A 57225-nucleotide genomic window follows, 5' to 3' on the forward strand; every position below is an offset into this window, starting at 1 on the left:
CCGGGACCAACCTCTACCTCACCGCCGAATCCGCCGACCGCGCGCTGGACGACGCCTTCACGAAGGTGACCGAGGGCACAGCGCCCGCCTCCCTGGCCCACGCCGTACGCGCCTGGGCGCACGGCGCGCTCGTCGGGGCCCGGGGGAACTCCGGGACGATCCTGGCCCAGCTGCTGCGCGGAGTGGCCGACGTACTCGGCGACGAGCCCGGCGCGGCCAAGGCCGCGGAGACCGGGGCCGCGGAGACCGGCTCCGGGCCGCGCGGCTCCGGTGCGCTGCTGGCGCAGGCCCTGACCCGGGCCGCCGAGGAGGCGTACGCCGCCGTCTCGCACCCGGTGGAGGGCACCATGCTCACCGTCGCCCGCGCCGCCGCGCGGGCCGGCGAGACCGCCGGAGCCGCCGCCGGGACCGCGGCCGACGTGGCCCGCGCCGCCTACGACGGTGCCCGCGCCGCCCTGGCCGAGACCCCCGGACAGCTCGCCGCGCTCGGCCGGGCCGGGGTGGTCGACGCCGGGGGCTGCGGGCTGGTCGCCGTACTCGGGGCGCTGTGGCAGGCGCTGTCCGGGCAGGAACCGGCCGCCGAACCCGTACGCGGCCGGGCCGTGCCCGTGCCGCAGCCCGCGGACCCGTGCGCCCAGGACGACGAGGGGCCCGCGTACGAGGTGATCTACCTGCTGGAGGCCTCCGAGGCGGCGATCGGCGAACTGCGCGAACGCCTCGACGGGCTCGGCGACTCCCTGGTCGTGGTCGGCGGCGACGGGCTGTGGAACGTCCACGTGCACGTCGACGACCCCGGCGCGGCCGTGGAGGCCGGAGTCGTCGCAGGGCGGCCGTACCGGATACGGATCACACACTTCGGGGACGAGCGGCGCCGGGGGCGCGGCGAGCGCGCCCAGCGGGCCGTGGTCGCCGTGGTCCCCGGCGAGGGACTGGCCGGGCTGTGCGGGGAGGCGGGAGCCACCGCCGTGCTCGTGCGCTCCGGAGAGGTCCCCGCCGTACCCGAACTGCTCGACGCCATCCGCCGCGCCCACGCCCGCGAGGTGGTCCTGCTGCCGGGCGGCGCCGAGCTGCGCGCCGCCGCGGCCGCCGCGGCGGAACAGGCCCGCGCCGAAGGGGTGCGGGTGGCCGTGATCCCCACCCGCTCCGCGGTCCAGGGGCTGGCCGCCCTCGCCGTGCACGACCCGGACGCCAGCTTCGACGAGGACGTGGTCGCCATGACGGCGGCGGCCGGCGCCACCCGGTACGGGGAACTGGCCGTCGCCGAACGGCAGTCCTTCACCTCCGCCGGCATCTGCCAGGCCGGCGACGTGCTCGGCCTCATCGACGGGGACGTCGCCGTGATCGGCTCGGACCTGGCCGAGACCGCCGAGGCGGTCCTGGAACGCATGCTCGGCTCCGGCGGCGAACTCGTCACCCTGGTCCTCGGAGCCGAGGTGGCGGACGCGCTCGCCGAGCGCCTGGAGGCGTACGTCCAGCACGGCCACCTGGCCGTGGACACCGTGACCTACCGGGGCGGCCGGTATTCGGCGCCGCTCCTCATCGGGGTGGAATAGCGGGCTTGTCAGCGCCATGGTGTGCAATGGAACACGTGCCCGCGCTCGACGAAGACCTCAAGAAGACGCTCGGACCCGCCACCGCCAAGGTGCTGGCCGAGCAGCTCGGCCTGCACACGGCCCTGGACCTGCTCCACCACTACCCGCGGCGGTACGCCGAGCGCGGTGAGCTGACCTCGCTGGCCGAGCTCGCCGACCAGATCGACGAGCACGTGACCGTCGTCGCGCAGGTCGCCGACGCCCGGATCCTGACCTTCAACGGGGGCCGCGGCAAGCGCCTGGAGGTGACCATCACCGACGGCAGCGGCCGCCTCCAGCTGGTCTTCTTCGGCGCCGGCGTCCACAAGCCGCACAAGGACCTGCTGCCCGGCAGCCGCGCGATGTTCGCCGGCAAGGTCTCCAAGTTCAACCACAAGCTCCAGCTCGCCCACCCCGCGTACGAGCCGCTCGGCGCGGACGCCTCCGACCGGGACGCCGCCACCGCCTTCGCGAGCCAGCTCATCCCGATCTACCCGGCCTGCGCGAAGCTGGAGTCCTGGAAGATCGCCAAATGCGTGGACGCGGTGCTGCCCAGCGCCCGGGAGGCCGTTGACCCGCTGCCGCCCGCCCTGCGCGAGGGCCGCGGGCTGGTCCCGCTCACCGAGGCCCTGCTGAAGATCCACCGGCCCGCCACCAAGGCCGACATCGAGGACGCCCGCCAGCGCCTGAAGTGGGACGAGGCCTTCGTCCTCCAGGTCGCCCTCGCCCGCCGCCGCCACGCCGACGCCCAGCTCCCGGCCGTCCCCCGCCGCCCCGCACCCGGCGGCCTCCTCGACTCCTTCGACGCGAAGCTCCCCTTCACCCTCACCGACGGCCAGCGCACCGTCTCGAAGGAGATCTTCGACGACCTGGCCACCAGCCACCCCATGCACCGCCTCCTCCAGGGCGAAGTCGGCAGTGGCAAGACGATGGTGGCCCTGCGGGCCATGCTCGCCGTCGTGGATTGCGGGGGGCAGGCGGCGATGCTCGCGCCCACCGAGGTGCTCGCGCAGCAGCACCACCGGTCCATCGTCGAGATGATGGGCGAGCTCGCCGAGGGGGGCATGCTCGGCGGCTCCGACCAGGGCACCAAGGTGGTGCTCCTCACCGGGTCGATGGGGATGCCCGCGCGCCGGCAGGCCCTGCTGGACCTGGTCACCGGCGAGGCCGGGATCGTGATCGGCACGCACGCGCTGATCGAGGACAAGGTGCAGTTCCACGACCTCGGGCTGGTGGTCGTGGACGAACAGCACCGCTTCGGCGTCGAGCAGCGCGACGCCCTCAGGTCCAAGGGGAAGCAGCCCCCGCACCTGCTGGTGATGACCGCGACCCCGATCCCGCGCACGGTCGCCATGACCGTCTTCGGCGACCTGGAGACCTCCGTCCTCGACCAGCTGCCCGCCGGGCGCTCGCCGATCGCCACCCACGTGGTGCCCGCCAAGGACAAGCCGCACTTCCTCGCCCGGGCCTGGGAACGTGTCCGCGAGGAGGTGGAGAAGGGCCATCAGGCGTACGTGGTGTGCCCGCGCATCGGCGACGGAGAGGACGAGCCCAAGAAGAAGAAGGCAGCCGAGGAGGACGGGGACAAGCGGCCCCCGCTGGCCGTGCTGGAGATCGCCGAGCAGCTCGCCCGCGGCCCGCTCGCCGGGCTGTCCGTGGAGGTGCTGCACGGCCGGATGGACCCGGCTGACAAGGACGACGTCATGCGGCGCTTCGCCGCGGGCGAGGTCAAGGTGCTCGTCGCCACCACCGTCATCGAGGTCGGTGTGAACGTCCCGAACTCCACCGTCATGGTGATCATGGACGCGGACCGGTTCGGCGTCTCCCAGCTCCACCAGCTGCGCGGCCGCGTCGGCCGCGGCTCGGCGCCCGGACTGTGCCTGCTGGTCAGCGAGATGCACGAGGCCAGCCCCGCCCGGGCCCGGCTGGCCGCCGTCGCCGCCACCCTCGACGGCTTCGAGCTCTCCCGCATCGACCTGGAGCAGCGCCGGGAGGGCGACGTGCTGGGCCAGGCCCAGTCGGGCGTGCGCTCCTCGCTGCGCATGCTCGCCGTCATCGAGGACGAGGAGGTCATCGCGCAGGCCCGCGAGGAGGCCACCCGCGTCGTCGCCGAAGACCTCGCGCTGGAGCGGCTGCCGGGCCTGCGGACCGCGCTGGACGCCCTGCTCGACACCGAGCGCGAGCAGTACCTGGAGAAGGGCTGAGCGGCACGACCTATCGTTGGAGTGCCGCGGCAGCCCCGCGGCGCCCCCTACCGCCGTACCGAAGGACCCCAGATGACCCGCGTGATCGCCGGCAGCGCCGGCGGGCGACGGCTGGCCGTGCCCCCCGGCACCGGCACCCGCCCGACCTCGGACCGGATGCGCGAAGGCCTCTTCTCCACCTGGGAGTCGCTGCACGGCGTGGAGGGGGCGCGAGTGCTCGACCTGTACGGCGGCTCCGGCGCCGTCGGCCTGGAATCGCTCTCCCGCGGCGCGGCCCACACCCTGCTCGTCGAGTCCGATGCCAAGGCAGCCAAGGCGATCCGGGACAACATCAGGACGCTGGGCCTGCCCGGCGCGGAGTTCCGCGCGGGCAAGGCCGAGCAGATCGTGGCGGCCAAGGCCGCCGGGGACCCGTACGACATCGTCTTCCTGGACCCGCCGTACGCCGTGGACAGCTCCGACCTGCGGGAGATCCTCCTCACACTCCGGTCCAATGGCTGGATCACCGGCGATGCGCTCGTCACCGTGGAGCGCAGCACCAGGAGCGGTGCCTTCCCGTGGCCCGAGGGCTTCGAGCCGCTCCGGTCGCGCAAGTACGGCGAGGGCACCCTGTGGTACGGCCGCGCCGCCTTCACCAGCGAAGACTCATGAACGAGGGAGTTCAGTTGCGCCGCGCCGTCTGTCCGGGGTCCTTCGATCCCATCCACAACGGACACCTCGACATCATCGGACGCGCCTCCAGGCTCTACGACGTCGTGCACGTTGCCGTGATGATCAACAAGTCGAAGCAGAGCCTGTTCACCGTCGAGGAGCGGATCGAGCTGATCCGCGAGGCGACCGCCGACTACGGCAACATCCAGGTCGAGTCCTTCCACGGCCTCCTCGTCGACTTCTGCAAGCAGCGCGACATCCCGGCCATCGTCAAGGGCCTGCGCGCGGTCAGCGACTTCGACTACGAGCTCCAGATGGCGCAGATGAACATGGGCCTGTCGGGCGTCGAGACGCTGTTCGTCCCGACCATCCCCACCTACAGCTTCCTGTCCTCCTCGCTGGTCAAGGAGGTCGCGGCCTGGGGCGGCGACGTCGCCCACCTGCTGCCGGCGCACGTGCACACGGCCCTCCTGGAGCGGCTGCGCAACCGCTGACCGCCTGACGGGCCGTCAGTCAGTGTCGGGCGCCCGCCCGCTGGCCTTACAGTCGTCCCGTCCGTCTCAGGAACCGCCCGAGGCCGAGAGAGTGCGAGCCCCCATGGACGTGCAGAAGAAGCTCGACGAGATCGTCGCGGCCGTCGGCGGCGCCCGGTCCATGCCCATGTCGGCCTCCTGCGTGATCAACCGCGCCGAGCTGCTCGCCCAGCTCGAAGAGGTGCGCCAGGCGCTCCCCGGCTCGCTCGCGCAGGCTCAGGAGCTCATCGGCGGGCGGGAGCAGATGGTCGAGGAGGCCCGCCGGGAGGCGGAGCGGATCATCGACGCCGCCCACAACCAGCGCGGCTCGCTGATCTCCGACACCGAGATCGCGCGGCGCTCCCAGGCCGAGGCGGACCGGATCCTCGACGAGGCCCGCCGGGAGGCCGAGGAGATCCGGGCCGAGGCCGACGACTACGTCGACAGCAAGCTGGCCAACTTCGAGGTCGTGCTGACCAAGACCATCGGTTCGGTGGACCGCGGCCGGGAGAAGCTGCTGGGCCGCGGCCCGGGCCTGGACGAGCACGGCTACCCGGACGCGGAGGCGCCCGAGCGCAGCCACGATCCCGAGACGCAGCGGCAGCAGGCGGACGCGTACGTGGACACCAAGCTGGCGACCTTCGAGGCGGTGCTGTCCAAGACCCTGGAGGCCGTGGGCCGCGGCCGCCAGAAGCTGCTGGGCCGGGTCCCGTCGGACGACCTGGGCGTGCACATGGCCGCCCAGGACGCGGCGGGGGGCCAGTCCTCGCGCTCCGCGAGCGACTCGGACTTCCTGGCGGGCCTGGCGGAGCCGGAGCAGCCGCACGTGCAGGCGCCGATCCCGGCCCAGGCCGAGCCCGCGTACGACTCGTACTCCTACCAGCAGCCCGCCGCCCAGCAGCAGGACGCGTACTCCTACCAGGATCCGTACGGCGGCTACCAGCAGCAGCCCGACCCCTACGCGGCCTACCAGCAGCAGCCGGACCCTTACTCCGGTGCGGGCGCCGGCTCCACCGGAGCGGCTTACGCCGCGCACTACGATGCGCAGCAGCCGCAGGCGCAACAGCCCTCGCTCGACGAGACCAGCCTGTTCGACACGAGCATGATCAACCTGGACCAGCTGCGCCAGTACGAACAGGGGCGCTAGCACCGGATTGGGCGCTGGGCGCCGCTCCGGGTATCCTGGCTCTTCGGTCGCGCGTATGCACCGCGATCCGTGCTGCCCTTACGTGTGGCATACATGCAGCATTCTTTGACCTTCAGCGATCTGTGAAAGCAGGAACGGCCCTGAATACCCACCTCGACCACCGCAACCCCCTCGTGTTCGACACGCACGAGCTGGGCCGGCGTCCTGGTGCCATGCAGCGGCTGTCCCGTGAGATCGCGGCACCGGCGGACCTCGGTCTCGCCGGCGTCATCTGGGTGCCGGAAGGCAGCCCGCTGAAGCTCAAGCTCCGCCTGGAGTCGGTCATGGAAGGGGTGCTTGTCACAGGCACCGCCCGTGCATCGGCCGTGGGGGAGTGCGTAAGGTGTCTGGAGTCCGTCGAGCGCGAGCTCAAGGCGGACTTCCAGGAGATGTTCTCGTACCCTGACGCCGACGACCGGAGCCGCTCCAAGGCGGAACCGGCCGACGACGCCGAGGACGACGAGGACACGCTCTTCCTCGAGGACGGTTTGTTCGACCTCGAACCCGTGCTGCGCGACGTGGTGGTGCTCGCACTGCCGCTGCAGCCGGTGTGCCGGGAGGACTGTCTCGGACTGTGCCCCGATTGCGGGCTCAGCCTGAACGACGACCCGGACCACCACCATGACGCCGTCGACATCCGTTGGGCGGCACTGCAAGGACTCGTCGTGACCGATCAGGACGACGAGAAGGACAACATGAGCGGCACTGCCTCTGACGGAGTTCAGGGCGCCGCCGAGAAGCAGGAGAAGTAGCCGTGGCTGTTCCGAAGCGGAAGATGTCGCGCAGCAACACGCGCCACCGCCGGTCGCAGTGGAAGGCTGCGGTCCCCACCCTGGTTTCGTGCGAGCGTTGCCAGGAGCCGAAGCTCCAGCACATTGCGTGCCCGAGCTGCGGCACCTACAACAAGCGCCAGGTCCTCGAGGTCTGAGCGGCTGGTGAGAGGCGCAATGTCTGAGCTGTCCAACGCTGAGAAGCAGGCAGACAGTAACAACGCGGCCTCGTCCCACACGCTTCTGGAAGGGCGGCTCGGGTATCAACTCGAGTCCGCCCTTCTGGTGCGTGCACTGACCCACCGCTCGTACGCGTACGAGAACGGCGGTCTGCCCACCAACGAACGCCTGGAGTTCCTCGGGGACTCCGTGCTGGGCCTGGTGGTCACGGACACGCTGTACACGACCCACCCCGATCTTCCCGAAGGCCAGCTGGCCAAGCTTCGGGCCGCGGTGGTCAACTCGCGCGCACTGGCGGAGGTCGGGCGCGGCCTCGAACTCGGCTCCTTCATCCGGCTCGGCCGGGGCGAAGAGGGCACGGGCGGCCGGGACAAGGCCTCCATCCTCGCCGACACCCTTGAAGCGGTGATCGGCGCGGTCTACCTCGACCAGGGCCTCGACGCGGCCTCGGAGCTGGTTCACCGGCTCTTCGACCCGCTCATCGAGAAGTCCTCGAACCTCGGGGCCGGCCTGGACTGGAAGACCAGTCTCCAGGAGCTCACGGCGGCCGAAGGTCTTGGCGTACCGGAATATCTGGTCACCGAGACCGGTCCGGACCACGAGAAGACCTTCACTGCTGCCGCTCGCGTCGGTGGTGTCTCGTACGGCACCGGCACCGGCCGCAGCAAGAAGGAAGCGGAACAGCAAGCCGCGGAGTCCGCCTGGCGCGGCATCCGCACCGCGGCGGACGAGCGGATCGCGGCGGCCGCCGTGGCCGCCGCCGCTCCGGCCGAGGTCCCGGCTCCGGCCGTGGCCGAGGACGGCGGGGTGCCGACGCCCGCCGATCCGGCGCCGGACGCCTGACCCTTCCTTCCGGAAGTGCCCGCCCGCCCCTGCCTCGCAGGGGCGGGCGATTCCGTTTACAGGGGGCCGGTACGCTCGCCGGGAGCGTCCAGATCCGCGTCCCCGGAGGTGCACCGTGCCCGAGCTGCCCGAAGTCGAAGTCGTGCGGCGGGGGCTGGAGCGCTGGGTGGCCGGGCGGACGATCGAGGCGGTCGAGGTCCTGCACCCGCGGGCCGTACGCCGCCACCCGGGCGGCGGGGCCGACTTCGCGGAGCGGCTGCGCGGGGAGACCGTCGGAGTGCCGCAGCGGCGCGGGAAGTACCTGTGGCTGCCGCTGGAGGGGCGGGACCTGTCCGTGCTCGGGCACCTCGGGATGAGCGGGCAGCTGCTGGTGCAGCCGCAGGACGCCCCCGACGAGAAGCACCTGCGGATCCGCGTGCGGTTCACTGATTCCGACAGCGGCTCCGCCGCGGGCGCCGCCGGGACGGAGCTGCGCTTCGTGGACCAGCGGACCTTCGGCGGGCTCTCCCTGCACGACAACACGGCCGACGGGCTGCCGGACGTCATCGCGCACATCGCCCGGGACCCGCTCGACCCGCTCTTCGACGAGGGGGCGTACCACCTCGCGCTGCGCGCCAAGCGGACCACCGTCAAGCGGGCGCTGCTGGACCAGTCCCTGATCAGCGGGGTCGGCAACATCTACGCCGACGAGGCGCTGTGGCGCGCCAGGCTGCACTACGAGCGCCCCACCGCCAATCTCACGCGCCCCCGGAGCGCCGAACTCCTCGGCCACGTCCGGGACGTCATGAACGCCGCCCTCGCGGTCGGCGGCACCAGCTTCGACAGCCTGTACGTCAACGTCAACGGCGAGTCGGGCTACTTCGACCGCTCGCTCGACGCCTACGGGCGCGAGGACGAGCCGTGCCGGCGATGCGGCACCCCGATGCGGCGCCGCCCGTGGATGAACCGGTCGAGCTACTTCTGCCCGCGCTGTCAGAGGCCGCCGCGCGTGGTGTCGTAGGCCTCGCGGGCGGTGAGCACCGCGGGCATGTTGCCCTCCAGGCAGTGGATGAGCGAGAGCAGCCGCTCCGCGACCTCCATGCCGAGCGGGGTCAGCTCGTAGTCGACGCGCGGCGGGTTCGTGGGCTGGGCCTCGCGGTTGACTATGCCGTCGCGCTCCAGCGCGTGGAGGGTCTGGGAGAGCATCTTCTCGCTGACGCCCTCCACCCGGCGGCGCAGTTCGTTGAAGCGGCAGGGGCCTTCGCGCAGGGCGCCCACGGTGAGGCTGCCCCAGCGGCCGGTGACGTGTTCCAGGGTCTCGCGGGACGGGCAGGCACGCGCGAAGACGTCGAACGGTTGCTCGGTCTCGGCGGCTTCGGTTCGGACAGGGGTCTCCATAGGAAGAGCGTACTCCTCTACAGCGCTAACCGGAGGGTTGCGCTTTCCGAAAGTTAGTGCTTCTCTGGGTGTCGTCACAGTCCTGCTCCCACCGCACCGCGCTCAGTGCGGCGGCGGGAGTTTCCTGAGGGAGAGCACCTTGTCCGGTATCGCGCACACCCCCGTCGTCTCGATCGCCTACCACTCCGGCTACGGCCACACCGCAGTGATCGCCGAGGCGGTGCGCAGTGGCGCCGCCGACGCGGGCGCCACCGTCCACCTGATCAAGGTCGACGAGATCGACGACGCGCAGTGGGAGCTGCTCGACGCGTCCGACGCGATCGTCTTCGGCTCCCCGACCTACATGGGCACCGCCTCCGGCGCCTTCCACGTCTTCGCGGAGGCCACCTCGAAGCGCTGGTTCGGTGACGCCTGGCAGGACAAGGTCGCCGCCGGCTTCACGAACTCCGCGTCCAAGAGCGGCGACAAGCTGCACACCCTGCAGTTCTTCCAGATCCTCGCCGCCCAGCACGGCATGAGCTGGGTCAACCTGGGCCTGAAGCCGGGCTGGAACAGCAGCACGGCCTCGGAGAACGACCTCAACCGCCTCGGTGTCTTCGCCGGCGCCGCCGCCCAGAGCAACTCCGACGAGGGCGCGGACGCCGTTCACAAGGCCGACATCGCGACCGCCGAGCACCTGGGCCGCCGCGTCGCCGAGCAGACCCGCATCGTGATCGCGGGCCGCGCGGCCCTGGCCGCCGTCGGCGTCTGAGCCCGAGTGGCCGCGGCGCTCGCGCCGGTGGCCGTGGGGGGTGTCTCCCGCTAGAAGCCGAAGTCCTGGGTCCACCAGGGGCCGCCGTCGGCGAAGTGGGCGCCGACTCCCAGGGTGCGGAACTCGCAGTTGAGGATGTTGGCCTTGTGGCCCGGGCTGTTCATCCAGGCCTTCATCACGGCCTCGGCGTCACCCTGGCCACGGGCGATGTTCTCGCCTCCGAGGCCGGAGATGCCGGCCTTGGCGGCGCGGTCCCACGGGCTGTTGCCGTCGGGGTCGTCGTGACTGAAGAAGCCCCGGGTGGCCATGTCCTTGCTGAAGGCTCCGGCCAGCGTCGCGAGCGGCGGATTGGCCCGGACCGGACCGCACCCGGCCATCGCTCGCTCCTGGTTCACCAGGGTGACCACGGCGGCCTCCTCGGCGGAGTGACCGTCCAGGTCCGGCGGGGTCGCGGGGGCAGTCGGCTTCGAGGGCTCCGGGGCCGGCTTCGAAGGTGCCGGAACCGGCTTCGAAGGCGCCGGAACCGGCTTCTTCTGCGGGGCCTTGGTGGCGGGAGCGGGCTTGGCCGAAGGCAGGGTGCTCGGCGCGGCGGACGCGGCGGCGCTCGGCGAGGCCGAGGGTGAGGCCGGGGCGGAGGGGGAGGCCGAGGCCGAGGGGGACGGCGAGGCCGACGGGGAAGGCGAGGCCGACGGGCTCTTGGAGGGGGAACCGGAGGCGGTGCCCGTGCCGGCACGGCCGGACAGGCTGGCGAGGCCGCCCTGCTGCTCGGCCGCGGAGTCCGGAGTGGGCGAGGCCTTGGCCTTGGCTGCCGGGGTGGCGTCGGCACCCGTACCGCTGACGCCCACATAGGGGAACGAGGCGCCGACCGGCACCACGCCCGTGGTGACGGCCGCCGTGCCGAGGACCACGGCCACCGAGACGCCCAGCAGGCTGGTGCGCAGGACGGTGCCGCGCTTGCCGCCGCTGCGCGGCGCGGCGTTGAGTCGGTGGCGTCCCATCGCTGTCGTGCCTTCCTTGCCGGATCAAGATCGTCCCTTACTCACCCAAATGGGTGAGTTCGTTGCTGCGCGACTGTACGCCATGGGGCCAGGGGGGCGATGTGTCCGGAAAGTGATCGCCCGGTTAGCGTTCACGCATGAACGAAGATGTCCGTCTGACCGCCTGGGTGCGCGGCCGTGTGCAGGGAGTGGGCTTCCGCTGGTTCACCAGGGAGAACGCCTTGGAGATCGGCGGCGTCGTCGGCTTCGCGCTCAACCTCGACGACGGGCGAGTACAGGTGGTCGCCGAAGGTCAACGTGAGAATTGCCACCGGCTGCTCGACTGGCTGCGCTCCGCCGACACGCCCGGCAGGGTGGACGGAGTGACAGAGATCTGGGGCACACCGCGCGGTGGCTACGACGGATTCGGGATGCGGTGACCGATCGACTGATCATGCACTCATCACATGTCTGAGCGTCCGTACACGGTCGGAACTGCGCATTCGTCGCCGACGCGTTGCCGACGGGAGCGAACCGTGGAAGGCTCGGAGATGAGGATGATCTCCGCGCGCCCTGCCGGGGCCGGAACACCCACCGATACGGGGTGTGATCGTGTTGACCGTCAAACTTTTTGGTGAGACGCTGGAAGCCCCGCGCACCCTGAGCTGTTTGGCAGTGTTGGCAGTAGTAAGCGCAGTGACTGTCAGTCGCTGCCGGACATCCGCGGGTGCGATTCCCTCACGACCCACACCGCTTCGGTCGGTCACTCAGTGTGGAGGACCATCCATCATGGCAAAGGCGCTTCTCGGTTACGTCGGCGGTTCCGATCCGCGACTCCTCGCCGAGATGCGACGGCTTCAGCAGCGCGTCCAGGACCTCGAGTCCGAGCTCGTACGGATTCAGTCTGAAAATGACGCGCTGAACGCGGCCGCCGCTCAGCACGACGGAGACTCGCTGCTGGACCGCATCGACATCGACGTACCCCAGGCGGAGCCTGCGCTCACCTGATCCGCGCTCACTCGTCGCTCGACTCCAGCCCCGTCAGATCTGCAAGGGACGCTTCGGCGTCCCTTCTTTCTTTGACCGCTCCCTCGCCCCCTGCGCCCAGCCCCTCCCGCCGTGCCCTCCGCACCGGGACCAGGGGGCCAGGTGGGGGGCGTGATGCCTTTAGCGTCAGTGGTGCCCTGCACCTTCATGGGTGAAACCGAACGTGACAGGTAGAGTCCGGCGGCGTGCACCTCAAGTCCCTGACCCTGCGTGGCTTCAAGTCCTTCGCCTCCGCCACCACCCTGCGCTTCGAACCCGGCATCACCTGCGTCGTGGGTCCGAACGGCTCGGGCAAGTCCAATGTGGTGGACGCGCTGTCCTGGGTCATGGGGGAGCAGGGGGCCAAGTCCCTGCGCGGCGGGAAGATGGAGGACGTCATCTTCGCCGGGACCACCGGCCGGCCGCCGCTCGGGCGCGCCGAGGTGTCCCTGACGATCGACAACTCCGACGGCGCGCTGCCCATCGACTACGCCGAAGTCACCATCACCCGGATCATGTTCCGCGGCGGCAGCAGCGAGTACCAGATCAACGGTGACACCTGCCGTCTGCTGGACATCCAGGAGCTGCTCTCCGACTCCGGCATCGGCCGCGAGATGCACGTCATCGTCGGCCAGGGCCAGCTGGACTCCGTCCTGCACGCCGACCCCATGGGCCGCCGCGCCTTCATCGAGGAGGCGGCGGGCGTACTGAAGCACCGCAAGCGCAAGGAGAAGGCGCTGCGGAAGCTCGACGCGATGCAGGCCAACCTCGCGCGCGTGCAGGACCTCAACGACGAGCTGCGCCGGCAGCTCAAACCCCTGGGACGGCAGGCCGCGGTCGCCCGGCGGGCCGCCGTGATTCAGGCGGACCTGCGCGACGCGCGGCTGCGGCTGCTCGCCGACGACCTGGTCATGCTGCGGCGGGCGCTGGACGCGGAGATCGCGGACGAGGCGGCGCTCAAGGAGCGCAAGGAGGCCGCCGAGGCCCAGCTGGCGCTCGCGCTGCGGCGCGAGGCCGAGCTGGAGGAGGCGGTACGGGAGCTCGCGCCGCGGCTGCAGCGGGCCCAGCAGACCTGGTACGAGCTGTCACAGCTCGCCGAACGGGTCCGGGGCACCGCGTCCTTGGCGGACGCGCGGGTGAAGAGCGCGACGGCCCCGGTGGAGGACGAGCGCAGGGGCCGCGACCCGGAGGACCTGGAGCGGGAGGCCGCGCGGATCCGCGAGCAGGAGGCGGAACTGGCGGCGGCTCTGGAGGCGGCCTCGCGGGCGCTGGAGGACACGGCCGAGCACCGGGCCGAGCTGGAGCGGGCGCTGGCCGAGGAGGAGCGGCGGCTGCGGGACGCCGCGCGGGCCATCGCCGACCGGCGCGAGGGACTGGCCCGGCTGACGGGGCGGCTCGGCGCGGCCCGCTCCCGCGCGGGGGCGGCGCAGGCGGAGATCGACCGCCTCGTCGCGGCGCGGGACGGGGCACAGTCCCGGGCCGCCGCCGCGCAGGCGGAGTACGAGGCACTGGCGGAGGAGGTCGGCGGGCTCGACGAGCCGTCGGCGGACGCGGACCACGAGGCCGCGCGGGCGGAGCTGGCGGAGGCTGAGGCGAGCCTGTCCGCCGCGCGCGACGCGCTGTCGGGGGCGGAACGCTCGCGGGCGGCGGTGTCGGCGCGGCGGGACGCGCTGGCGATGGGGCTGCGCCGCAAGGACGGTACGGGGGCGCTGCTCGCGGCGCGGGAGAAGCTGGCCGGGCTGCTCGGGCCGGCGGCGGAGCGGCTGACGGTGACGCCGGGCTACGAAGCCGCCGTGGCCGCTGCGCTGGGCTCGGCGGCGGACGCGCTGGCGGTGTCCTCCCCGGGTGCGGCGGCCGAGGCGATCCGCCACCTCCGCGACACGGACGCGGGCCGCGCCACCCTCCTGATCACCCCTCCCCTCCCGGCCGGGCCGCCCCCCGCGACCGTGCCGGGCCAGGCCCTCGGCGCCGAGCCGGCTCCGGCGGGGCCGGCCCTACGGGGTCAGGATCCGGACGGCTCGGCGGGCGCGCAGCTGCCGGGGCCGGCCCACGCTCCTGAGCCCGGCCCGGCGGATCCCGCCCGGCTGGGGCAGGCTTCGGCCGGGGGAGTTTTCCCCCACCCGGCCCCTTCCCGGGACCGGGCTCTGCCCGGACCCGGTCCTCAAACGCCGGACGGGCTGAAGAACGCAGCCTCGCCGGCGTTTGAGGCGCGGGGTGCGGGGCGCAGCCCCGGCGACGGAGCCGCGGGCGAGGTCTTTTCCGCGGTGCGGCTGGTCGACGGGGAGGCCGAGGCCATCGGGCATGATCCAGTGCCGGGGCTGGGGCGGAGCCCCGGGGGTGGGGCCCCGGGTGAGGGGATTCCCGCGGCGCGGCTGGTCGACGGGGACGACGAGGCGCGGCGGGCGGCCGCCTGGGTACTGCGCGACCACGTCGTCGTCGGCACGCTCGACGCCGCCGAGGCCCTCGTCGCGGCGCGACCCGACGCGGTGGCCGTGACCCTCGACGGAGACGTGCTCGGGGCGCACCTCGCGCACGGCGGCTCCGCCGGGGCGCCCAGCCTGATCGAGGTCCAGGCCGCCGTCGACGAGGCCGCGGCGGAGCTGACCGCGCTGGACGAGCGCTGCGCGGAACTGGCCGGGGCCCAGACGGCCGCCCAGTCCCGCCGCCGGGACGCGGCCGCCCTGGTCGAGGAGCTCGCCGAGCGCCGCCGCGCCGCGGAGCAGGCCCGCGCCGGGGTCGCGCAGCAGCTCGGGCGGCTCGCCGGGCAGGCGAAGGGGGCCGCCGGCGAGGCCGAGCGCAGCGCCGCCGCGGCGGCCAGGGCCCAGGACGCGCTGGAGCGGGCGCTGGCCGATGTGGAGGAGTGCGCGGAAAGGCTCGCGACGGCCGAGGAACTGCCGGTGGAGGAGGAGCCGGACAGCTCCCGCCGGGACCGGCTCGCGGCCGACGGGGCCAACGCGCGGCAGACCGAGATGGAGGCCCGGCTGCAGCTGCGGACCCATGAGGAGCGGGTCAAGGGGCTGGCCGGACGGGCCGACTCCCTCGACCGCGCGGCCCGGGCGGAACGTGAGGCCCGGGCCCGCGCCGAGAGACGCCGGGCGCGGCTGCGGCACGAGGCGCAAGTGGCCCGGGCGGTGGCCGACGGCTCCCGGCAGCTCCTCGCGCACGTGGAGGTCTCGCTGCTGCGGGCCGACGAGGAGCGCGTCGCGGCCGAACGGGCGAAGGGCCTGCGCGAGCGGGAGCTCGGCGAGGCGCGCAACCGCGGACGGGAACTGAAGGGGGAGCTCGACAAGCTCACCGACTCCGTCCACCGCGGCGAGGTGCTCGGCGCCGAGCAGCGGCTGCGCATCGAGGCGGTGGAGGCCAGGGCGTTGGACGAGTTCGGCATGGAGTCCGCCGGGCTCGTCGCCGAGTACGGCCCCGACCAGCCGGTGCCGCCGTCCCCGCCCGCCGAGGGCGAGGAGCTGCCCGAGGACCCCGAGCACCCGCGCAACCGGCCCGGCCCGTTCGTCCGCGCCCAGCAGGAGAAGCGGCTCAAGGCGGCCGAACGTGCCTACCAGCAGCTCGGCAAGGTCAATCCGCTCGCGCTGGAGGAGTTCGCCGCGCTGGAAGAGCGCCACCAGTTCCTCAGCGAGCAGCTGGAGGACCTCCGCAAGACGCGAGCCGATCTCCTTCAAGTGGTGAAGGAGGTCGACGAGCGCGTCGAGCAGGTGTTCACCGAGGCCTACCGGGACACGGCCCGGGAGTTCGAGGGGGTGTTCTCGCGGCTGTTCCCCGGCGGCGAGGGCCGGCTGATCCTGACCGACCCCGACAACATGCTGGCCACCGGCGTCGACGTCGAGGCCCGCCCGCCGGGCAAGAAGGTCAAGCGGCTGTCGCTGCTCTCCGGCGGCGAGCGCTCGCTCACGGCCGTGGCCCTGCTGGTGTCCATCTTCAAGGCGCGCCCCAGCCCGTTCTACGTGATGGACGAGGTCGAGGCCGCGCTCGACGACACCAACCTGCAGCGGCTGATCCGGATCATGGAGGAGCTCCAGGAGAGCTCGCAGCTGATCGTGATCACGCACCAGAAGCGGACGATGGAGGTCGCGGACGCCCTGTACGGCGTCTCGATGCAGGGAGACGGGGTCTCCAAGGTCATCAGTCAGCGTCTGCGCTGACCCGTTCACTTCAGGAAGTGAACGCTGTGGCTCTCTTCACTCAGGCTCGACGGATTTTCCTCGACTATTGACTTCAGAAAGTGAAGCCATAAGCTCTGGTTGCCGTGTCCCACGTTCAGGTGGTGGTGAGCAGTTTGCTGTGCGCCACTGGAGGAACACGCGTACAGACGTACACCCCCACACCGCCCGCCGTCGGCGTCGGGCCCAGGAGCACACCTTGACCAGCACAGCGAACGCACCCGCGTCCGGCAGTGGCCGGGAGGCACGCCCCGACCACCTCGGGCACGTCGTCTTCATCGCCGCGGCCGCGGCGATGGGCGGTTTCCTCTTCGGCTACGACAGCTCCGTCATCAACGGCGCCGTCGTGGCCATCCGCGAACGGTTCGACGTCGGGTCCGCGGCGCTCGCCCAGGTGATCGCCGCCGCCCTGATCGGCTGCGCGTTCGGTGCCGCCACCGCCGGCCGCATCGCTGACCGGATCGGCCGAATCCGCTGCATGCAGATCGCCGCCCTCCTCTTCACCGCGAGCGCCATCGGTTCGGCCCTTCCGTTCGCCCTGTGGGACCTGGCCATGTGGCGCGTCATCGGCGGCTTCGGCATCGGCATGGCCTCCGTCATCGGCCCCGCCTACATCGCCGAGGTCTCCCCGGCCGCCTACCGCGGCCGGCTCGCCTCCTTCCAGCAGGCCGCCATCGTCATCGGCATCGCCGTCTCCCAGCTCGTCAACTGGGCCATCCTCAACATCGCCGACGGCGATCAGCGCGGCGAGATCGCCGGCCTGGAGGCCTGGCAGTGGATGCTCGGCATCATGGTCATCCCGGCCGTGATCTACGGGCTGATGTCCTTCGTCATCCCGGAGTCCCCCCGCTACCTGATCTCCGTCGGCCGCACCGAGCAGGCCAAGAAGGTGCTGCGCGAGGTCGAGGGCTCGAAGATCGACATCGACGCGCGTGCCGCCGAGATCGACCGGGCCATGCGCTCCGAGCGCAAGTCCACCTTCAAGGACCTGCTCGGCGGCCGCTTCGGCTTCCTGCGCATCGTCTGGATCGGCATCGGGCTCTCCGTCTTCCAGCAGCTCGTCGGCATCAACGTGATCTTCTACTACAGCTCCTCGCTGTGGCAGTCCGTCGGCATCGACCCGTCGAGCTCGTTCTTCTACTCCTTCACCACGTCGATCATCAACATCGTCGGCACGGTGATCGCGATGGTCCTCGTCGACCGGCTGGGCCGCAAGCCGCTCGCCCTCATCGGTTCCGCGGGCATGGCGCTCTCCCTCGGCCTCTGCGCGTGGGCCTTCTCGTACAAGGAAGGCAGCGGCGACAACATCACCATCCCCGACACCCAGGGCACGGTCGCGCTGATCGCGGCGCACTCCTTCGTGCTCTTCTTCGCCCTGTCCTGGGGCGTGGTGGTCTGGGTGCTGCTCGGCGAGATGTTCCCGAACCGCATCCGGGCCGCGGCGCTCGGTGTCGCCGCCGCGGCCCAGTGGATCGCCAACTGGGTCATCACCGTCACGTTCCCGACGCTCTCGGACTGGAACCTGTCCGGCGCCTACGTGATCTACACGTTCTTCGCCCTGCTCTCGATCCCGTTCATCCTCAAGTGGGTGCCGGAGACCAAGGGCAAGGCGCTGGAGGAGATGGGGTAACACTCCCCGCCACCACCCCTTCTCCTCGATACTGCCCCGGCTCAGTCCTTGAGCCGGGGCAGTACCTGTTCGCACAGCAGGTGCAGGCTGCGCCAGCCCTCGTCCAGCGGCATCCCGCCGCACAGCGGGTGCAGCACCAGGTTCCCCGCCTCGCCCGCGCCCCGGGCGTACGCGACGGCCTCGTCCGGGGTGAGGATCCGGTACACGCCCTCCGCGCGCAGCTCCGCCACCGAGCGCGCGGCCGACCGTACGGCGCTGCGGATGTCCTTGGACTGCCAGGAGGCGTACATCCCGGCCTCGTGCAGGAAGCGCTCGCCGTGCTCCGCCCAGACCCGGTCCGGGTCCTCCGCGATGTGCAGCAGCGGGGTCTCGGCCGCCGGCATCATGCAGAAGCCCTCCGTGCCGTACTCCGCGAGCCTCGCGGTGTAGTACGCCTCCAGCTCCGGCAGGTGCGCGCTGGGGAAGAACGGCAGCCCCAGCCGGGCCGCGCGGCGGGCCGCCGCCTCGGAGCTGCCGCCGACCAGCAGCAGGGGGTGCGGCCGCGTGAACGGCGTCGGAGTGACCCGTACCGTGCGGCCGCGGAACTCGAAGGGCTCGCCGGTCCACGCCTTCAGCAGGGTCTCCAGCAGCTCGTCCTGGAGCCTGCCGCGCCGGCCCCACTCCACGCCGTGCTGCTCGTACTCCGCGGGCCGGTAGCCGATGCCCGCGACCGTCACGAGGCGGCCGCCGCTCAGCAGGTCCAGGACGGCGATGTCCTCGGCCACCTTCAGCGGGTCGTACAGCGGCCCGATGATCGCCGAGACGGTGACGGCGATCCGGCGGGTGGCGCCGAAGACGGCGCCCGCGAAGGCGAAGGGGGAGGGCAGCCAGTTGTTCTCGGTGCCGTGGTGCTCCTCGGTCTGGATGGTGTCGATCCCGCGGTCGTCCGCGTACCGGGCCATCTCCAGGGCCGCCTTGTAGCGGGCGGAGAGGGACTCGGGGGTGCCGTTCGGGTCGACGAGATTGAACCGGGCCACGGTGATGGGCATGGAGGAGTCCCCCTTCGCCGGATGTGGGTGGGCGGGCGAAGGGGGACGTTAGCTGACGCCGCGTCAGTTGGACAGGGATCCGGCGAGTGCGGGCTCCTCCGCCGCGGCCGCGCCGGGCTCCGGCTCCGCGGGAGCCGTGCGCGGCAGGACGGCGTACAGCACGCCCGAGGTCACGATGCCGGCCACCCAGCCGAGGCCGTTGCGCCCGATCCAGGTGGTCGCGAGCGGCCCGCTGAACCAGTCCACCGAGGTGAACAGCAGCCCTACCACCAGGGCCAGGGCCCACGCGGTCATGGCCTGCCAGGCGAAACCGCCCTTGTACCAGTAGGCGCTGGTCCGCGTGGTGTCCAGCAGCGCGGCCCCGTCGTAGGTCCGGCGCCGCAGCATGTCCACGCCGAAGACGCCGATCCACGCCGAGAAGGCCACGGCCAGCAGCGTCAGGAAGGAGATGAAGGAGCCGAAGAAGCTCGTCGCGACCACCATCAGCAGGAAGCCGAAGACCAGGCTGATGGCCGCGTTGACGCTGACCGCCCACGCGCGCGGGACCTTGATGCCGAGGGTCTGCGCGGTGAAGCCGGCCGAGTACATGGACATCGAGTTGATCAGCAGCATCCCGACGAGCGCGACGAGCAGGTACGGGACCGCGATCCAGGTCGGGAGCAGCTCGCCGATGAAGGACACCGGGTCCTGGGCGGTGGCCAGGTCCGGGGTGCCGACGGCCATGACCGCGCCCATCAGGACCATCGGCAGGACGACGACGCCGGCGCCGCCGATCGTCGCGCCCACCAGCCCCTTGGAGGAGGCGGTGCGCGGCAGGTAGCGGGTGAAGTCGGGGCCCGAGGGCACCCAGCTGATGCCGCCGGCCGCGATGGTGCCGATGCCCGCGATCATCATCGCGGTGGAGCCGGCCGGCTTGCCGAGGACGGCGGACCAGTCGGTCGTGAAGAGCAGGTACCCGAGGACGAGCACGCTGAAGGCGCCGAAGAGGTACGTCGACCACGTGGAGCACACGCGCAGCGCCTTGATGCCGAGGCCCGAGACCACGAAGGTGCAGCCCACGAAGAACAGCAGGGTGACGACGACGAGCGGGGTGTCGCTCTTGATCCCGAAGAGCAGGTCGAGCACGGTCAGCACGGCGTAGGCGCCGCTCACCGCGTTGATGGTCTCCCAGCCCCACCGGGCCACCCAGATCAGGGAGCCGGGGAAGAGGTTGCCACGCTGCCCGAACACGGCCCGCGAGAGGGCCATGCCGGGAGCGCCGCCGCGCTTGCCGGCGATCGATATCAGGCCGACGAGCCCGTACGAGACGACCGGCGCGGCGACCGCGACGACGAGCACCTGCCAGATGTTGAGCTTGTTGAAGATCACCAGACCCGCGCCCATGGTCAGCAGCAGCACGCTGATGTTGGCGGCGACCCAGGTGGGGACGAGGTCGCGGACCCGGCCGCCGCGCTCACCGTCCGGGACGGGCTCAAGCCCGCGGGTCTCCATCGCGGTTTCGGTTGCGCCGTCGGCGGGCTCGGCAGGCATGCGGCTGCTCCGTGGGGGGAGGGACGAGGGGGAAGTCGCCCATCATCGTAGATGTGCCGCTAAGAGCACAAACGGAGGCTTACGTCCGGGTGTGACGCCCGGGGTCCGAGCTCCGGGCCGCCCGTGGCCGATACTGGTGAGGTTATGGACATCCTCATCCTTGCTGTAGTCATCGCCCTGGTCGCGGTCGGCGCGATCAGCGGGCTCGTGGTCAGCAGCCGCAAGAAGAAGCAGCTGCCCCCGGCACCGCCCAGCTCGCCGACCATCACTGCCCCGCCTGCCGAACCGCAGGTGGGGGAGGACGCCGTAGAGACGGCGGAAGAGCCGCGCCGCACGATCGAGGAGGTCGGGCTCCCGCAGGCGGAAGTCGAGGCCCCGGTCGAGGCCCCGGCCGCCGGGCCCGAGGCCCCGGCCGCGCCCGCGATCGAGGTGCCCGAGCCCACCGCCGGCCGCCTGGTCCGGCTGCGCGCCCGCCTCGCCCGGTCGCAGAACTCCCTCGGCAAGGGGCTGCTCACGCTGCTCTCGCGGGAGCACCTCGACGAGGACACCTGGGAGGAGATCGAGGAGACCCTCCTCGTCGCCGACGTCGGCGTCGTGCCCACCCAGGAGCTCGTCGACCGGCTCCGCGAGCGGGTCAAGGTGCTCGGCACCCGCACTCCGGCGGACCTGCGCGCCCTGCTCAAGGAGGAGCTGCTGACCCTGGTCGGCACCGACTTCGACCGCGTCGTGAAGACGGAGAGCGGCGAGGACACGCCCGGCGTGATCATGGTCGTCGGCGTCAACGGCACCGGCAAGACCACCACCACCGGCAAGCTCGCCCGGGTGCTCGTCGCCGACGGCCGCAGCGTGGTGCTCGGCGCGGCCGACACCTTCCGCGCCGCCGCCGCCGACCAGCTGCAGACCTGGGGCGACCGCGTGGGCGCCCGTACCGTCCGCGGCCCCGAGGGCGGCGACCCGGCCTCGATCGCCTACGACGCGGTCAAGGAGGGCATCGCCGAGGGCGCCGACGTGGTGCTCATCGACACCGCCGGCCGCCTGCACACGAAAACCGGCCTCATGGACGAGCTCGGCAAGGTCAAGCGCGTCGTCGAGAAGCACGGCCCGCTGGACGAGATCCTGCTGGTCCTCGACGCCACCACCGGGCAGAACGGCCTGACCCAGGCCCGCGTCTTCGCCGAGGTCGTGGACATCACCGGCATCGTGCTGACCAAGCTCGACGGCACGGCCAAGGGCGGCATCGTCGTCGCCGTCCAGCGCGAACTGGGCGTCCCGGTCAAACTCGTCGGACTCGGCGAGGGCCCGGACGACCTGGCCCCCTTCGAGCCGGAGGCGTTCGTCGACGCCCTCATCGGCGACTGAGCGCGGTCTCCACGCACCACGGGTGCCCCCGGGTTCCGACAGGAACGCGGGGGCACCGTTGCGTGCGGGGCTGCGTGCGGGGCGTGGGCGTGGACGTGGCTACCGGCGCGAGCGGTGGCAGATGTAGGCGAGGGTGCCCAGCAGCAGCCGGGCCTGCGGCGGGCCCCCGGCGCGGTCCAGCGCGGGCGGCCGCAGCCAGCCGACCTGGCCGAGCCCGGCCCGGTCCGAGGGCGGGGCGGTCACGTAGGCCCCGCGGCCGAGGGCCCGCAGGTCGAGGTCGGCGTCGTCCCAGCCCATCCGGTACAGCAGCTGGGGCAGCTCGTCCGCCGCGCCCGGGGCCACGAAGAACTGCGCCCGGCCGTCCGCGGTCACGATCACCGGGCCGAGCGGCAGCCCCATCCGCTCCAGCCGCACCAGCGCCCGCCGCCCGGCCTCCTCGCAGACCTCGATGACGTCGAAGGCGCGGCCCACGGGGAGCAGTACCGCGGCGCCCGGACAGGCGGCCCAGGCCTCGGTGACCTCGTCCAGGGTGGCCCCGGCCTTGACCGTGGGTGCGAAGGGGAGCGGATGCGCCCCGGGGGAGACGCACTCCGCGTCCCCGCAGGAACAGTCGCGGGCGGGCGCCGCGGCGCGGGCGCCGGGGACCACGTCCCAGCCCCACAGCCCGGTGTACTCCGCCACCGCCGTGCACTCCGAGGTCCGGCCCCGGCGCCGGGTGCCGGAACGGAACTCCCTGGTGCCGCGGCTGCCGCCGATCGTGAAGCCCATGCCCATGCCCCCTCCAACGGGTCGGACGCGCCGGTGGTTACGACGCCGGTGGTGACGACATCGGCGGAACCCGCGGACCGCCGTCCGCCACGGGGTGCCCTCCAGGGCTGCCCGGCGCACTCCTCGCCGCGCGCGCCCCTCGCGCACTCCAGTCCAACCGAGCCGTCTCACCTCGCTGTCAAGTGAATCGCGCCTGGCCGGTGGCGAGTTCATTCGAAGGGGTGGCGAATGGTGGCGTTTCGGGAATCGACCTCGCCGGAGGGGTGATCGTAGGATTACTTTCGGTACACGAACCCCAAAAGCAGGCCCGTTCGTGGGTATGCCGGAGGCAATGCGTGAAGGACCTGTGAAGGTCCGTGGCGGCGCCCTGCGCCCCGGCCAGGGTTTCGTGTGGAAGAGGGTGAGCGGATGGGGGCGTTCCAGTGAGCGGCAACGGCGCAAGCGGAACGATCGAGGACGCTGCTGCGCGCAACGAACAGCTGACCTCGTGGTTCGTCCGCAGCGGCTGGTCCAAGGGCGAACTCGCCCGGCAGGTCAACCGCCGGGCCCGTCAGATGGGCGCCCACCACATCAGCACGGACACCTCCCGGGTGCGCCGCTGGCTGGACGGCGAACAGCCCCGCGAGCCCGTTCCGCGCATCCTGTCCGAGCTGTTCTCCGAGCGCTTCGGCTCCGTCGTCGCCATCGAGCAGCTCGGCCTGCGCACCGCCCACCAGACCCCCTCCGTCTCCGGGGTCGACCTGCCCTGGGCCGGCCCGCAGACCGTCGAGCTGCTCGGCGAGTTCTCCCGCAGCGACCTGATGCTGGCCCGCCGCGGCTTCCTCGGGACCTCGCTCGCCCTCTCCGCCGGCCCCGCCCTCATCGAGCCCATGCAGCGCTGGCTCGTACCGGTCCCGGCCGCCGACCCGGGACCGCGCACGGCGGGGCCGACGGGGGCCCTCGGCGGCCACCGCCCGCCCCGGCTCTCCGAACCGGAACTCGACCTCCTCGACGCCACCACCGTCATGTTCCGCCAGTGGGACGCCCAGTGCGGGGGCGGGCTGCGCCGCAAGGCCGTCGTCGGCCAGCTCCACGAGGTCACCGACCTGCTCCAGGAGAGCCACCCCGCCCCGGTCATGAAGCGGCTCTTCAAGGTCGCCGCCGAGCTGGCCGAACTGGCGGGCTGGATGAGCTACGACATCGGCCTGCACCCCACCGCGCAGAAGTACTTCGTCCTCGCCCTGCACGCCGCGAAGGAGGCCGGCGACAAGCCGCTCGGCTCGTACATCCTCTCCGGCATGAGCCGCCAGATGATCCACCTGGGCCGTCCCGAGGACGCCCTCGAACTCGTCCACCTCGCGCAGTACGGCAGCCGCGACTGCGCCGGCCCGCGCACCCAGGCCATGCTGTATGCGATGGAGGCCCGCGCGTACGCCAACATGGGCCAGCCCAGCCGCTGCAAGCGGGCCGTGCGGATGGCCGAGGACACCTTCTCCGACGTCGCCTTCGGCGGCGAGCCCGAGCCCGACTGGATCCGCTTCTTCTCCGAGGCCGAGCTGAACGGCGAGAACTCCCACTCGTACCGGGACCTGGCCTACGTGGCCGGGCGCAGCCCCATGTACGCCTCCCTCGCGGAGCCCGTCATGGAGCGGGCCGTCGAGCTCTTCGAGAAGGACGAGGAGCACCAGCGCTCGTACGCCCTCAACCTCATCGGCATGGCCACCGTCCACCTGCTCCAGCGCGAGCCGGAGCAGGCCGCGGCCCTCGTCGACAGGGCCCTCGACGTGGCGGGAAAGGTGCGGTCCGAACGGGTGAACACGCGCCTGCGCAAGACCGTCGACAGCGCCGCCCGTGAGTACGGCGACGTAGCCGAGGTGGTCCGGCTCACCGACCACCTCGCCTCCCGGCTCCCCGAAGCCGCGGAGGCCGTCTGACGGCCCCGGCGGCCGCCCCTCAGGCCCCGGCCGCGGCAGTCACCCCGTGAAGCCCGATCAGGCTCCCCCAGCCAGGACGTCCGGGTCACCGCCGCGGCCGGTCGCACCACCCGCACAGTTCATGGACGCGTAACACGCCCGACCTCTTCGTCATCGGCGCGAAACACCCAGCGGCGCCGCCGGAAACCGGCCTGCGCGAATCTCATGGCCAATAACCGGCCAGTTCCCAATGCCGCCGCTCAGGTTTTCACGATCGCCCGCACGCGAACGTACCGACGACGAGGAGACGCCGATGGCATCAGCCATCACGACCCTCGCGGCAGACGCCCCGACGCTGTCTGCCGCGAACACCGGGTTCATGCTCATCTGCTCCGCCCTGGTCATGCTGATGACCCCGGGACTCGCCTTCTTCTACGGAGGCATGGTCCGCGTCAAGAGCAGCCTCAACATGCTGATGATGAGCTTCATCAGCCTGGGGATCGTCACGATCCTCTGGGTGCTCTACGGCTTCAGCCTCGCCTTCGGCACCGACTCCGGCTCCCTCATCGGCTGGAACTCCGACTACGTGGGCCTCAGCGGCATCGGGATCACCGAGCTGTGGGACGGCTACACCATCCCGGTCTACGTCTTCGCCGTCTTCCAGCTGATGTTCGCCGTCATCACCCCGGCCCTGATCAGCGGCGCCCTCGCCGACCGCGTGAAGTTCAGCGCCTGGGCCCTGTTCACCGTCCTGTGGGTCACCGTCGTCTACTTCCCCGTCGCCCACTGGGTCTGGGGCGCGGGCGGCTGGCTCTTCGAGCTCGGCGTCATCGACTTCGCGGGCGGCACGGCCGTCCACATCAACGCCGGCGCCGCCGCCCTCGGCGTGATCCTGGTCATCGGCAAGCGCGTCGGCTTCAAGAAGGACCCGATGCGCCCGCACAGCCTGCCCCTCGTGATGCTCGGCGCCGGTCTGCTCTGGTTCGGCTGGTTCGGCTTCAACGCGGGCTCCTGGCTCGGCAACGACGACGGCGTCGGCGCGGTCATGTTCGTGAACACCCAGGTCGCCACCGCCGCCGCCATGCTGGCTTGGCTCGGCTACGAGAAGCTGCGCCACGGCTCCTTCACCACCCTCGGCGCCGCCTCCGGCGCGGTCGCCGGCCTCGTCGCCATCACCCCCGCCGGCGGTGCGGTCAGCCCGCTCGGGGCCATCGCGGTCGGCGTCATCGCCGGTGTGCTCTGCGCCATGGCGGTCGGCCTCAAGTACAGGTTCGGCTACGACGACTCCCTCGACGTGGTCGGCGTCCACCTCGTCGGCGGTGTCGTCGGCTCCCTCCTCGTCGGCCTCTTCGCCACCGGCGGGGTCCAGTCCGACGTGGCCGGCCTCTTCTACGGCGGCGGCCTCGAACAGCTCGGCAAGCAGGCCATCGGGGTCTTCTCCGTCCTCGCCTACTCTCTGGTGGCGTCCGCGCTGCTCGCCTTCCTCCTCGACAAGACGATCGGGATGCGGGTCAGCGAGGACGTCGAGGTCGCCGGCATCGACCAGGCCGAGCACGCCGAGACCGCCTACGACTTCAGCGGAGCCGGTGGCGGCGCGGCCTCGCGCAGCACCGCCGCACCCACCCCCTCCGCCGCGAGCAAGAAGGTTGACGCATGAAGCTGATCACCGCGATCGTCAAGCCGCACAAGCTGGACGAGATCAAGGAAGCCCTCCAGACCTTCGGAGTGCAGGGCCTCACGGTCACCGAGGCCAGCGGCTACGGCCGTCAGCGCGGTCACACCGAGGTCTACCGCGGTGCCGAGTACCAGGTGGACCTCGTCCCCAAGATCCGCATCGAGGTGCTGGTCGACGACTCCGACGCCGAGGAACTGATCCGCGTCATCGTGAGCGCGGCGGCGACCGGCAAGATCGGTGACGGCAAGGTGTGGAGCGTCCCCGTGGACTCCGTCGTACGGGTCCGCACCGGCGAGCGCGGCGCTGACGCGCTCTAGGTGACGGGAGCTCCCGGGTGACGAGCGTCGAAGAGACCACGGACAACACGGCCGACTCGGGACCCGGCGGATACGCCGCGGCCCGGCTGCGACTCCTCCAGGAGGAGTCGCGGTCCGGGCCTTCGCGGCGTTCCGCCCTGGCCGGGCTGACCGACGACTGGCTGAACGCCCTGTTCACGACCGCAGTACGGGAGACCGGCGTCCGCGGTGCCACCCTGGTCGCCGTCGGCGGCTACGGGCGGGCCGAACTCTCCCCGCGCAGCGACCTCGACCTGGTGCTGCTGCACGACGGCAAGGCGGAACCGCGGGCGCTGAGCGCGCTCGCCGACCGCCTCTGGTACCCGGTGTGGGACCTCGGGCTCGCCCTCGACCACTCGGTACGGACCCCCGGCGAGGCCCGCAAGACCGCCGCCGAGGACCTCAAGGTCCAGCTCGGCCTGCTCGACGCCCGGACCGTCGCCGGCGACGCCGGACTCCTCGCCGGACTGCGGACCTCCGTCCTGGCCGACTGGCGCAACCAGGCCGCCAAACGCCTCCCGCAACTGCACGCCCTGTGCCGTGAGCGGGCCGAGCGCGCCGGAGAGCTCCGCTTCCTGCTCGAACCCGACCTCAAGGAGGCCCGCGGCGGGCTCCGCGACGTCACCGCGCTGCGGGCCGTCGCGGCCTCCTGGCTGGCCGACGCCCCGCGCGACGGCCTCGCCGAGGCCCGGCGGCGGCTCCTCGACGCGCGGGACGCCCTCCATCTGGTGACCGGCCGGGCCACCGACCGGCTCTCGCTCCAGGAACAGGACCAGGTCGCGGCGCAGCTCGGGCTGCTCGACGCGGACGCGCTGCTCCGCGAGGTGTACGAGGCCGCGCGGATCGTCGCGTACGCCGGTGACGTGACCTGGCGGGAGGTCGGGCGGGTGCTGCGGGCCCGCGCCGCCCGGCCCCGGCTGCGCGGGCTGCTGGGCGCCCGGGCCGCCGCGGCGGCCGCGCGGGCACCGCTGGCCGAGGGCGTGGTGGAGTCCGACGGGGAGGCCGTCCTTGCCCTGGCGGCGCGTCCCGACCGCGATCCCGTCCTGCCCCTGCGGTTCGCCGCGGCCGCCGCGCAGGCGGGACTTCCCGTATCGCTGCATGCCGTACGCAGGCTCGCGGCGCAGGCCAAACCGCTCCCGGTGCCCTGGCCGGCCGAGGCGCGGGAACAGCTGGTGACCCTGCTCGGCGCGGGGGAGCCCACGGTCGCCGTGTGGGAGGCGCTGGAGGCGGAAGGCCTGATCACGCGGCTGCTCCCCGACTGGGAGCGGGTGCGGTGCCGCCCGCAGCGCAACCCCGTCCACACCTGGACGGTGGACCGCCACCTCATCGAGACGGCGGTGCGGGCCTCGGCCCTCACCCGCCGGGTCGGCCGCCCCGACCTGCTGCTGATGGCGGCCCTCCTGCACGACATCGGCAAGGGCTGGCCGGGCGACCACTCGGTGGCCGGCGAGACGATCGCCCGCGACGTCGCCGCCCGCGTGGGCTTCGACGCGCAGGACGCCGCCGTGCTGGGGGCGCTCGTACGGCACCACCTGCTGCTGATCGACACCGCGACCCGGCGCGACCTGGACGACCCGGCCACCGTCCGCTCGGTCGCCGAGGCCGTCGGGTCGGTGGGCACGCTGGAGATACTGCACGCCCTGACGGAGGCGGACGCCCTGGCCACCGGACCCGCGGCGTGGAACGCATGGCGGGGCTCGCTGGTGGCGGACCTGGTCGCGCGGGTCGCCGCCGTGCTGCGCGGCACGGCCCCGGCGGTGCGGGAGGCGGAGATCCCGACCACGGAACAGGAACGCCTGGCGGTCGAGGCCCTGCGCACCCGGGAGCCGGTGCTCGCGCTCCACGTCCGGCAGGAGGAGGACGCGGTCGGCGGGGAACTGGTCGTGGCCGTACCCGACCAGCCGGGGGTCCTCCCGGCGGTCGCCGGGGTGCTGGCCCTGCACCGGCTCACCGTACGGGCGGCGGACCTGCGCTCCATGGAGCTCCCGGACCGGCTGGGCGAGGTCCTGGTGCTGCGGTGGCGGGTGGCGGCGGAGTACGGCGCGCTGCCCGAGGCCGCGCGGCTGCGCAGCGACCTCGTCCGGGCCCTGGACGGCTCGCTGGACGTCCCGGCGAAGCTGGCGGACCGCGAGGCGGCGTACCCGCGCCGGCGCGGGGTCGTCCCGCCGCCGCCCCGGGTCACGGTCGTCCCGGAGGTCTCCTCGCTGGCCACGGTCCTGGAGGTGCGGGCTCCCGACGCGGTGGGCCTGCTGCACCGGATCGGGCGGGTGCTGGAGTCCCGGGGCGTCCGGGTCCGCAGCGCGCACGTCTCCACGCTGGGCGCGAACGCGGTGGACACGCTGTACGTCACCAACTCCGACGGCAAGCCCCTGGACCCGGCGGAGGCCGCCGCCCTGGCCGGGTCGGTGCAGGCCGCCCTGGCGTAGCCCTGCGGCGCCGCTGCCGGGGGCTCCGCCCCCACACCTCCGCTCCTCAAACGCCGGAAGGGCCGGCTCTTTCAGCCCGTCGGCGATTGAGGCGCGGGTCCGGACGAGCCCGGTTCCGGGAAGGGGCGGGGAAGGAATGCCGCCCGCAGGGCCATGCAGGTGGCGCGGCCCGATACCCTGGGGGACGACCACAACGCCCCCGACCCGAGGAATCGCGACCACCGTGTTCGATACGCTCTCCGACCGCTTGGCGAATACCTTCAAGGGCCTGCGCGGCAAAGGCCGGCTGTCCGAGGCTGACATCGACTCCGCGGCCCGGGAAATCCGTATCGCCCTCCTCGAGGCCGACGTCGCCCTCCCGGTCGTCCGCTCCTTCATCGCGAACGTCAAGGAAAGGGCCCGCGGCGAGGAGGTCAGCAAGGCGCTGAACCCCGGCCAGCAGGTCCTGAAGATCGTCAACGACGAGCTCGTCACGATCCTCGGCGGCGAGACCCGGCGGCTGCGCTTCGCCAAGACCGCGCCCACCGTGATCATGCTGGCCGGTCTCCAGGGTGCCGGTAAGACCACCCTCGCCGGAAAGCTCGGCCTCTGGCTCAAGGGGCAGGGCCACACCCCGCTCCTCGTCGCCTGCGACCTCCAGCGCCCCAACGCCGTCAACCAGCTCTCCGTCGTCGCCGACCGCGCCGGCGTGGCCTTCTACGGCCCCCAGCCGGGCAACGGCGTCGGTGACCCGGTCCAGGTCGCCAAGGACTCCGTCGAGTACGCGCGGACCAAGCAGCACGACATCGTCATCGTCGACACCGCCGGCCGCCTCGGCATCGACCAGGAGCTGATGCAGCAGGCCGCAGACATCCGCGACGCCGTCAGCCCCGACGAGATCCTGTTCGTCGTCGACGCCATGATCGGTCAGGACGCGGTCAACACCGCCGAGGCCTTCCGCGACGGCGTCGGCTTCGACGGCGTCGTGCTCTCGAAGCTCGACGGCGACGCCCGCGGTGGTGCCGCGCTCTCCATCGCGCACGTCACCGGCAAGCAGATCATGTTCGCCTCGAACGGTGAGAAGCTCGACGAGTTCGACGCCTTCCACCCGGACCGCATGGCGGGCCGGATCCTCGACATGGGTGACATGCTCACCCTCATCGAGCAGGCCGAGAAGACCTTCTCGCAGGCCGAGGCCGAGAAGATGGCGGCCAAGCTCGCCAAGGGTCCCAAGGAGTTCACGCTCGACGACTTCCTGGCCCAGATGGAGCAGGTCCGCAAGATGGGCTCCATCTCGAAGCTGCTCGGCATGCTGCCCGGCATGGGTCAGATCAAGGACCAGATCAACAACATCGACGAGCGCGACGTGGACCGCACCGCCGCGATCATCAAGTCGATGACCCCGGCCGAGCGCCAGGACCCGACGATCATCAACGGCTCGCGCCGCGCCCGTATCGCCAAGGGTTCCGGCACCGAGGTCAGCGCCGTCAAGTCGCTCGTCGAGCGGTTCTTCGACGCCCGCAAGATGATGTCCCGCATGGCCCAGGGCGGCGGCATGCCGGGCATGCCCGGCATCCCCGGGATGGGCGGCGGCCCCGGCCGGCAGAAGAAGCAGGTCAAGCAGGCCAAGGGCAAGCGCAAGAGCGGCAACCCGATGAAGCGCAAGGAAGAGGAGGCCGCGGCAGCGGCCCGCCGTGAGCAGGGCCCGCAGGCGATCGAGCCCGCGGCCGGCGGCAGCCCCTTCGGCCTTCCCGCCGACGGCGGCCAGCCGGGCCAGGACTTCGACCTTCCGGACGAGTTCAAGAAGTTCATGAAGTAGTACCCGCGCAGGCGGGCAGCGGAGGGCCCCGGTCGTGATCCCACGGCCGGGGCCCTCTGTCCTCTGCGGGGCAACGGGTCGATTTGTCGCTTATCGTCGGCCGGGAGGATGGCAGAAGGAGGCGCCCCGTGCCCAGCCCCACCCCCGTACCTCCGCGCGACCGGGCCGACACGCCCTGGCGCTCGGAAGGCGCCCCGCCCACGCCTCCGCCGAAGAAGAGGATGCCGGGCGGCTGGAGGGGACTGATCCTCGCCGCCCTGATCGTCTACCTGGTGACCAACCTGGTGCTGTCCTTCTTCAACGAGGGGGACGAGCCGACGATCTCGTACACCGAGTTCAGCAAGCAGGTGGCCAACGGCAACGTCTCGAAGATCTACTCCAAGGGCGACGCGATCCAGGGCGAGCTGAAGGCCGAGCAGCCGCTGCCCGAGGGGGACAAGGGCGACTACACCAAATTCGTCACCCAGCGCCCGGCCTTCGCCGACGACGACCTGTGGGCCAACCTCACCAAGCAGAACGTGACCGTGACGGCCTCCCCGGTCGTCGTGCAGCGCAGCTTCCTCGCCAACCTGCTGCTCTCCCTCGCCCCTATGCTCCTGCTGGTCCTGCTGTGGGTGGTCATCGCCCGCCGGATGGGCTCGGGGATGGGCGGCATGGGCGCCCTCGGGCGCAAGGCCCCGCCCAAACCCGTGGAGCTGGAGACGGGCGACAAGCGCACCACCTTCGAGGACGTCGCCGGCATCGACGAGGTCGAGGGCGAGCTCAACGACGTCGTCGACTTCCTCAAGAACCCGCAGGCCTACCGGAAGCTGGGCGCCCGGATGCCCGGCGGCGTCCTCCTGTCCGGCCCGCCCGGCACCGGCAAGACCCTGCTGGCGCGCGCGGTCGCGGGCGAGGCCGGGGTGCCGTTCTTCTCCGCCTCCGCCTCCGAGTTCATCGAGATGATCGTCGGCGTCGGCGCCTCCCGCGTCCGCGAGCTCTTCACCGAGGCGCGCAAGGTGGCCCCCGCGATCATCTTCATCGACGAGATCGACACCATCGGCCGGGTGCGCGGCGGCGGCGCGGCCCTGGGCGGCCACGACGAACGCGAACAGACCCTGAACCAGATCCTCACCGAGATGGACGGCTTCTCCGGCTCGGAGGGGGTCGTCGTCCTAGCCGCCACCAACCGGGCCGACGTCCTCGACCCCGCCCTGACCCGGCCCGGCCGCTTCGACCGCACGGTGACCGTCTCCCCGCCCGACCGGGGCGGCCGCGAGGCCATCCTGCGCATCCACACCCGGGACATCCCGCTCGCCCCGGGCGTCGACCTCGCGCAGGTCGCCCGTACCACCCCCGGAATGACCGGCGCCGAACTGGCCAACCTCGCCAACGAGGCCGCGCTGCTCGCCGTGAAGCGCCGGCAGGACCAGGTCACCCAGTCCGACCTCTCCGACGCCCTGGAAAAGGTCCAGCTCGGCGCGGAGCGGTCCCTGGTGATGCCCTTGGAGGAGCGCCGCCGCACCGCGTACCACGAGAGCGGCCACGCCCTCCTGGGCATGCTCCAGCCGGGCGCCGACCCGGTCCGCAAGATCACGATCGTGCCCCGCGGCCGCGCCCTCGGTGTCACCCTCTCCACCCCGGACGCCGACCGGTACGCGTACACCGAGGAGTACCTGCGCGGCCGCATCATCGGGGCGCTCGGCGGCATGGCCGCCGAACACGTCGTCTACGACGTCATCACCACCGGCGCCGAGAACGACCTCGAACAGGTCACCAACATCGTCCGAGGCATGGTCGGCCGCTGGGGCATGAGCGACCGCGTCGGCAAGCTCACCGCCATCCCCTCCGACGGAGGCGGCCCGTACGGCCTGTCCGCCGCCCCCGCCACCCTCGACGCGGTCGACCACGAGATGCGGCGGATCGTCGACGAGTGCTACATGGACGCCTGCCGCCTGCTGCGCGAACACCGGCCGCAGCTCGACGCCCTGGCCGAGGCGCTGCTCGCCAACGAGACCCTGGACGAGGCGGCCGCTTACGCCGCCGCCGGGATCACCCGCCTGACGAAGGCCCACGACGCCGACTGACTGACGGAGGGCCGGCCGCGCCGCGGAGATCAGCCCATCCGGGCGATCTCGGCCGCGCCGCGGAGATCAGCCCATCCGGGCGATCACATACCGGAAGATGTTCGGCAGCCACACGGCGCCGTCGGACCGCTCGAACGGGTGAAGCGCCTCGGCCAGCTCCTTCTCCGCCAGCGCGGGGTCGGCCGCGCCGTCGTAGAGCCCGGTCGACAGCAGCCCGCGCACCGCGCTGTCCACGTCCGCGTACCCGAAGGGGCAGAACACCCGCCCCGATCCGTCCGGTGTGAGTCCGGCCCGCTCCACCAGTGCGTCCAGGTCGCGGGGCGAGGGCCCGCCACCCAGGACCGCGGGCACCGTGCAGCGCTCCGCCGGGCCCCAGTCGGCCAGCACCACCGCCCCGCCGCGGCGCACGGCGGGCAGGGCCGCGGCCAGCTCCGCCGGGGACGGCGAGAAGGCCAGCAGGGCGTCGTACGGGCGCGGCGCCGACGGCGGGGCCGCCAGTACCTCCAGCAGCCGCTCACGGGCCAGGGCCCGCCGGGCCGGATCCGCCTCCACGCCCGTGGCCACGGCTCCCCGCCCGGCCGCGAGCAGCAGGGGCAGGCCGGCCCCGCAGTCGAGGCCCAGCAGCCGGTCACCCGGCCCTACCTCCAGTCGGTCGTAGACCGCTTCGTACAGCGGTACCAGCATCCGTTCCTGGATCTCCGCCCAGTCCCGGGCGACGAGCGTCGCCGTCGGCGTCGGTGTCATCGAAAGAGCGCTCCTGATTCCGTGTCGCCCCCTTGCCCCCGTTGCCAGAGAACTCCCCATTCGCCCCCGCGTCCAGAGGAGCGCGCCACCCGATTCACGCATCGCGTGCCCGGCGCCGTACGATTCGCGGCATGGCAAAGGCACCCGTTCTCACCCCGCAGGCGGAGGATTTCCCCCGCTGGTACCAGGATCTGATCAACAAGGCCGAGCTGGCCGACAACGGTCCGGTCCGCGGCACCATGGTCATCCGACCGTACGGCTACGGCCTGTGGGAGCGGATGCAGCAGGAGATGGACGCGCGCATCAAGGACGCGGGCGCCCAGAACGCGTACTTCCCGCTCTTCATCCCGCAGTCTTACCTGACGAGGGAAGCCGAGCACGTCGAGGGCTTCGCCCCCGAGCTCGCGGTCGTCACGCACGGCGGCGGCAAGGAGCTCGAAGAGCCTGTCGTCGTCCGGCCCACGTCCGAGACGATCATCAACGACTACTTCTCCAAGTGGGTCCAGAGCTACCGCGACCTGCCCCTGCTGATCAACCAGTGGGCCAACGTGGTCCGCTGGGAGATGCGCCCGCGCGTGTTCCTCCGTACGAGCGAGTTCCTCTGGCAGGAGGGCCACACCGCCCACGCCACCTACGAGGAGGCCCGCGACTACGCCGCCCGCATCCACACGGACGTCTACGGCGACTTCATGACGAACGTGCTCGGCATCGACGTCGTGCTCGGCCGCAAGACGGCCAAGGAGCGCTTCGCCGGCGCCATCAACACCCTCACCCTCGAGGGCATGATGGGCGACGGCAAGGCCCTGCAGCTGGGCACGAGCCACGAGCTCGGCACCAACTTCGCCAAGGCCTTCAACACCCAGTACCTGTCGAAGGAAGGCAAGCAGGAGCTCGTCTGGCAGACCTCGTGGGGCGTCTCGACCCGCATGGTCGGCGGCCTGATCATGTCCCACGGCGACGACAACGGCCTGCGGGTGCCGCCGCGCCTCGCGCACGTCCAGGTCGTCGTCATGGCGATCAAGGGCGACGAGGCCGTCGCCAAGGTCCGCGAGCTCGGCGCACAGTTGAAGGCGGCCGGCCTCCGCGTCCAGGTCGACGACCGCGTGGACACCCCCTTCGGCCGTCGCGCCGTGGACTGGGAGCTCAAGGGCGTACCGGTGCGCATCGAGATCGGCCCCCGCGACCTGGAGGCCGGCACCGCGATGCTGGCCCGCCGGATCCCGGGCGGGAAGACCCCGGTGCAGATCGACGCCCTCGCCGACCTGCTGCCCAAGGTGCTCGACGAGGACCAGGCGCAGCTGCTGCGCGAGTCCCGCGAGCGCCGCGAGTCCCGCACCTCCGACGTCGCGACCATCGAGGAGGCCGCCGAGGCCGCCATCGCCGGCGGCTGGGCGCGGATCCCGTGGGCGGACCTCGGTCCGGAGGGCGAGGCGAAGCTGGCCGAGCAGGCCGTCTCCGTGCGCTGCCTGATCGCCGAGGACGGGTCGGTTCCCCAGGCGGACGACGCCCCCGGTACCCTCGCGATCGTCGCGCGCTCGTACTAGTCGCGCCCCGAAGGCTCCTGCGCCCCGGCGTGCGGCTCGTGCCGCGCGCCGGGGCGGCTTCGTCGGTGGTCCTCGTTAAGTACCGACTCCTCCTGAGATCGGCGCACCCGTCCTCGTCAGGACGCATGAGACTGAACTGACTGGTACGTGCAAAAAATTTGGAATGGCCCGGAATCGGAACACCCGGGCACCCCGGCTCGTTGTCACGACGTGAGCACGACACCACCTGTTCTCGCCGCAGAGCTGGCGCAGGCGTGGGCCGATATTCAGCGGCACCACCCCGAGCTGCCTGACCTTGCCGCGCCCGAGTCCCTGATCGGAGAGTCCTCGTCCGCCTGCGGCGCCGAGCTCTCCTTCGAGCGACTGCTGCACGAGGCAGTCCACGGCATCGCCGCCGCCCGCGGAGTCCGAGACACCTCGCGCGCCGGCCGCTACCACAACCGCAGATTCCTCGCGATCGCCGAGGAGCTGGGGCTGGACCACTCCGAGGAACCGCACGCCAGCAGCGGCTTCTCGCTCGTCACGCTCAATCCGGAGGCGAAGCGGCGCTACCGCCCCACCATCGAACGGCTGCAGCGCGCCCTCAAGGCGCACACCGCCGCCACGGCCGCCGACACCAAGCGCAGCTTCCGCGGACCGGCCGCCCGGCACGGGTCCTCCGGCGGCGGCGTGCGCGTCAAGGCGGTCTGCGACTGCGGGCGCAACGTGCGGGTGGTCCCCTCCGTGCTGGCCCAGGCGCCGATCGTGTGCGGCGGGTGCATGAAGCCCTTCCGCATCCCCGAAGTCGCCATCGCGGCGGCCTCCTGACCACCGTCACCGCCGCCAACGGGGCCACCGCCCCACGGCGAACCGGCCGCCGGGCCCTCGCCCCCACCGGGGCGACCGCCTACGGCGCGCACGCGGGCAGCCCGCACCGCCGCACCACCGGCGGGCCGCCCGCGGGAGCCGGGCCGCCCCGCCCGGCTGAGCGCGCCGCGGGCGTATGGCACAATGGCTAGCTGTACTCGACAGTCGCATAGGACCCCTCTCTCCTCCGGCTGACGCGTCCATCGGGCACCCGAGTACCGCAACCCCACGTGGCATCTCATGTGCCCAACCACGTCAAGTTCAGGAGACACCACTCCAGTGGCAGTCAAGATCAAGCTCAAGCGCCTCGGCAAGATTCGCCAGCCGCACTACCGCATCGTCGTCGCCGACGCCCGCACCCGCCGGGATGGTCGCGCGATCGAGGAGATCGGTATCTACCACCCGACCTACAACCCGTCGCGCATCGAGGTCAACGCCGAGCGTGCGCAGTACTGGCTGTCCGTCGGCGCCCAGCCCACCGAGGCTGTGCTCGCCATCCTGAAGCTGACCGGTGACTGGCAGGCCCACAAGGGTCTCCCCGCCCCCGCGCCGCTCCTGCAGCCGGAGACGAAGGAGAGCAAGCGTCGCTCCTTCGACGAGTTCGCCAAGGCCCTCGAGGGCATCGGCGAGGGCAAGGGCGAGGCCATCACGCAGAAGGCGAAGAAGGCCGACAAGAAGGCGGACGAGGCTGAGGCCGCCGCCGAGTCGACCGAGGCCTGAGCATGCTCGAGGAGGCTCTTGAGCACCTCGTAAAGGGCATTGTGGACAACCCCGACGAAGTGCAGGTCGCCTCGCGCGACCTGCGTCGCGGGCAGGTGCTCGAGGTCCGGGTCCACCCCGACGACCTCGGCAAGGTGATCGGCCGCAACGGCCGCACCGCGCGTGCTCTGCGTACCGTCGTGGGCGCCATCGGCGGCCGTGGGATCCGCGTCGACCTCGTCGACGTGGACCAGGTCCGCTGAGCAGTTGAATCACCGGCACGGGCCGGGGAGGGCATTCGTGCCCACCCCGGCCCGTCGTCGTCTGAACAGGAGAGAGACCACAGTGGAGCTGGTAGTCGCGCGGATCGGCCGCGCCCACGGCATCAAGGGTGAGGTCACCGTCGAGGTGCGCACGGACGAGCCGGAGCTGCGGCTCAGCCCCGGCGCGGTGCTCAAGACGGAGCCCGTCACCGCGGGACCGCTGACCATCGAGACGGGCCGGGTGCACAGCGGCCGGCTGCTGCTCCGCTTCGCCGGCGTCAAGGACCGCACCGGGGCCGAGGCGCTGCGCAACATCCTGCTGATCGCCGAGGTGGACCCGGCGGAGCTGCCGGAGGAGGAGGACGAGTACTACGACCACCAGCTGATGGACCTGGACGTGGTACTTGAGGACGGCACCGAGATCGGCCGGATCACCGAGATCTCCCACCTGCCCTCGCAGGACCTCTTCATCGTCGAGCGGCCGGACGGCTCCGAGGTGATGATCCCCTTCGTTGAGGAGATCGTCGCCGAGATCGACCTGGAGGAGCAGCGCTGCGTCATCACCCCGCCACCGGGGCTGATCGACGAGCGCGAAGCCGTCGTCGCCTCGTCCCGTGACGAGGACGCGGCCCCCGACGAGGACGCTGCCCCTGACGAGGACGCTGCCCCTGACGCGGACCCGGCCCGTGACGCGGACTCCGGGGACAACGCCTGATGCGACTCGACGTCGTCACGATCTTCCCCGAGTACCTGGAGCCGCTGAACGTCTCCCTCGTCGGCAAGGCCCGTGCCCGCGGGCAGCTCGACGTGCACGTCCACGACCTGCGGGACTGGACGTACGACCGGCACAACACGGTCGACGACACCCCGTACGGCGGCGGTCCCGGCATGGTCATGAAGACCGAGCCCTGGGGCGAGGCCCTGGACGCGGCGCTGGCCGACGGCTACGAGGCGGGCGCGCACGGGCCCGTCATGGTCGTCCCCACGCCCAGCGGCCGGCCCTTCACCCAGGAACTGGCCGTCGAGCTCTCCGAGCGGCCCTGGCTGATCTTCACGCCGGCCCGGTACGAGGGCATCGACCGCCGGGTCATGGACGAGTACGCCACGCGCATGCCGGTGTACGAGGTCTCCATCGGCGACTACGTCCTGGCGGGCGGCGAGGCAGCCGTCCTGGTCGTCACCGAGGCCGTGGCCCGGCTGCTGCCCGGGGTCCTCGGCAACGCCGAATCGCACCGCGACGACTCCTTCGCGCCGGGCGAGATGGCCAACCTGCTGGAGGGGCCCGTCTTCACCAAGCCCCCGGTGTGGCGCGGCCGCGACATCCCCGAGGTGCTGCTCAGCGGTCACCACGGGAAGATCGCCCGCTGGCGCCGGGACGAGGCCTTCCGCCGCACGGCGCGGAACCGGCCCGACCTGATCGAGCGCTGCGAGGCCTCCGCCTTCGACAAGAAGGACCGGGAGATCCTCTCCGTCCTGGGCTGGACGCCGTCCCCGGACGGCCGATTTTGGCGCAGGCCGCAGACCGTGGAAGAATAGGCGGCTGCTGTACGCCCGCGAGCGCCCCTGCCACAGGGGGACCGTCGCCCGCAGGGTGGGACAGCTCCCGAATTCTCTACGGAAACCCGCCCGGCGGCCTGTGGCGTCGTGCGAAGAAAGCAGACGAAGAACATGTCTCACCTGCTCGATGGCGTCAACGCCGCCACGCTCCGCTCGGACGTCCCGGCCTTCCGCCCGGGTGACACGATCAACGTGCACGTCCGCGTGATCGAGGGCAACCGCTCCCGTATCCAGCAGTTCAAGGGCGTCGTCATCCGTCGCCAGGGCGCCGGGGTCTCCGAGACCTTCACCGTCCGCAAGGTCTCCTTCAGCGTCGGCGTGGAGCGTACCTTCCCGGTCCACTCCCCGATCTTCGAGAAGATCGAGCTCATCACCCGCGGTGACGTTCGCCGTGCGAAGCTGTACTACCTCCGTGAGCTCCGCGGCAAGGCCGCGAAGATCAAGGAGAAGCGCGACAAGTAAGGTCGCCTCCGGTGTTCCGGGGCGGCCGGATAGGCTCGCCCCCGATGGACACCGAAGCACCTCACACGCAGCGCGGCCACTCTTCCCCCGGCGAGGGGGAGGAGCGGCCGCGTTTTGCGTTCTCCACGCCAGGCAGGACCGGCGCGCGAAAGCGGGCTTCCGGGGGACCCGCGTCCGGGGGTCCCGCGTCCGGGGCGCCCGCGAACGGGCGGGCGTCGTCCCGGGGGCCGCTGACCTGGCGGCGGGCCGGAGTGCTCGGCGTGATCTGCACGGTCTTCCTGCTGCTCTTCAGCAACTTCGTGGTCCAGCCCTTCCTGATCCCGAGCCGCTCCATGGAGCCGACCCTCCAGGTCGGGGACCGGGTACTGGTCAACAAGCTGGCGTACCGTTCCGGCGACCGGCCGGCCCGCGGGGACCTGGTGGTCTTCGACGGCACGGGCTCCTTCGTACCGGAACGCCCGGAGGGGAATCCGGTCGGCGTGCTGCTGCACGGCGCGGCCTCGGCGCTCGGGCTCGCGGAGCCGTCCGACACCGACTTCGTGAAGCGGGTCGTGGGCGTCGGCGGTGACGACGTGGTGTGCTGCGACGCCGCCGGGCGGGTCGAGGTCAACGGCGTGCCGCTGGACGAGCCGTACCTGTATCCCGGTGACGTGCCCTCGAAGGTGCCGTTCCGGATCGTCGTACCCCTGGGGAGCCTGTGGGTGATGGGTGATCATCGGTCCCAGTCCCGGGACTCACGGGACCACCTCGGGGAACCGGGCGGGGGGATGGTGCCGGTGGACATGGTGATCGGGCGGGCCGACTGGATCGGCTGGCCGGTTTCGCGCTGGGGCGCGGTCGGCGGCGGTCATGGGTAACCGGGGACGGCCGCGCGGCGGCCGGGAGCGGGAGCCCGAACCGGAGCCGGAACCGACACCCGTACCGGTGGTGGAGGGCGGCCGGGCCGAACGGCGCCGGACGGCCCGCAAGGTGCGCCGGCGCCGCCGCACGCGCCGGGCGGGCGAGCTGCCGCTGCTGGTCGTGGTGGCGCTGTGCATAGCCCTGCTCCTCAAGACCTTCCTGGTGCAGGCCTTCTTCATCCCTTCGGGCTCGATGGAGCAGACGATCCGGATCGGCGACCGGGTCCTCGTCGACAAGCTGACCCCGTGGTTCGGCTCCAAGGTCGAGCGCGGCGACGTCGTCGTGTTCAAGGACCCCGGCGGCTGGCTCAAGGGCGAGGCGGCCCGGCCCGCCCAGGATCCGGTCGGCGTCAAACAGATCAAGCAGACCCTGACCTTCATCGGTCTGCTGCCCTCGGCCGACGAGCAGGACCTCATCAAGCGCGTCATCGGCGTGGGCGGGGACACCGTCCAGTGCTGCGACAGCCGGGGCCGGGTCACCGTCAACGGCTCCCCGCTCGACGAGCCGTACGTGAACCCGGGCAACGCCCCCTCGGAGATCACTTTCGAGGTCGAGGTACCGCCCGGCCGGCTCTTCGTCATGGGCGACCACCGGGCGAATTCGGCGGACTCGCGCTTCCACCTCGACGAGGCCTTCGAAGGAACGATCGACGAGAAGGGGGTCGTCGGCGAAGCCGTGGTGATCGCCTGGCCGTTCGGGCACTGGAAGCGACTGGAACAGCCCGCGACCTTCCGCATGGTGCCCGATCAGGCACGGAGCGAAGGACGCGGACGGCGTAAGCGCCGTCGGGGCGTGCCGTTCGCATAGTGTGTCTTCGGTCTCCCGCGCCTTAGGGAACTCCCGCTCGTTAAGGGAGGGGAGGGCCCGTGCCTGTTTCGGCGCGGGCGGCGATCGCGAGTGAGGAGTGGATGTGGGGGATGTGGCGGTAGGCGCACGATCCGGACGCGACGAGGGCGAGGAGCGGCCGGACGATGCAGTCGAGCGCGACGCCGATGAGGACGGTACCGCGGCGCGCGCGCACCGCTCGTTCTGGAAGGAACTTCCGCTCCTCATCGGCATCGCCCTGCTGCTGGCCCTGCTGATCAAGACCTTCCTGGTGCAGGCGTTCTCGATCCCGTCCGACTCGATGCAGGACACGCTGCAGCGCGGTGACCGGGTGCTGGTGGACAAGCTGACCCCGTGGTTCGGTTCCGAGCCGGAGCGCGGTGAGGTCGTGGTCTTCCACGACCCCGCGAACTGGCTCTCGGGGGAGCCGACGCCGGAGCCGAACATCGTGCAGAAGGCCCTCAGCTGGATCGGCCTCATGCCGTCCGCCGAGGAGAAGGACCTGATCAAGCGGACCATCGCCATCGGCGGTGACACGGTCGAGTGCAAGAAGGGGGGACCGGTCGTCGTCAACGGCAAGGAGCTCGACGAGCCGTACATCTTCCCCGGCAACACCCCTTGTGACGACGCCCCCTTCGGTCCGATCACCGTGCCCAAGGGCAAGATCTGGGTGATGGGCGACCACCGGCAGAACTCCCAGGACTCCCGCTACCACATGCAGGACTCCACCCAGGGCTTCGTTCCGGTCGACAAGGTCGTCGGGCGCGCCGTTGTGATCGCGTGGCCGCTCACCCGCTGGTCGACCCTGCCGGTCCCGGCCACCTTCGACCAGCCGGGCATCGGCAACCAGGCCGCCGCGACCGCGCTGGGTCTTGGGGCCTCCGGACTGGCGCCGGTCGGGCTCGGCCCGGCCGCGCTGGGCCTCGTCGGGGCTGTTCCGCTGGTCATGTGGCGCAGGCAGAAGCTGACCGGCGGTCGTACCGCCCGGTAGGGTGCCGCCCAGGTCGTCGATCCCGGAGTGTGGGGGCGCTGCAATGGGCGGAACACAAGCGATACGCAGTGGCAAGGATGGCCGCGGCGGTCTCGGCAATGTGCTGTCGGGACTGGCCGTGGCCATCGGCTTTGCGCTCTTCCTCGGCGGTTTCGTGTGGGGGGCGTTCCTCTACCAGCCCTACACGGTGCCGACCGACTCGATGATGCCGACCGTGCGGCCCGGGGACCGGGTCCTCGCGCAGCGCATCGACGGCGAGGAGGTGCGCCGCGGGGACGTGGTCATCTTCACTGATTCCCTGTGGAGCGATTCGCCCATGGTCAAGCGGGTCGTCGGCATCGGCGGCGACACCGTGAAGTGCTGCGGCGCGGGCGGCGAACTCACCGTGAACGGCACGCCGCTGGACGAGCCGTACGCCGACACCACCCGGCCGGACACGGGTCTCGCCACGCCGCCGGGGCAGGCCCCGCCGCCCGGGACCCCCTTCGAGGTGACGGTCCCCGAGGGGAACCTCTTCCTGCTGGGCGACCGGCGGGCCGCGTCCCTGGACTCCCGGGCCCACCTGCAGGAGGCCGGGCAGGGGACCGTGCCCCGGTCGGCCGTCAGCGCCCGCGTCGACGCCCTGGCCTGGCCCTCCGCGAAGATGCTGGAGCGGCCGGCGACGTACGCCGCCCTGCCCGGCGGCATCTCGCGGCCCGGGCCGCTGCGGCTCCAGCTGGTGGCGGTGGCCGCCGGCGCCGCCCTGGTCCTGCTGGGGGCCGCGTACGGCCCCCTGGCGCGGGTCCTGGGGCGCAGGCGGCGGCAGGAGCGGGCCGGTGTCCGCTGACCAGGCCGGAACGGGCCACCGGAAGGTGTCGCGGGTGATCCTGCTGGACCCGGAGGACCGGATCCTGCTGCTGCACGGCTTCGAGCCGGCGGACCCCTCGGACGACTGGTGGTTCACCCCGGGCGGCGGGCTGGAGGGCAACGAGAGCCGGGAGCAGGCCGCACTGCGCGAGCTGGCGGAGGAGACGGGGATCACAGAGGTGGAGCTGGGGCCGGTGCTGTGGCACCGCTACTGCTCCTTCCCCTTCGACGGGCGCCGCTGGGAGCAGGACGAGTGGTACTTCCTTGCACGTACCAGCCAGACCGCGACCGAGATGGGCGGGCTCACCGAGCTGGAGCGGCGCAGCGTCACCGGAGCCAGGTGGTGGACCTCCGAGGAACTTCTCTCGGCCCATGAGACGGTGTACCCGACCAGACTCGCCGAGCTGCTCCGTACGCTGCTCGACGACGGTCCTCCGGGTGAGCCGGTGGTCCTGGCCCCGGAAATCGTTTAGGGGCGCATGGGCCTGGCGCACAATAGGGGGACGCACGGCTGAAGGGGAACATGCCATGAGTGCCGAGGACCTCGAAAAGTACGAGACCGAGATGGAGCTGAAGCTCTATCGGGAGTACCGCGACGTCGTCGGGCTGTTCAAGTATGTGATCGAGACCGAACGCCGTTTCTACCTCACCAACGACTACGAGATGCAGGTGCACTCGGTCCAGGGCGAGGTCTTCTTCGAGGTCTCCATGGCCGACGCGTGGGTCTGGGACATGTACCGGCCGGCCCGCTTCGTGAAGCAGGTCCGGGTGCTGACCTTCAAGGACGTGAACATCGAGGAGCTCAACAAGAGCGACCTCGAACTGCCCGGCAGCTGAGTTCCCTCACCCGGGAGGGTGAGGGGGTTGTCCACAACGGCCGGCTTGTCCACCAAGATCCACAAGGTGGGCGGGGACGCGGGACCGTCGGTGCCGGAGGTGGTGCCGGATGAACGCGAAGGGCGTGGCACAGCAGGCATTGGGGCGGTACGGCGAGGAACTCGCGGCGCGGCGGCTGACCGAGGCCGGGATGACCGTGATCGCGCGGAACTGGCGGTGCCGCGGCGGTGAGATCGACATCGTCGCGCGGGACGGGGACGCCCTCGTCGTGTGCGAGGTCAAGACCCGCCGGGCGGCTGACTTCGAGCATCCCATGGCCGCCGTGCGGCCTGCCAAGGCCGAGCGCTTACGGGGGCTCGCCGGGCGGTGGCTCGCCGACCACGGCGGACCGCCCCCGGGCGGCGTGCGCATCGACCTCGTCGGAGTCCTGCTGCCGCGGCGCGGCGCTCCCCTGGTGGAACACGTCAGGGGGGTGGCCTGATGGGCTTCGCGCGAGCCTGCTCGGTGGCCCTGATCGGCGTCGACGGGGTGGTGGTCGAGGTCCAGGCAGATCTGGAGCCCGGGGTCGCGGCCTTCACCCTGGTGGGGCTGCCGGACAAGACCCTCGTCGAGAGCCGGGACCGGGTGCGGGCGGCCGTGGTCAACTCCGGTGCGGCCTGGCCGCAGAAGAAGCTCACGGTCGGGCTCAGCCCCGCCTCCGTGCCGAAGTCCGGCGCCGGATTCGACCTGGCCGTCGCCGCGGCCGTGCTCGGGGCCGCCGAGGTGGTCGACCCGGTCGCCATCGCCGACCTCGTCCTCATCGGTGAGCTGGGACTGGACGGCCGGGTGCGTCCCGTCCGCGGGATCCTGCCCGCGGTCCTCGCCGCGGCGGAGGCCGGATACCGGCAGGTGGTCGTGCCGCAGCAGTGCGCCGCCGAGGCCGCCCTCGTGCCGGACGTCTCGGTGCTCGGCGTGCGCAGCCTGCGCCAGCTGATCGCGGTCCTGACCGACGGGGTGGTCCCCGAGGAGGAGCCGCCCGAACCGCCGGGGCGCCCCGATCCGATACTGGCCGGCCTGCTCGTCCCCGGGGCGGGGCTGGGCACGGGTCTCGCCCCCGGCCGCGGCGGCCGCGGGGACGCCGCGGACTTCCCCGACCTCGCCGACGTGGCCGGGCAGCACACGGCCCGCCGCGCCCTGGAGGTGGCGGCCGCCGGAGGCCACCACCTGTTCCTCAGCGGACCCCCGGGCGCGGGGAAGACGATGCTGGCCGAGCGGCTGCCCTGGATCCTGCCGCCGCTCACCCGCCAGGACTCGGTCGAGGTCACGGCCGTGCACTCGGTCGCGGGAATCCTCCCGCCCGGCGAACCACTGGTCGCCCGGCCGCCGTACTGCGCACCGCACCATTCGGCGACCATGCAGTCCCTGGTGGGCGGCGGCACCGGCGTCCCCAGGCCCGGGGCGGTCTCCCTGGCCCACCGCGGCGTGCTCTTCCTGGACGAGGCCGCCGAGTTCCACAGCCGGGCCCTGGACGCGCTGCGCCAGCCCCTCGAATCGGGACACGTGGTCATCGCCCGCGCGGCCGGGGTGGTGAGGCTGCCGGCCCGGTTCCTGATGGTGCTTGCCGCGAACCCGTGCCCGTGCGGGCGCCACACCCTGCTGGGAGCCGGGTGCGAATGCCCGCCCTCGGTGATCCGGCGCTACCAGGCGCGGCTGTCCGGGCCGCTGCTCGACCGGGTGGACCTCAGGGTGCAGGTCGAGCCCGTGACCCGCTCCGATCTGCTGGGGCAGGGCGGGCGGGGAGAAGCCACCGCCGTGGTCGCCGGGCGGGTGCGGGAGGCCCGGGAGCGCGCCGCGGCCCGGCTCGCCGGCACCCCCTGGCGGCTCAACTCCGAAGTGCCCGGACAGGAGCTGCGGACCCGGTGGCAGGTGGGCCCGGGGGCACTGGCGCAGGCCGAGCGCGATCTGGAGCGGGGGCTGCTCACCGCGCGCGGGCTGGACCGGGTCCTGCGGGTCGCCTGGACCGTCGCCGACCTGCGGGGGCGGGACCGGCCCGACGCGCTGGACGTGGCGGTGGCGCTGGAGCTGCGGACCGGGATCACCCGCGGGGCGATCCCGGTGACGGGAGGCGCGACGTGACCGGCGCCGGCGAAGGGGAACTGCTGGCGCGGGCGGCGCTCACACGGGTGCTGGAGCCCGGGGACGAGCACGGCGGGCGCTGGCTGCGCGAGCACGGCGCGGTCGGGCTGATGGGGCTGCTCACCGGCCCCGAGGCGGGATCGGAGGCCCCGGCCGGAGTGGGACCGGAGCGGCTCGCCGGATACCGCAGACGGGCGGCGCTGGCCGATCCGCGCCGCGACCTCGAACAGGCCGCCGCGGCGGGAGGCCGGTTCGTGTTCCCGGGATCGGCGGAGTGGCCGACCCAGCTCGACGACCTCGGCGACGCCCGCCCCGTCGGGCTGTGGCTGCGGGGCCGGCCGAACTTGCGGACGTGGGCGCTGCGTTCGGTCGCCGTGGTCGGGGCCCGGGCCTGCACCCCGTACGGCGCGCACATGGCCCAGACTCTGGCCGCCGGGCTCGCCGAGCGGGGCTGGGTCGTGGTCTCCGGGGCCGCGTTCGGCATCGACGGCGCCGCCCACCGCGGGGCCCTCGCCCCGAGCGGCGCGACCGCGGCGGTGCTCGCCTGCGGGGTGGACGTCGCCTACCCCCGCGGACACTCCGGGCTGCTCGACCGGATCGCCGGCCAGGGGCTGATCCTCGGGGAGCTGCCGCCCGGCAGCCACCCGACCCCCAGCCGGTTCGTCCTGCGCAACCGGGTCATCGCCGCCCTCACCCGGGGCACGGTCGTCGTGGAGGCCGCCCACCGCAGCGGTTCCCTGGTCACCGCCCGGCGGGCCCAGCAGCTCGGGCGGATCACGATGGGCATCCCGGGGCCCGCCACCAGCGCGCTCTCGGCCGGGGTGCACGAGCTGCTGAGGGGCGAGGCCGCGCTCGTCACCGACGCGGCGGAAGTCGTCGAACTGGTGGGCGCCATGGGGGAGCTGGCTCCCGAGCGGCGCGGCCCGGTGCTCGCCCGGGACCTGCTGGACCGGGACACCGTCCGAGTGCTCGAAGCGCTCCCGGCCGGACGCCCGGCTGACGCGGCGGAGGTGGCACTTGCCTCCGGCACCGGCACCGATGAAGTCATCGGCAGACTGTACGAACTTCACTCTCTGGGGTTCGTCGAACGGCAGGGCGACGGCTGGCAGTTGAGCAGACACACGGCTGGAGGGGACACACAAACCCGGTCCGCCCGGCGAGGCGGTCGTTGACCTGGGGAGTTCCGGTGAAAGAGTGAAACCGATGAGAGACGCGGTCTTCCCGATGGCAGCCGCCGGGACCGTGCGCGCGGCGCCGGTCCCGGGCGGCGCGTGCGAGCCGGGGCGCGCCTGTGCCCCCGCGCCATCCCGTACTCTTCGCGCACCGCGACACTTCCGTCACGCTACGCTCCCAAGGAATCCGGCTCCGGCAAAGGCGAAGCATGCCCCAGCACACCTCAGGGTCTGACCGCGCTGCGGTGCCCCCCGCTGCCCGCGGCAGCGTGCGGTCCACCGCGCCCTCGTCCCTGGAGGTGCTGTGGCGCTCGTACAAGGAATCGGGTGACGAGCGACTGCGGGAGCAATTGATCCTGCACTACTCGCCCCTGGTGAAGTACGTCGCCGGCCGCGTCAGCGTGGGGCTGCCGCCCAATGTCGAGCAGGCCGACTTCGTCTCATCCGGGGTCTTCGGACTGATCGACGCCATCGAGAAGTTCGACATCGACAGGTCGATCAAGTTCGAGACGTACGCGATCACCCGGATCCGCGGCGCCATGATCGACGAACTGCGGGCCCTGGACTGGATCCCCCGCTCCGTCCGGCAGAAGGCGCGGGCCGTGGAGCGGGCGTACGCCACGCTGGAGGCGCAGCTGCGGCGCACCCCGACGGAGAGCGAGGTCGCCGGGGAGATGGGCATCGGGGTGGAGGACCTCCACACCGTCTTCAGCCAGTTGTCCCTCGCGAACGTGGTCGCGCTGGAGGAGCTGCTGCACGTCGGCGGCGAGGGCGGCGACCGCCTCTCGCTGATGGACACCCTGGAGGACACCGCCGCCGACAACCCGGTCGAGGTGGCGGAGGACCGCGAACTGCGGCGCCTGCTGGCGCGGGCCATCAACACACTGCCCGAGCGGGAGAAGACCGTGGTGACCCTCTACTACTACGAGGGCCTCACGCTCGCCGAGATCGGGAACGTGCTGGGCGTCACCGAGAGCCGGGTCAGTCAGATCCACACCAAGTCCGTCCTGCAGCTGCGCGCGAAGTTGGCGGATGTAGGACGGTGAGCTTGCGCCACGTCCGTAGAGTGGATGCGTGCCCAGGATTCGAGCGGCCTCCGTGGCCGAGCACCGGTCGATGCAGCGCGGCGCCCTCTTGGACGCCGCGCGTTCCCTGCTGTCCGAAGGCGGGACGGAGGCGCTGACCTTCCCAGCCCTGGCGGAGCGGACCGGGCTCGCCCGGTCCTCCGTGTACGAATACTTCCGCTCCCGCGCGGCCGTCGTCGAAGAGCTGTGCGCGGTGGACTTCCCCGTGTGGGCCGCCGAGATCGAGGCGGCGATGGAGCGGGCCCCGTCGCCGGAGGCGAAGATCGAGGCCTACGTGCGGAGCCAGTTGGGGCTGGTGGGGGACCAGCGGCACCGGGCGGTGGTGGCCATCTCGGCGAGCGAGCTGGACGCCGGGGCGCGGGAGAAGATCCGTGCGGCGCACGGGGGACTGGTCGCGATGATCGTCGAGGCGCTCGCCGCCCTCGGGCAGCAGGAGCCCCGGCTCGCGGCGATGCTCCTCCAGGGCGTGGTGGACGCCGCCGTCCGGCGGATCGAGCTCGGGGCCGCCGAGGATCCGGCCGTGGTGACGGAGGCGGCCGTGGCCATGGCCCTGCGGGGCGTGCGCGGCTGAGGCCCTGGGGCTGCGCCCCGGACCCCGCGCCCACACGCCGGCGGGGCTGAATCTCGCTCCCGCTGGGTGTGCCGGTGCGGCTCAAGGATCGGGGCTCCGCCCCGGGCCCGTGCCTACACGTCGGCGGGGCTGAATCTCGCTCCCGCTGGGTGTGCCGGTGCGGCTCAAGGGTCTGGGCTCCCCCCTCGGCCCCGCGCCTCAAACGTCGGCGGGGCTGGATTCGGCAGGAGGCGGGGGGTCGGGTGGGGGGCGAGGGTGAGCGGGTTGAGGTACGTCTCGCCTGACAGGAGGCCCCAGTGGAGGCAGGGCTGCGGGCAGTGGGAGCCCTCCGTCAGGACCGCCACCACCTGGCCCGCCGTGACCTCCTCGCCCTCCGTGACCAGTGGGCGGACCGGTTCGTAGGTCGTGCGCAGGCCGTTCGGAAGGGTCAGGGAGAGCACCCCGCGACCCGCGACCAGCCCGGCGTAGTGGACCCGGCCGGGCCCGACCGCGCGGAGCTCCGCGCCCACCGGGGCGGACAGGTCCACGCCGCGGTGCCCGGCCGCGTACGGGGTCGGCGGCGGGTCCCACCAGCGGGCCACCCTCAGGGGCGCGGGCAGCGGCCGGACGCCGGGAACGGGCCCGGGAGCGGGTCCCGGAAGGACCGCCTGGGCCAGGACCAGGAGCAGGCTGAGCAGCAAGGTCGTCATGGGCCGTAGCGTCCCGCGCCCGCACACGGCCGAGGGCCGGCCTGTGGACGGGCCGGGCGTTGTGGACAACGGCGTCACCCGGCATACCGCCGGGTCCCGTACACTTCTTGTGGCGATCCGGGTCACCGGGTCGACTTCGCACGCCCCAGCACCAGCCCGAAACGGCCAGGTGGCAGCGTCTCTCGGTCCCTCATGGGGCAGGGCGCGGTGGGGCGTCAGGAACCAAAACCGAGAAACCAAGGAGATGGCCATGGCCGTCGTCACGATGCGGGAGCTGCTGGAAAGCGGCGTCCACTTCGGTCACCAGACCCGTCGTTGGAACCCGAAGATGAAGCGCTTCATCTTCACGGAGCGCAACGGCATCTACATCATCGACCTGCTGCAGTCGCTGTCGTACATCGACCGCGCCTACGAGTTCGTGAAGGAGACCGTCGCGCACGGTGGCTCCATCATGTTCGTCGGTACCAAGAAGCAGGCCCAGGAGGCCATCGCCGAGCAGGCGACGCGCGTTGGTATGCCGTACGTCAACCAGCGGTGGCTGGGTGGCATGCTCACCAACTTCTCCACCGTCTACAAGCGCCTTCAGCGTCTGAAGGAGCTTGAGGCGATCGACTTCGAGGACGTCGCCGCCTCGGGTCTCACCAAGAAGGAGCTCCTGGTCCTCTCCCGCGAGAAGACCAAGCTGGAGAAGACCCTCGGTGGTATCCGCGAGATGTCGAAGGTCCCCAGCGCCGTCTGGATCGTCGACACCAAGAAGGAGCACATCGCCGTCGGTGAGGCGCGCAAGCTGCACATCCCGGTCGTCGCGATCCTCGACACCAACTGCGACCCCGACGAGGTCGACTACAAGATCCCGGGTAACGACGACGCGATCCGTTCCGTCACCCTGCTCACCCGCGTGATCGCCGACGCCGTCGCCGAGGGCCTCATCGCCCGCTCCGGCGCTGCGACCGGCGACTCGAAGCCGGGCGAGAAGGCCGCCGCCGAGCCGCTCGCCGAGTGGGAGCGCGACCTGCTCGAGGGTGACAAGAAGGCCGACGACGCCGAGGCCGCCCCGGCCCCGGCCGCCGAGGCTGAGGCCCCGGCCGCCGACGCCGAGGCCGCCCCGGCCGACGCCGAGGCCGCCCCGGCCGCCGAGGCTGAGGCCCCGGCCGCCGACGCCGAGCAGGCCTGACCCACTGAGAGCGCCCGGTGTTCACACGCCGGGCACTCACAGCACGGACGATGACGGCGGGGGAGCCGCGCCACGAGCGCGGCACCTCCGCCGTTCACCCGTAGATCTACGACTTCGAGAGAGAATCACAGACTCATGGCGAACTACACCGCCGCTGACGTCAAGAAGCTCCGCGAGCTCACCGGCGCCGGCATGCTGGACTGCAAGAACGCGCTCGTGGACGCCGACGGTGACGTCGACAAGGCCCAGGAAGCGCTCCGCATCAAGGGTCAGAAGGGCGTCGCCAAGCGCGAAGGCCGTTCTGCCGAGAACGGTGCGGTCGTCTCCCTCATCGCCGACGACAACACCTCCGGTGTCATCGTCGAGCTGAAGTGCGAGACCGACTTCGTCGCCAAGGGCGAGAAGTTCCTGGCCGTCGCCAACCAGCTGGCCGCCCACGTGGCCGCCACCTCCCCGGCCGACATCGAGGCGCTCCTCGCGTCCGAGATCGAGCCCGGCAAGACCGTCACCGCTTTCGTCGACGAGGCCAACGCCAACCTCGGCGAGAAGATCGTCCTGGACCGCTTCGCGCAGTTCAACGGCGGCTACGTGACCGCGTACATGCACCGCACGATGCCCGACCTGCCGTTCCAGATCGGCGTCCTGGTCGAGCTCGACAAGGAGAACGCGGAGGTCGCCCGCGGCGTCGCGCAGCACATCGCCGCGTTCGCCCCGCAGTGGCTGTCCGCCGAGGACGTCCCGGCCGAGAAGGTCGAGTCCGAGCGTCGCATCGCCGAAGAGGTCACCCGCGCGGAGGGCAAGCCCGAGGCTGCCATCGCGAAGATCGTCGAGGGTCGCGTCAACGGCTTCTTCAAGGACGCCACGCTGCTCGGCCAGGCGTACGCCCTGGACAACAAGAAGTCCGTCCAGAAGGTTCTGGACGAGGCCGGTGTCACCCTGAAGCGCTTCACCCGCATCAAGGTCGGCATCTGAGTCCGTCCGTACGCGACGGACACCGGACCCCGGTAGGGTCTGAAGCAGTCGTCCGCGCTTGCGCGAGGCGACCGCAGATCTGACGAGGAGGCCATTGCCGTAGAGGGAACCGCAAGGACCCACCGGCAATGGCCTTCTTCGTATGTGCACGAGGAGATCTCCATGAATCAGGGCGTGGACCCCCACACCGCATCCGACGACAAGAGCGACCAGGACAAGAAGGGCCGCCGCTTCATGCTGAAGCTGTCGGGCGAGGCCTTCTCCGGTGGCGGAGGACTGGGCGTCGATCCCGACGTCGTCCACGCCATCGCGCGTGAGATCGCCGCGGTGGTCCGCGACGGCGCGGAGATCGCCATCGTGATCGGCGGCGGCAACTTCTTCCGCGGCGCCGAACTCCAGCAGCGCGGCATGGACCGGGCACGGTCCGACTACATGGGCATGCTCGGCACCGTCATGAACTGCCTCGCGCTCCAGGACTTCCTGGAGAAGGAGGGCATCGACTCCCGCGTGCAGACCGCCATCACCATGGGCCAGGTCGCGGAGCCGTACATCCCGCTGCGTGCCGTGCGCCACCTGGAGAAGGGCCGCGTCGTCATCTTCGGCGCGGGCATGGGCATGCCGTACTTCTCCACCGACACCACGGCCGCCCAGCGTGCCCTGGAGATCGACGCCGAGGCCCTGCTCATGGGCAAGAACGGCGTCGACGGGGTCTACGACTCCGACCCGAAGAAGAACCCGGACGCGGTCAAGTTCGACGCGCTGGAGTACAGCGAGGTCCTCTCCCGCGACCTCAAGGTCGCCGACGCCACCGCGATCACGCTCTGCCGCGACAACAAGCTGCCGATCCTCGTGTTCGAGCTGCTCGCCGAGGGCAATATCGCCCGCGCCGTCAAGGGTGAGAAGATCGGCACGCTCGTCAGCGACCAGGAAACCCGGGTCTGAGCGGTCCGCTGCCGGACCGAGCCCGGACCGGCCCCGCCGGCCCCGCCCGCCTGAACCATCCATTCAAGACATGCAGGAGCACGTGGTGACCGAAGAGATCCTCCTCGAGGCCGAGGAGAAGATGGAAAAGGCCGTCGTCGTCGCCAAGGAAGACTTCGCCGCGATTCGCACCGGCCGTGCGCACCCGGCGATGTTCAACAAGATCGTGGCGGACTACTACGGCGCCATCACGCCCATCAACCAGCTCGCCTCCTTCTCGGTGCCCGAGCCGCGCATGGCGATCGTGACCCCGTTCGACAAGAGCGCCCTGCGCAACATCGAGCAGGCCATCCGCGACTCCGACCTCGGTGTCAACCCGAGCAACGACGGCAGCATCATCCGGGTGACCTTCCCCGAGCTGACGCAGGACCGACGCAAGGAGTACATCAAGGTCGCCCGCACCAAGGCGGAGGACTCCAAGGTCTCCATCCGCGCCGTGCGCCGCAAGGCCAAGGACGCCCTCGACAAGCTCGTCAAGGACAAGGAAGCCGGCGAGGACGAGGTCCGTCGCGCGGAGAAGGAGCTCGACGACACCACCGCGAAGTACGTCGCGCAGGTGGACGACCTCCTCAAGCACAAGGAAGCCGAGCTCCTCGAAGTCTGATGAACGACACTTCCTGGCAGCCGGAGCCGGTTCCGGCGGGTCCCGCATACGATGCGCAGGTGGGCCCGCACACTCGGCCCATGCCCATCGTGCCCGATGCCGCCGGCCGTGACTTCGACGACCGGGAAGCACGCGATCGGGGGGCCGCCCTGGACGGCGGCCCCCTCTTCCGCGCCGATACGCCGCCGCAGGAGCCCATGCCCAGCCCCCCGCCTCCGCATGCCCCGCAGCCGCAGGACGCCTCGCCCCCGCCGCCGAAGAAGCGCGCGGGCCGGGATCTGCGCGCCGCCATAGGGGTCGGCGTCGGTCTCGGCGCGGTGATCTTCGCCTCGCTGCTGATCGTCAAGGCGGTCTTCGTCGGCGTCATCGTCGTCGCGGTCGTCGTGGGCCTGTGGGAGCTCACCTCGCGGCTGCAGGAGAAGAAGGGCATCAAGGCCCCGCTGGTCCCGCTCGCGGTCGGCGGCGCGGCCATGGTCATCGCCGGGTACGTCCGGGGGGCCGAGGGCGCCTGGGTCGCCATGGCCCTGACCGTGCTGGCGGTCCTGGTGTGGCGGATGACCGAACCGCCCGAGGACTACCTCAAGGACGTCACGGCGGGCGCCTTCGCGGCGTTCTACGTGCCCTTCCTGGCCACCTTCGTCGCGATGCTGCTCACCGCCGACGACGGCCCCCAGCGCGTGATCACCTTCCTGCTCCTGACCGTGGTCAGCGACACCGGCGCCTACGCGGTCGGCTGGCGCTTCGGGAAGACCAAGCTCGCGCCGCGCATCAGCCCCGGAAAGACCCGCGAGGGACTGTTCGGCGCGGTGGCCTTCGCGATGGCGGCCGGCGCGCTGTGCATGGAGTTCCTGATCGACGGCGGTGTCTGGTGGCAGGGCCTCCTGCTCGGTCTGGCGGTCGCGGTCAGCGCCACCCTGGGCGACCTGGGCGAGTCCATGATCAAGCGGGACCTGGGCATCAAGGACATGGGCACCCTCCTTCCGGGCCACGGCGGGATCATGGACCGGCTCGATTCGCTGCTGCCGACCGCCCCGGTGGTGTGGCTGCTGCTGGCGGCCTTCGTGGGCACCGGCTGACCCGTCCGGGTTATCCTGGAAAGCGCGCCACTCATACGTGGTGCGCTTTCCCGTTTCTACGGGATGGACCCGTGAGCTCTCCGGGCACCGGGCGTGCCACCACGTCGACTCCGCTCCTGTGCGGAGATCGCCCGCCCAGGGTTCGTCAGATTTGAGGAGTACCACTCATGGCCCCCCGTCCTGTCCCGGGTGAGCTCACTTTCGTCGCCCCCCGCGGGGCCAAGAAGCCGCCCCGGCACCTCGCCGACATGACCCCGGCCGAGCGCCGTGAGGCGGTCGCCGCGATCGGCGAGAAGCCGTTCCGGGCCAAGCAGCTCTCCCAGCACTACTTCGCGCGCTACGCCCACGACCCGGCCGAGTGGACCGACATCCCGGCGGCCTCGCGGGAGAAGCTCCAGCAGGAGCTGCTGCCGGACCTGATGAACGTCATCCGGCACATCTCGTGCGACGACGACACCACCCGCAAGACCCTGTGGAAGCTGCACGACGGCACGCTCGTCGAGTCCGTGCTGATGCGCTACCCCGACCGCGTCACCATGTGCATCTCCTCGCAGGCCGGCTGCGGCATGAACTGCCCGTTCTGCGCCACCGGCCAGGCGGGCCTCGACCGCAACCTCTCCACCGCCGAGATCGTGCACCAGATCGTCGACGGCATGCGCGCGCTGCGCGACGGCGAGGTACCCGGCGGCCCGGCCCGGCTGTCGAACATCGTCTTCATGGGCATGGGCGAGCCGCTCGCCAACTACAACCGCGTGGTCGGCGCCATCCGCCGGCTCACCGACCCCGAGCCCGACGGCCTGGGCCTGTCGCAGCGGGGCATCACCGTCTCCACCGTCGGCCTGGTCCCGGCCATGCTGCGATTCGCCGACGAGGGCTTCAAGTGCCGCCTCGCCGTCTCGCTGCACGCGCCCGACGACGAGCTGCGCGACACGCTGGTCCCGGTGAACACCCGCTGGAACGTCCGCGAGGTGCTCGGCGCGGCCTGGGAGTACGCGGAGAAGTCCGGCCGCCGGATCTCCATCGAGTACGCCCTGATCCGCGACATCAACGACCAGGCCTGGCGCGGTGACCTGCTGGGCAAGCTGCTCAAGGGCAAGCGCGTCCACGTCAACCTGATCCCGCTGAACCCCACGCCCGGCTCGAAGTGGACCGCCTCCCGGCCCGAGGACGAGAAGGCCTTCGTGGAGGCGATCGCCCGCCACGGCGTGCCCGTGACCGTACGGGACACCCGCGGCCAGGAGATCGACGGCGCGTGCGGCCAGCTGGCGGCCTCGGAGCGCTAGGTTCCGGTCAGCGGAGCCCTATTCGGCCACGGGGTACCCTGTGGCCGAACCAATTTCATATTCCGACAGGGGAGCGCCACAGCGCTGAGAGTGCGGTATCCGTCATCCGCAGACCCTCTGAACCTCGCCCCGGTCATTCGGGGTAGGAAGTTCGGTCACCACTCAAGCTGTTGCGCCCTGCCCGGCGTCCGCTCCCACAGAGCGCCGGGCAGGGCCGCGTCTTCTCCTGGACATCCCAGGAGGAATTCACCAGTGAGCACCACCAAGAAGATCGCGGGCGCCGCGCTCGCGGCCGCGCTGGGCGTCACCACGCTGAGCGCGTGCGGCGACGCCGGCGACGAGTCCGCGGGCACGACCGACAAGACCGTCACGCTCGTCTCCCACGACTCCTTCAACGTGACCGACACGGTCCTCAAGGAGTTCGAGCAGCAGAGCGGCTACACCGTCAAGGTGCTGAAGTCCGGCGACGCCGGCGCCGCCCTGAACCAGGAGATCCTCACCAAGGGCTCCCCGCGCGGCGACGTGTTCTTCGGCGTGGACAACACCCTGCTCTCGCGCGCCCTCGACAACGGCATCTTCACGGCGTACGAGGCCAAGGGCCTGGACACGGTCAAGCCCGAGTACGTGCTCGACAAGGAGCACCGGGTCACCCCGATCGACTCCGGCGACATCTGCGTCAACTACGACAAGGCCTACTTCGCCGACAAGAAGATCGCCCCTCCGCAGACGCTGGACGACCTGGTCAAGCCCGAGTACAAGAACCTGCTGGTCACCGAGAACGCCGCGACCTCCTCGCCCGGTCTCGGCTTCCTGCTCGCCTCCGTCGGCAAGTACGGCGAGGAGGGCTGGAAGGACTACTGGAGCAAGCTCAAGGCCAACGGCGTCGAGGTCGTCGACGGCTGGGAGCAGGCCTACAACGAGCGGTTCTCCGGCTCCGCGGGCGGCAAGAAGGCCAAGGGCGACCGCCCGCTGGTCGTCTCCTACGCCTCCAGCCCGCCGGTCGAGGTGCTGTACGGCGAGCCGCAGCCGGCCGAGGCCCCGACGGGCGTCGCCACCGGCACCTGCTTCCGCCAGGTCGAGTTCGCGGGCCTGCTCAAGGGAGCGAAGAACGAGGCGGGCGGCAAGGCCCTGCTGGACTTCCTGATCAGCAAGAAGTTCCAGGAGGACATGCCGCTCCAGATGTTCGTGAACCCGGTGACGAAGGACGCCTCCCTGCCGGAGCTGTTCACGAAGCACGGAGTGGTGGTCGAGAAGCCGGAGAACGTGGCCCCCGAGACCATCGCCAAGAACCGTGAGCAGTGGGTCAAGGCATGGACCTCGCTGGTCGTGAAGTAGGCGGTACCAAGGGGTCGGGCGCGGCGCCGGGAGGCGCCGCGCCGGGCCCCGGCCCCCGCGAGGGCGGCCGGGCGACCGCCGTACGGCTCGCCCTCATGGCCGTGCCCCTGGCCTTCTTCGGGCTGTTCTTCGCCTATCCCGTCGCCGCGATCGTCGGCCGCGGCCTCAAGACCGACGAGGGCTGGCAGTTCGGCCGGATCGGCGAGGTACTGAGCCGGCCCGACATCGCCGACGTGCTGTGGTTCACCACCTGGCAGGCGCTCGCCTCCACCGTGCTCACGCTGCTGATCGCCCTCCCCGGCGCGTACGTCTTCGCGCGCTTCGAGTTCCCCGGCAAGCAGCTGCTGCGGGCCGTGGTGACCGTTCCCTTCGTGCTGCCGACCGTGGTCGTCGGCACCGCCTTCCTCGCACTGCTGGGGCGCGGCGGGCTGATGGACGAAACGATGGGGGTCCGGCTCGACACCACCGTCTGGGCGATCCTCCTCGCGCACGTCTTCTTCAACTACGCGGTCGTCGTCCGCACCGTCGGCGGGCTGTGGGCCCAGCTCGATCCGCGCCAGGAGGAGGCCGCCCGGGTGCTGGGCGCCGGCCGGTTCGCCGCCTGGCGGCGCGTGACCCTGCCCGCGCTGGCCCCGTCGGTGGCCGCGGCCTCGCTGATGGTCTTCCTGTTCACCTTCAGCTCCTTCGGCGTCGTGCTGATCCTGGGCGGGCCCGCGTACTCCACCCTGGAGGTGGAGGTCTACCGGCAGACCGCGCAGCTCCTGGACCTGCCGACGGCCGCCGTGCTGACGATGGTTCAGTTCGCCGCGATCGGCGGGATCCTCGCCGTGCACGCCCGGACCGTACGCCGGCGCGAGACCGCGCTGCGGCTGGTGGACCCGGGCCGGACCACGCACCGGCCGCGCGGCTGGGCGCAGCGCACGCTGC

Annotated in this window: 53 protein-coding genes, 1 pseudogene and 1 riboswitch (2 of these 55 cut by a window edge); of the genes and pseudogenes, 47 read left to right on the top strand and 7 right to left on the bottom strand. The window is 71.8% G+C overall.

Features of this window, described 5'->3' with window-relative positions; translation table 11 throughout:
• The 9 genes from IF88_RS0107385 to mutM all read left to right on the top strand — a co-directional run.
• Window positions 1-1553: the 3' portion of a DAK2 domain-containing protein gene (locus tag IF88_RS0107385; protein WP_030708474.1), read on the top strand. The gene continues 145 nt to the left of window position 1, outside the view; only the last 1553 of its 1698 coding nucleotides appear in the window; the start codon falls outside the window, past its left edge; the stop codon is at window positions 1551-1553.
• A 26-nt stretch (window positions 1554-1579) separates the two neighbouring features.
• Complete coding sequence (gene recG, locus IF88_RS0107390) at window positions 1580-3775, top strand: ATP-dependent DNA helicase RecG (protein ID WP_030708480.1); 2196 nt, start codon at window positions 1580-1582, stop codon at window positions 3773-3775.
• A gap of 72 nt (window positions 3776-3847) precedes the next feature.
• Window positions 3848-4426, top strand: coding sequence for a 16S rRNA (guanine(966)-N(2))-methyltransferase RsmD (gene rsmD / locus IF88_RS0107395; protein WP_030708482.1), 579 nt, complete (start codon window positions 3848-3850; stop codon window positions 4424-4426).
• Window positions 4427-4440: 14 nt separating this feature from the next.
• Window positions 4441-4920, top strand: coding sequence for a pantetheine-phosphate adenylyltransferase (gene coaD, locus IF88_RS0107400; protein WP_030708484.1), 480 nt, complete (start codon window positions 4441-4443; stop codon window positions 4918-4920).
• A gap of 103 nt (window positions 4921-5023) precedes the next feature.
• Entirely contained in the window at window positions 5024-6085 is a 1062-nt protein-coding gene (locus tag IF88_RS0107405) for a DivIVA domain-containing protein (protein WP_030708486.1), read from the top strand.
• 122 nt (window positions 6086-6207) lie between these two features.
• Window positions 6208-6876, top strand: a complete 669-nt coding sequence (locus tag IF88_RS0107410; protein ID WP_037805544.1) for a YceD family protein — start codon at window positions 6208-6210, stop codon at window positions 6874-6876.
• 2 nt (window positions 6877-6878) lie between these two features.
• Window positions 6879-7052 (top strand): 50S ribosomal protein L32, encoded by a 174-nt coding sequence (gene rpmF, locus IF88_RS0107415; RefSeq protein WP_003965982.1) that lies wholly within the window; start codon window positions 6879-6881, stop codon window positions 7050-7052.
• A gap of 19 nt (window positions 7053-7071) precedes the next feature.
• Complete coding sequence (gene rnc, locus IF88_RS0107420) at window positions 7072-7917, top strand: ribonuclease III (protein ID WP_030708490.1); 846 nt, start codon at window positions 7072-7074, stop codon at window positions 7915-7917.
• A gap of 115 nt (window positions 7918-8032) precedes the next feature.
• Window positions 8033-8917 carry a bifunctional DNA-formamidopyrimidine glycosylase/DNA-(apurinic or apyrimidinic site) lyase gene (gene mutM / locus IF88_RS0107425; protein ID WP_030708491.1) on the top strand — a complete coding sequence of 295 codons (885 nt, stop codon included), beginning with the start codon at window positions 8033-8035 and terminating at the stop codon, window positions 8915-8917.
• Here the strand turns inward: mutM and IF88_RS0107430 are convergent.
• Window positions 8890-9294, bottom strand: coding sequence for a winged helix-turn-helix transcriptional regulator (locus IF88_RS0107430; protein WP_030708493.1), 405 nt, complete (start codon window positions 9292-9294; stop codon window positions 8890-8892). The genes mutM and IF88_RS0107430 overlap by 28 nt on opposite strands.
• Before the next feature lie 139 nt (window positions 9295-9433).
• Here IF88_RS0107430 and IF88_RS0107435 point away from each other — a divergent pair, with 139 nt between their 5' ends.
• Complete coding sequence (locus IF88_RS0107435) at window positions 9434-10045, top strand: flavodoxin family protein (protein WP_030708495.1); 612 nt, start codon at window positions 9434-9436, stop codon at window positions 10043-10045.
• 50 nt (window positions 10046-10095) lie between these two features.
• Here IF88_RS0107435 and IF88_RS0107440 read toward each other — a convergent pair whose 3' ends face one another.
• Window positions 10096-11043: a CAP domain-containing protein gene (locus IF88_RS0107440; RefSeq protein ID WP_078892752.1), complete on the bottom strand. Its 948-nt coding sequence runs from the start codon at window positions 11041-11043 to the stop codon at window positions 10096-10098.
• Between the two features lie 137 nt (window positions 11044-11180).
• Here IF88_RS0107440 and IF88_RS0107445 point away from each other — a divergent pair, with 137 nt between their 5' ends.
• From IF88_RS0107445 to IF88_RS0107460, 4 genes are all read left to right on the top strand, one after another.
• Entirely contained in the window at window positions 11181-11462 is a 282-nt protein-coding gene (locus IF88_RS0107445; protein WP_030708499.1) for an acylphosphatase, read from the top strand.
• Window positions 11463-11811: 349 nt separating this feature from the next.
• Window positions 11812-12030 carry a hypothetical protein gene (locus IF88_RS0107450; protein ID WP_030708500.1) on the top strand — a complete coding sequence of 73 codons (219 nt, stop codon included), beginning with the start codon at window positions 11812-11814 and terminating at the stop codon, window positions 12028-12030.
• A gap of 224 nt (window positions 12031-12254) precedes the next feature.
• Window positions 12255-16202 carry an AAA family ATPase gene (locus IF88_RS0107455; protein ID WP_030708502.1) on the top strand — a complete coding sequence of 1316 codons (3948 nt, stop codon included), beginning with the start codon at window positions 12255-12257 and terminating at the stop codon, window positions 16200-16202.
• Between the two features lie 217 nt (window positions 16203-16419).
• Window positions 16420-17850, top strand: a complete 1431-nt coding sequence (locus IF88_RS0107460; protein ID WP_030708504.1) for a sugar porter family MFS transporter — start codon at window positions 16420-16422, stop codon at window positions 17848-17850.
• A 41-nt stretch (window positions 17851-17891) separates the two neighbouring features.
• Here IF88_RS0107460 and IF88_RS0107465 read toward each other — a convergent pair whose 3' ends face one another.
• Both IF88_RS0107465 and IF88_RS0107470 read right to left on the bottom strand, forming a co-directional pair.
• Window positions 17892-18878: an LLM class flavin-dependent oxidoreductase gene (locus IF88_RS0107465; protein ID WP_030708505.1), complete on the bottom strand. Its 987-nt coding sequence runs from the start codon at window positions 18876-18878 to the stop codon at window positions 17892-17894.
• A gap of 63 nt (window positions 18879-18941) precedes the next feature.
• Window positions 18942-20408, bottom strand: a complete 1467-nt coding sequence (locus IF88_RS0107470) for a cytosine permease (protein WP_030708507.1) — start codon at window positions 20406-20408, stop codon at window positions 18942-18944.
• 144 nt (window positions 20409-20552) lie between these two features.
• Between IF88_RS0107470 and ftsY the strand changes: the two genes are divergently transcribed.
• Window positions 20553-21767: a signal recognition particle-docking protein FtsY gene (ftsY, locus tag IF88_RS0107475; protein ID WP_030708509.1), complete on the top strand. Its 1215-nt coding sequence runs from the start codon at window positions 20553-20555 to the stop codon at window positions 21765-21767.
• A 99-nt stretch (window positions 21768-21866) separates the two neighbouring features.
• Here the strand turns inward: ftsY and IF88_RS0107480 are convergent, their stop codons facing one another.
• A complete protein-coding gene (locus IF88_RS0107480; protein ID WP_030708511.1) occupies window positions 21867-22535 on the bottom strand; it encodes a bifunctional DNA primase/polymerase in 669 nt (222 codons plus the stop codon).
• Between the two features lie 422 nt (window positions 22536-22957).
• On the opposite strand from IF88_RS0107480, the gene IF88_RS0107485 reads away from it, so the two are divergent.
• The 6 genes from IF88_RS0107485 to ftsH all read left to right on the top strand — a co-directional run bounded on the left by IF88_RS0107485 (window position 22958) and on the right by ftsH (window position 32727).
• Window positions 22958-24448 carry a negative regulator NsdA gene (locus IF88_RS0107485; protein ID WP_030708513.1) on the top strand — a complete coding sequence of 497 codons (1491 nt, stop codon included), beginning with the start codon at window positions 22958-22960 and terminating at the stop codon, window positions 24446-24448.
• Window positions 24449-24740: 292 nt separating this feature from the next.
• Window positions 24741-26084: an ammonium transporter gene (locus IF88_RS0107490; RefSeq protein WP_030708515.1), complete on the top strand. Its 1344-nt coding sequence runs from the start codon at window positions 24741-24743 to the stop codon at window positions 26082-26084.
• A complete protein-coding gene (locus IF88_RS0107495) occupies window positions 26081-26419 on the top strand; it encodes a P-II family nitrogen regulator (RefSeq protein ID WP_030708521.1) in 339 nt (112 codons plus the stop codon). The genes IF88_RS0107490 and IF88_RS0107495 overlap by 4 nt, the downstream gene beginning before the upstream one ends.
• Window positions 26420-26436: 17 nt before the next feature.
• A complete protein-coding gene (locus IF88_RS0107500) occupies window positions 26437-28863 on the top strand; it encodes a [protein-PII] uridylyltransferase (protein ID WP_030708523.1) in 2427 nt (808 codons plus the stop codon).
• A gap of 223 nt (window positions 28864-29086) precedes the next feature.
• Window positions 29087-30661: a signal recognition particle protein gene (gene ffh, locus IF88_RS0107505; protein ID WP_030708525.1), complete on the top strand. Its 1575-nt coding sequence runs from the start codon at window positions 29087-29089 to the stop codon at window positions 30659-30661.
• A gap of 128 nt (window positions 30662-30789) precedes the next feature.
• Window positions 30790-32727: an ATP-dependent zinc metalloprotease FtsH gene (ftsH, locus tag IF88_RS0107510; RefSeq protein ID WP_030708528.1), complete on the top strand. Its 1938-nt coding sequence runs from the start codon at window positions 30790-30792 to the stop codon at window positions 32725-32727.
• Window positions 32728-32793: 66 nt separating this feature from the next.
• On the opposite strand, the gene IF88_RS0107515 is transcribed toward ftsH, so the two are convergent.
• Window positions 32794-33471 carry a class I SAM-dependent methyltransferase gene (locus tag IF88_RS0107515; protein ID WP_037805545.1) on the bottom strand — a complete coding sequence of 226 codons (678 nt, stop codon included), beginning with the start codon at window positions 33469-33471 and terminating at the stop codon, window positions 32794-32796.
• A gap of 131 nt (window positions 33472-33602) precedes the next feature.
• Between IF88_RS0107515 and proS the strand changes: the two genes are divergently transcribed.
• The 18 genes and pseudogenes from proS (at window position 33603) to IF88_RS0107610 (ending at window position 48184) form a co-directional block, all read left to right on the top strand.
• On the top strand, window positions 33603-35015 hold the full coding sequence (gene proS, locus IF88_RS0107525; protein WP_030708532.1) for a proline--tRNA ligase: 1413 nt from the start codon (window positions 33603-33605) through the stop codon (window positions 35013-35015).
• 210 nt (window positions 35016-35225) lie between these two features.
• The gene (locus tag IF88_RS0107530; RefSeq protein WP_030708534.1) at window positions 35226-35822 is read left to right on the top strand and encodes a hypothetical protein; all 597 of its coding nucleotides are present in this window, start codon (window positions 35226-35228) and stop codon (window positions 35820-35822) included.
• Between the two features lie 318 nt (window positions 35823-36140).
• On the top strand, window positions 36141-36581 hold the full coding sequence (gene rpsP, locus IF88_RS0107535; RefSeq protein WP_030386406.1) for a 30S ribosomal protein S16: 441 nt from the start codon (window positions 36141-36143) through the stop codon (window positions 36579-36581).
• Window positions 36582-36583: 2 nt separating this feature from the next.
• On the top strand, window positions 36584-36823 hold the full coding sequence (locus IF88_RS0107540; protein WP_030708535.1) for an RNA-binding protein: 240 nt from the start codon (window positions 36584-36586) through the stop codon (window positions 36821-36823).
• 82 nt (window positions 36824-36905) lie between these two features.
• A complete protein-coding gene (rimM, locus tag IF88_RS0107545) occupies window positions 36906-37538 on the top strand; it encodes a ribosome maturation factor RimM (protein ID WP_030708537.1) in 633 nt (210 codons plus the stop codon).
• Window positions 37538-38359 (top strand): tRNA (guanosine(37)-N1)-methyltransferase TrmD, encoded by an 822-nt coding sequence (trmD, locus tag IF88_RS0107550; RefSeq protein WP_030708539.1) that lies wholly within the window; start codon window positions 37538-37540, stop codon window positions 38357-38359. The genes rimM and trmD overlap by 1 nt, the downstream gene beginning before the upstream one ends.
• A gap of 132 nt (window positions 38360-38491) precedes the next feature.
• Window positions 38492-38842, top strand: a complete 351-nt coding sequence (gene rplS / locus IF88_RS0107555; protein ID WP_030708541.1) for a 50S ribosomal protein L19 — start codon at window positions 38492-38494, stop codon at window positions 38840-38842.
• A gap of 44 nt (window positions 38843-38886) precedes the next feature.
• A complete protein-coding gene (gene lepB / locus IF88_RS43240; protein WP_037805546.1) occupies window positions 38887-39699 on the top strand; it encodes a signal peptidase I in 813 nt (270 codons plus the stop codon).
• Window positions 39692-40738 (top strand): annotated as a pseudogene (gene lepB, locus IF88_RS0107565) (signal peptidase I). Before lepB (IF88_RS43240) ends, lepB (IF88_RS0107565) begins: the two are co-directional and overlap by 8 nt.
• On the top strand, window positions 40662-41558 hold the full coding sequence (gene lepB / locus IF88_RS0107570) for a signal peptidase I (protein WP_030708547.1): 897 nt from the start codon (window positions 40662-40664) through the stop codon (window positions 41556-41558). The pseudogene lepB (IF88_RS0107565) and the gene lepB (IF88_RS0107570) overlap by 77 nt, the downstream one beginning before the upstream one ends.
• Window positions 41559-41601: 43 nt before the next feature.
• A complete protein-coding gene (lepB, locus tag IF88_RS0107575) occupies window positions 41602-42384 on the top strand; it encodes a signal peptidase I (RefSeq protein WP_030708549.1) in 783 nt (260 codons plus the stop codon).
• Entirely contained in the window at window positions 42374-42877 is a 504-nt protein-coding gene (locus tag IF88_RS0107580; RefSeq protein ID WP_030708551.1) for an NUDIX hydrolase, read from the top strand. Before lepB (IF88_RS0107575) ends, IF88_RS0107580 begins: the two co-directional genes overlap by 11 nt.
• Window positions 42878-42932: 55 nt before the next feature.
• Window positions 42933-43241 (top strand): DUF2469 domain-containing protein, encoded by a 309-nt coding sequence (locus IF88_RS0107585; RefSeq protein WP_005311352.1) that lies wholly within the window; start codon window positions 42933-42935, stop codon window positions 43239-43241.
• Window positions 43242-43350: 109 nt separating this feature from the next.
• Window positions 43351-43722, top strand: coding sequence for a YraN family protein (locus IF88_RS0107590; RefSeq protein WP_030708553.1), 372 nt, complete (start codon window positions 43351-43353; stop codon window positions 43720-43722).
• Window positions 43722-45356 (top strand): YifB family Mg chelatase-like AAA ATPase, encoded by a 1635-nt coding sequence (locus IF88_RS0107595; RefSeq protein ID WP_030708555.1) that lies wholly within the window; start codon window positions 43722-43724, stop codon window positions 45354-45356. Before IF88_RS0107590 ends, IF88_RS0107595 begins: the two co-directional genes overlap by 1 nt.
• Window positions 45353-46528: a DNA-processing protein DprA gene (gene dprA / locus IF88_RS43245; protein WP_030708557.1), complete on the top strand. Its 1176-nt coding sequence runs from the start codon at window positions 45353-45355 to the stop codon at window positions 46526-46528. Before IF88_RS0107595 ends, dprA begins: the two co-directional genes overlap by 4 nt.
• Before the next feature lie 209 nt (window positions 46529-46737).
• Window positions 46738-47574: an RNA polymerase sigma factor WhiG gene (whiG, locus tag IF88_RS0107605; protein ID WP_051836561.1), complete on the top strand. Its 837-nt coding sequence runs from the start codon at window positions 46738-46740 to the stop codon at window positions 47572-47574.
• 52 nt (window positions 47575-47626) lie between these two features.
• Window positions 47627-48184, top strand: coding sequence for a TetR/AcrR family transcriptional regulator (locus IF88_RS0107610; protein ID WP_030708559.1), 558 nt, complete (start codon window positions 47627-47629; stop codon window positions 48182-48184).
• Window positions 48185-48348: 164 nt separating this feature from the next.
• Here the strand turns inward: IF88_RS0107610 and IF88_RS40110 are convergent, their stop codons facing one another.
• Entirely contained in the window at window positions 48349-48873 is a 525-nt protein-coding gene (locus tag IF88_RS40110; protein WP_051836562.1) for a M23 family metallopeptidase, read from the bottom strand.
• 250 nt (window positions 48874-49123) lie between these two features.
• Between IF88_RS40110 and rpsB the strand changes: the two genes are divergently transcribed.
• The 8 genes from rpsB to IF88_RS0107655 all read left to right on the top strand — a co-directional run.
• Window positions 49124-50047 carry a 30S ribosomal protein S2 gene (gene rpsB, locus IF88_RS0107620; RefSeq protein ID WP_030708561.1) on the top strand — a complete coding sequence of 308 codons (924 nt, stop codon included), beginning with the start codon at window positions 49124-49126 and terminating at the stop codon, window positions 50045-50047.
• Between the two features lie 135 nt (window positions 50048-50182).
• Complete coding sequence (gene tsf, locus IF88_RS0107625) at window positions 50183-51019, top strand: translation elongation factor Ts (protein WP_030708563.1); 837 nt, start codon at window positions 50183-50185, stop codon at window positions 51017-51019.
• Window positions 51020-51181: 162 nt separating this feature from the next.
• Entirely contained in the window at window positions 51182-51961 is a 780-nt protein-coding gene (gene pyrH, locus IF88_RS0107630; RefSeq protein ID WP_030708566.1) for a UMP kinase, read from the top strand.
• A gap of 85 nt (window positions 51962-52046) precedes the next feature.
• The gene (gene frr, locus IF88_RS0107635) at window positions 52047-52604 is read left to right on the top strand and encodes a ribosome recycling factor (RefSeq protein WP_030708568.1); all 558 of its coding nucleotides are present in this window, start codon (window positions 52047-52049) and stop codon (window positions 52602-52604) included.
• Complete coding sequence (locus IF88_RS0107640) at window positions 52604-53680, top strand: phosphatidate cytidylyltransferase (protein WP_030708572.1); 1077 nt, start codon at window positions 52604-52606, stop codon at window positions 53678-53680. Before frr ends, IF88_RS0107640 begins: the two co-directional genes overlap by 1 nt.
• Before the next feature lie 167 nt (window positions 53681-53847).
• Window positions 53848-54963 (top strand): 23S rRNA (adenine(2503)-C(2))-methyltransferase RlmN, encoded by a 1116-nt coding sequence (gene rlmN / locus IF88_RS0107645; RefSeq protein WP_030708574.1) that lies wholly within the window; start codon window positions 53848-53850, stop codon window positions 54961-54963.
• 57 nt (window positions 54964-55020) lie between these two features.
• A riboswitch (TPP riboswitch) is annotated at window positions 55021-55130 on the top strand.
• An 85-nt stretch (window positions 55131-55215) separates the two neighbouring features.
• The gene (locus IF88_RS0107650; RefSeq protein WP_030708575.1) at window positions 55216-56298 is read left to right on the top strand and encodes a thiamine ABC transporter substrate-binding protein; all 1083 of its coding nucleotides are present in this window, start codon (window positions 55216-55218) and stop codon (window positions 56296-56298) included.
• A 95-nt stretch (window positions 56299-56393) separates the two neighbouring features.
• Window positions 56394-57225: the 5' portion of an ABC transporter permease gene (locus IF88_RS0107655; RefSeq protein WP_030708576.1), read on the top strand. The gene runs 785 nt beyond the window's last position; 832 of the gene's 1617 nt are visible here — the first part of the coding sequence; it begins with the start codon at window positions 56394-56396; the stop codon falls past the right edge of the window.

Origin of the sequence: Streptomyces sp. NRRL F-2580, assembly GCF_000720115.1 — a bacterium.
In the GTDB taxonomy this organism is placed as follows: domain Bacteria; phylum Actinomycetota; class Actinomycetes; order Streptomycetales; family Streptomycetaceae; genus Streptomyces.

Bases quoted from the DNA above. Each gene is read 5' to 3' on its own strand.
- pyrH (WP_030708566.1), top strand. From the start codon at position 51,182: ATGAATCAGGGCGTGGACCCCCACACCGCATCCGACGACAAGAGCGAC.
- rpsB (WP_030708561.1), top strand. From the start codon at position 49,124: ATGGCCGTCGTCACGATGCGGGAGCTGCTGGAAAGCGGCGTCCACTTC.
- IF88_RS0107590 (WP_030708553.1), top strand. From the start codon at position 43,351: ATGAACGCGAAGGGCGTGGCACAGCAGGCATTGGGGCGGTACGGCGAG.
- IF88_RS0107640 (WP_030708572.1), top strand. From the start codon at position 52,604: ATGAACGACACTTCCTGGCAGCCGGAGCCGGTTCCGGCGGGTCCCGCA.
- IF88_RS0107490 (WP_030708515.1), top strand. From the start codon at position 24,741: ATGGCATCAGCCATCACGACCCTCGCGGCAGACGCCCCGACGCTGTCT.
- IF88_RS0107450 (WP_030708500.1), top strand. From the start codon at position 11,812: ATGGCAAAGGCGCTTCTCGGTTACGTCGGCGGTTCCGATCCGCGACTC.
- trmD (WP_030708539.1), top strand. From the start codon at position 37,538: ATGCGACTCGACGTCGTCACGATCTTCCCCGAGTACCTGGAGCCGCTG.
- IF88_RS0107445 (WP_030708499.1), top strand. From the start codon at position 11,181: ATGAACGAAGATGTCCGTCTGACCGCCTGGGTGCGCGGCCGTGTGCAG.
- IF88_RS0107495 (WP_030708521.1), top strand. From the start codon at position 26,081: ATGAAGCTGATCACCGCGATCGTCAAGCCGCACAAGCTGGACGAGATC.
- tsf (WP_030708563.1), top strand. From the start codon at position 50,183: ATGGCGAACTACACCGCCGCTGACGTCAAGAAGCTCCGCGAGCTCACC.
- IF88_RS0107430 (WP_030708493.1), bottom strand. From the start codon at position 9,294: ATGGAGACCCCTGTCCGAACCGAAGCCGCCGAGACCGAGCAACCGTTC.
- IF88_RS0107540 (WP_030708535.1), top strand. From the start codon at position 36,584: ATGCTCGAGGAGGCTCTTGAGCACCTCGTAAAGGGCATTGTGGACAAC.
- rnc (WP_030708490.1), top strand. From the start codon at position 7,072: ATGTCTGAGCTGTCCAACGCTGAGAAGCAGGCAGACAGTAACAACGCG.
- IF88_RS0107480 (WP_030708511.1), bottom strand. From the start codon at position 22,535: ATGGGCTTCACGATCGGCGGCAGCCGCGGCACCAGGGAGTTCCGTTCC.
- ftsY (WP_030708509.1), top strand. From the start codon at position 20,553: ATGGACATCCTCATCCTTGCTGTAGTCATCGCCCTGGTCGCGGTCGGC.
- IF88_RS0107470 (WP_030708507.1), bottom strand. From the start codon at position 20,408: ATGCCTGCCGAGCCCGCCGACGGCGCAACCGAAACCGCGATGGAGACC.
- lepB (WP_037805546.1), top strand. From the start codon at position 38,887: ATGGACACCGAAGCACCTCACACGCAGCGCGGCCACTCTTCCCCCGGC.
- proS (WP_030708532.1), top strand. From the start codon at position 33,603: ATGGCAAAGGCACCCGTTCTCACCCCGCAGGCGGAGGATTTCCCCCGC.
- IF88_RS0107585 (WP_005311352.1), top strand. From the start codon at position 42,933: ATGAGTGCCGAGGACCTCGAAAAGTACGAGACCGAGATGGAGCTGAAG.
- rsmD (WP_030708482.1), top strand. From the start codon at position 3,848: ATGACCCGCGTGATCGCCGGCAGCGCCGGCGGGCGACGGCTGGCCGTG.
- IF88_RS0107595 (WP_030708555.1), top strand. From the start codon at position 43,722: ATGGGCTTCGCGCGAGCCTGCTCGGTGGCCCTGATCGGCGTCGACGGG.
- IF88_RS0107440 (WP_078892752.1), bottom strand. From the start codon at position 11,043: ATGGGACGCCACCGACTCAACGCCGCGCCGCGCAGCGGCGGCAAGCGC.
- rplS (WP_030708541.1), top strand. From the start codon at position 38,492: ATGTCTCACCTGCTCGATGGCGTCAACGCCGCCACGCTCCGCTCGGAC.
- IF88_RS0107405 (WP_030708486.1), top strand. From the start codon at position 5,024: ATGGACGTGCAGAAGAAGCTCGACGAGATCGTCGCGGCCGTCGGCGGC.
- IF88_RS0107515 (WP_037805545.1), bottom strand. From the start codon at position 33,471: ATGACACCGACGCCGACGGCGACGCTCGTCGCCCGGGACTGGGCGGAG.
- lepB (WP_030708549.1), top strand. From the start codon at position 41,602: ATGGGCGGAACACAAGCGATACGCAGTGGCAAGGATGGCCGCGGCGGT.
- recG (WP_030708480.1), top strand. From the start codon at position 1,580: ATGGAACACGTGCCCGCGCTCGACGAAGACCTCAAGAAGACGCTCGGA.
- whiG (WP_051836561.1), top strand. From the start codon at position 46,738: ATGCCCCAGCACACCTCAGGGTCTGACCGCGCTGCGGTGCCCCCCGCT.
- IF88_RS0107465 (WP_030708505.1), bottom strand. From the start codon at position 18,878: ATGCCCATCACCGTGGCCCGGTTCAATCTCGTCGACCCGAACGGCACC.
- rlmN (WP_030708574.1), top strand. From the start codon at position 53,848: ATGGCCCCCCGTCCTGTCCCGGGTGAGCTCACTTTCGTCGCCCCCCGC.
- IF88_RS40110 (WP_051836562.1), bottom strand. From the start codon at position 48,873: ATGACGACCTTGCTGCTCAGCCTGCTCCTGGTCCTGGCCCAGGCGGTC.